General features: G+C 34.2%; 50 protein-coding genes. 14 read left to right on the top strand and 36 right to left on the bottom strand.

The genetic code is table 11. The features are described from left to right. The first annotated feature begins 128 nt into the window (after window positions 1-128). The 3 genes from B0A64_RS21750 (at window position 129) to B0A64_RS21760 (ending at window position 2,932) form a co-directional block, all read left to right on the top strand. A complete protein-coding gene (locus tag B0A64_RS21750) occupies window positions 129-719 on the top strand; it encodes a TetR/AcrR family transcriptional regulator (protein ID WP_089481571.1) in 591 nt (196 codons plus the stop codon). A 69-nt stretch (window positions 720-788) separates the two neighbouring features. Then, the gene (locus B0A64_RS21755; RefSeq protein ID WP_089481572.1) at window positions 789-1,238 is read left to right on the top strand and encodes a PaaI family thioesterase; all 450 of its coding nucleotides are present in this window, start codon (window positions 789-791) and stop codon (window positions 1,236-1,238) included. Window positions 1,239-1,381: 143 nt separating this feature from the next. Beyond that, on the top strand, window positions 1,382-2,932 hold the full coding sequence (locus tag B0A64_RS21760; RefSeq protein WP_089481573.1) for a DHA2 family efflux MFS transporter permease subunit: 1,551 nt from the start codon (window positions 1,382-1,384) through the stop codon (window positions 2,930-2,932). A gap of 89 nt (window positions 2,933-3,021) precedes the next feature. On the opposite strand, the gene galA is transcribed toward B0A64_RS21760, so the two are convergent. Then, window positions 3,022-5,856, bottom strand: coding sequence for a beta-galactosidase GalA (gene galA, locus B0A64_RS21765; RefSeq protein ID WP_089481574.1), 2,835 nt, complete (start codon window positions 5,854-5,856; stop codon window positions 3,022-3,024). Window positions 5,857-6,132: 276 nt separating this feature from the next. On the opposite strand from galA, the gene B0A64_RS21770 reads away from it, so the two are divergent. Then, window positions 6,133-6,516 carry a hypothetical protein gene (locus B0A64_RS21770; protein ID WP_089481575.1) on the top strand — a complete coding sequence of 128 codons (384 nt, stop codon included), beginning with the start codon at window positions 6,133-6,135 and terminating at the stop codon, window positions 6,514-6,516. Window positions 6,517-6,898: 382 nt separating this feature from the next. Here the strand turns inward: B0A64_RS21770 and B0A64_RS21780 are convergent, their stop codons facing one another. The 3 genes from B0A64_RS21780 to B0A64_RS21790 form a co-directional block, all read right to left on the bottom strand. Next, complete coding sequence (locus B0A64_RS21780) at window positions 6,899-7,078, bottom strand: hypothetical protein (protein ID WP_089481577.1); 180 nt, start codon at window positions 7,076-7,078, stop codon at window positions 6,899-6,901. Window positions 7,079-7,101: 23 nt separating this feature from the next. Further along, a complete protein-coding gene (locus B0A64_RS21785) occupies window positions 7,102-7,506 on the bottom strand; it encodes a lysozyme inhibitor LprI family protein (RefSeq protein WP_089481578.1) in 405 nt (134 codons plus the stop codon). Between the two features lie 77 nt (window positions 7,507-7,583). Beyond that, a complete protein-coding gene (locus B0A64_RS21790) occupies window positions 7,584-8,078 on the bottom strand; it encodes a TlpA family protein disulfide reductase (RefSeq protein ID WP_089481579.1) in 495 nt (164 codons plus the stop codon). Window positions 8,079-8,233: 155 nt separating this feature from the next. Here B0A64_RS21790 and B0A64_RS21795 point away from each other — a divergent pair, with 155 nt between their 5' ends. Both B0A64_RS21795 and B0A64_RS21800 read left to right on the top strand, forming a co-directional pair. Then, window positions 8,234-8,536, top strand: a complete 303-nt coding sequence (locus B0A64_RS21795) for an ArsR/SmtB family transcription factor (protein WP_041518777.1) — start codon at window positions 8,234-8,236, stop codon at window positions 8,534-8,536. 6 nt (window positions 8,537-8,542) lie between these two features. Next, on the top strand, window positions 8,543-9,649 hold the full coding sequence (locus tag B0A64_RS21800; RefSeq protein ID WP_089481580.1) for an NADH:flavin oxidoreductase: 1,107 nt from the start codon (window positions 8,543-8,545) through the stop codon (window positions 9,647-9,649). Window positions 9,650-9,839: 190 nt separating this feature from the next. On the opposite strand, the gene B0A64_RS21805 is transcribed toward B0A64_RS21800, so the two are convergent. The 3 genes from B0A64_RS21805 to B0A64_RS21815 all read right to left on the bottom strand — a co-directional run bounded on the left by B0A64_RS21805 (window position 9,840) and on the right by B0A64_RS21815 (window position 15,167). Next, a complete protein-coding gene (locus B0A64_RS21805) occupies window positions 9,840-10,976 on the bottom strand; it encodes an acyltransferase family protein (protein ID WP_089481581.1) in 1,137 nt (378 codons plus the stop codon). Between the two features lie 119 nt (window positions 10,977-11,095). Beyond that, window positions 11,096-13,312: a glycoside hydrolase family 3 C-terminal domain-containing protein gene (locus tag B0A64_RS21810; protein WP_089481582.1), complete on the bottom strand. Its 2,217-nt coding sequence runs from the start codon at window positions 13,310-13,312 to the stop codon at window positions 11,096-11,098. Window positions 13,313-13,523: 211 nt separating this feature from the next. Then, entirely contained in the window at window positions 13,524-15,167 is a 1,644-nt protein-coding gene (locus tag B0A64_RS21815; RefSeq protein WP_089481583.1) for a DUF6377 domain-containing protein, read from the bottom strand. A gap of 135 nt (window positions 15,168-15,302) precedes the next feature. Here B0A64_RS21815 and B0A64_RS21820 point away from each other — a divergent pair, with 135 nt between their 5' ends. Beyond that, a complete protein-coding gene (locus tag B0A64_RS21820; RefSeq protein ID WP_089481584.1) occupies window positions 15,303-15,647 on the top strand; it encodes a 5-carboxymethyl-2-hydroxymuconate Delta-isomerase in 345 nt (114 codons plus the stop codon). A gap of 222 nt (window positions 15,648-15,869) precedes the next feature. Here B0A64_RS21820 and B0A64_RS21825 read toward each other — a convergent pair whose 3' ends face one another. Beyond that, complete coding sequence (locus B0A64_RS21825) at window positions 15,870-18,134, bottom strand: acyl-CoA dehydrogenase family protein (protein WP_089481585.1); 2,265 nt, start codon at window positions 18,132-18,134, stop codon at window positions 15,870-15,872. Window positions 18,135-18,442: 308 nt separating this feature from the next. Beyond that, on the bottom strand, window positions 18,443-19,360 hold the full coding sequence (locus B0A64_RS21830; RefSeq protein ID WP_089481586.1) for an EamA family transporter: 918 nt from the start codon (window positions 19,358-19,360) through the stop codon (window positions 18,443-18,445). A gap of 102 nt (window positions 19,361-19,462) precedes the next feature. On the opposite strand from B0A64_RS21830, the gene B0A64_RS21835 reads away from it, so the two are divergent. Continuing rightward, complete coding sequence (locus tag B0A64_RS21835; protein ID WP_089481587.1) at window positions 19,463-20,884, top strand: aminotransferase-like domain-containing protein; 1,422 nt, start codon at window positions 19,463-19,465, stop codon at window positions 20,882-20,884. 70 nt (window positions 20,885-20,954) lie between these two features. Here the strand turns inward: B0A64_RS21835 and B0A64_RS21840 are convergent, their stop codons facing one another. The 6 genes from B0A64_RS21840 to aspA all read right to left on the bottom strand — a co-directional run bounded on the left by B0A64_RS21840 (window position 20,955) and on the right by aspA (window position 27,833). Next, window positions 20,955-21,902 carry a bestrophin family protein gene (locus tag B0A64_RS21840; protein ID WP_089481588.1) on the bottom strand — a complete coding sequence of 316 codons (948 nt, stop codon included), beginning with the start codon at window positions 21,900-21,902 and terminating at the stop codon, window positions 20,955-20,957. Window positions 21,903-21,948: 46 nt separating this feature from the next. Beyond that, entirely contained in the window at window positions 21,949-22,671 is a 723-nt protein-coding gene (locus B0A64_RS21845) for an adenine nucleotide alpha hydrolase family protein (RefSeq protein WP_089481589.1), read from the bottom strand. 77 nt (window positions 22,672-22,748) lie between these two features. Further along, window positions 22,749-24,152 carry a HAMP domain-containing sensor histidine kinase gene (locus B0A64_RS21850; RefSeq protein ID WP_089481590.1) on the bottom strand — a complete coding sequence of 468 codons (1,404 nt, stop codon included), beginning with the start codon at window positions 24,150-24,152 and terminating at the stop codon, window positions 22,749-22,751. Between the two features lies 1 nt (window position 24,153). Then, complete coding sequence (locus tag B0A64_RS21855; RefSeq protein ID WP_089481664.1) at window positions 24,154-24,828, bottom strand: response regulator transcription factor; 675 nt, start codon at window positions 24,826-24,828, stop codon at window positions 24,154-24,156. 160 nt (window positions 24,829-24,988) lie between these two features. Beyond that, window positions 24,989-26,257 (bottom strand): BamA/TamA family outer membrane protein, encoded by a 1,269-nt coding sequence (locus B0A64_RS21860; RefSeq protein WP_089481591.1) that lies wholly within the window; start codon window positions 26,255-26,257, stop codon window positions 24,989-24,991. Window positions 26,258-26,423: 166 nt separating this feature from the next. Continuing rightward, window positions 26,424-27,833 (bottom strand): aspartate ammonia-lyase, encoded by a 1,410-nt coding sequence (gene aspA, locus B0A64_RS21865; RefSeq protein WP_089481592.1) that lies wholly within the window; start codon window positions 27,831-27,833, stop codon window positions 26,424-26,426. A gap of 335 nt (window positions 27,834-28,168) precedes the next feature. On the opposite strand from aspA, the gene B0A64_RS21870 reads away from it, so the two are divergent. Continuing rightward, window positions 28,169-28,747 carry a pentapeptide repeat-containing protein gene (locus tag B0A64_RS21870; protein WP_089481593.1) on the top strand — a complete coding sequence of 193 codons (579 nt, stop codon included), beginning with the start codon at window positions 28,169-28,171 and terminating at the stop codon, window positions 28,745-28,747. A gap of 162 nt (window positions 28,748-28,909) precedes the next feature. Here the strand turns inward: B0A64_RS21870 and B0A64_RS21875 are convergent, their stop codons facing one another. From B0A64_RS21875 to glyA, 5 genes are all read right to left on the bottom strand, one after another. Continuing rightward, window positions 28,910-29,449: a hypothetical protein gene (locus B0A64_RS21875; RefSeq protein WP_123875946.1), complete on the bottom strand. Its 540-nt coding sequence runs from the start codon at window positions 29,447-29,449 to the stop codon at window positions 28,910-28,912. 39 nt (window positions 29,450-29,488) lie between these two features. Next, window positions 29,489-29,989 carry a GNAT family N-acetyltransferase gene (locus B0A64_RS21880; RefSeq protein WP_089481595.1) on the bottom strand — a complete coding sequence of 167 codons (501 nt, stop codon included), beginning with the start codon at window positions 29,987-29,989 and terminating at the stop codon, window positions 29,489-29,491. 249 nt (window positions 29,990-30,238) lie between these two features. Further along, complete coding sequence (locus B0A64_RS21885) at window positions 30,239-31,279, bottom strand: GMP reductase (RefSeq protein WP_089481596.1); 1,041 nt, start codon at window positions 31,277-31,279, stop codon at window positions 30,239-30,241. Window positions 31,280-31,509: 230 nt separating this feature from the next. Then, window positions 31,510-32,103: a tRNA-(ms[2]io[6]A)-hydroxylase gene (gene miaE / locus B0A64_RS21890; protein ID WP_089481597.1), complete on the bottom strand. Its 594-nt coding sequence runs from the start codon at window positions 32,101-32,103 to the stop codon at window positions 31,510-31,512. Window positions 32,104-32,233: 130 nt separating this feature from the next. Continuing rightward, window positions 32,234-33,508 (bottom strand): serine hydroxymethyltransferase, encoded by a 1,275-nt coding sequence (glyA, locus tag B0A64_RS21895; RefSeq protein WP_089481598.1) that lies wholly within the window; start codon window positions 33,506-33,508, stop codon window positions 32,234-32,236. A 108-nt stretch (window positions 33,509-33,616) separates the two neighbouring features. Here glyA and fahA point away from each other — a divergent pair, with 108 nt between their 5' ends. Then, window positions 33,617-34,900: a fumarylacetoacetase gene (gene fahA / locus B0A64_RS21900; RefSeq protein ID WP_089481599.1), complete on the top strand. Its 1,284-nt coding sequence runs from the start codon at window positions 33,617-33,619 to the stop codon at window positions 34,898-34,900. 390 nt (window positions 34,901-35,290) lie between these two features. On the opposite strand, the gene B0A64_RS21905 is transcribed toward fahA, so the two are convergent. After that, the gene (locus tag B0A64_RS21905; RefSeq protein WP_089481600.1) at window positions 35,291-36,331 is read right to left on the bottom strand and encodes an agmatine deiminase family protein; all 1,041 of its coding nucleotides are present in this window, start codon (window positions 36,329-36,331) and stop codon (window positions 35,291-35,293) included. Window positions 36,332-36,518: 187 nt separating this feature from the next. Between B0A64_RS21905 and B0A64_RS21910 the strand changes: the two genes are divergently transcribed. Continuing rightward, window positions 36,519-38,039, top strand: coding sequence for a choice-of-anchor I family protein (locus B0A64_RS21910; protein ID WP_089481601.1), 1,521 nt, complete (start codon window positions 36,519-36,521; stop codon window positions 38,037-38,039). 215 nt (window positions 38,040-38,254) lie between these two features. After that, window positions 38,255-39,523: an OmpA family protein gene (locus tag B0A64_RS21915; RefSeq protein WP_089481602.1), complete on the top strand. Its 1,269-nt coding sequence runs from the start codon at window positions 38,255-38,257 to the stop codon at window positions 39,521-39,523. 126 nt (window positions 39,524-39,649) lie between these two features. On the opposite strand, the gene B0A64_RS21920 is transcribed toward B0A64_RS21915, so the two are convergent. The 8 genes from B0A64_RS21920 to clpB form a co-directional block, all read right to left on the bottom strand. Next, complete coding sequence (locus B0A64_RS21920; protein WP_089481603.1) at window positions 39,650-40,537, bottom strand: carbon-nitrogen hydrolase; 888 nt, start codon at window positions 40,535-40,537, stop codon at window positions 39,650-39,652. A gap of 96 nt (window positions 40,538-40,633) precedes the next feature. Next, window positions 40,634-40,924, bottom strand: coding sequence for a type II toxin-antitoxin system RelE/ParE family toxin (locus B0A64_RS21925; protein ID WP_089481604.1), 291 nt, complete (start codon window positions 40,922-40,924; stop codon window positions 40,634-40,636). Beyond that, window positions 40,924-41,169 (bottom strand): hypothetical protein, encoded by a 246-nt coding sequence (locus tag B0A64_RS21930; RefSeq protein ID WP_089481605.1) that lies wholly within the window; start codon window positions 41,167-41,169, stop codon window positions 40,924-40,926. The genes B0A64_RS21925 and B0A64_RS21930 overlap by 1 nt, the downstream gene beginning before the upstream one ends. A 177-nt stretch (window positions 41,170-41,346) precedes the next feature. Next, the gene (locus B0A64_RS21935) at window positions 41,347-41,760 is read right to left on the bottom strand and encodes a hypothetical protein (RefSeq protein ID WP_089481606.1); all 414 of its coding nucleotides are present in this window, start codon (window positions 41,758-41,760) and stop codon (window positions 41,347-41,349) included. A gap of 338 nt (window positions 41,761-42,098) precedes the next feature. Beyond that, entirely contained in the window at window positions 42,099-42,989 is an 891-nt protein-coding gene (locus B0A64_RS21940) for a DUF808 domain-containing protein (RefSeq protein WP_089481607.1), read from the bottom strand. A gap of 447 nt (window positions 42,990-43,436) precedes the next feature. Further along, a complete protein-coding gene (locus B0A64_RS21945; RefSeq protein ID WP_089481608.1) occupies window positions 43,437-44,477 on the bottom strand; it encodes a hypothetical protein in 1,041 nt (346 codons plus the stop codon). Window positions 44,478-44,499: 22 nt separating this feature from the next. Next, window positions 44,500-44,991: a T9SS type A sorting domain-containing protein gene (locus tag B0A64_RS21950; protein ID WP_089481609.1), complete on the bottom strand. Its 492-nt coding sequence runs from the start codon at window positions 44,989-44,991 to the stop codon at window positions 44,500-44,502. Between the two features lie 366 nt (window positions 44,992-45,357). Next, a complete protein-coding gene (gene clpB, locus B0A64_RS21955; protein WP_089481610.1) occupies window positions 45,358-47,961 on the bottom strand; it encodes an ATP-dependent chaperone ClpB in 2,604 nt (867 codons plus the stop codon). Window positions 47,962-48,167: 206 nt separating this feature from the next. Between clpB and ytxJ the strand changes: the two genes are divergently transcribed. After that, a complete protein-coding gene (ytxJ, locus tag B0A64_RS21960; protein ID WP_089481611.1) occupies window positions 48,168-48,557 on the top strand; it encodes a bacillithiol system redox-active protein YtxJ in 390 nt (129 codons plus the stop codon). A 75-nt stretch (window positions 48,558-48,632) separates the two neighbouring features. On the opposite strand, the gene B0A64_RS21965 is transcribed toward ytxJ, so the two are convergent. Both B0A64_RS21965 and B0A64_RS21970 read right to left on the bottom strand, forming a co-directional pair. Then, on the bottom strand, window positions 48,633-49,802 hold the full coding sequence (locus B0A64_RS21965; RefSeq protein WP_089481612.1) for a hypothetical protein: 1,170 nt from the start codon (window positions 49,800-49,802) through the stop codon (window positions 48,633-48,635). After that, window positions 49,799-50,800 (bottom strand): DUF2157 domain-containing protein, encoded by a 1,002-nt coding sequence (locus B0A64_RS21970; protein WP_089481613.1) that lies wholly within the window; start codon window positions 50,798-50,800, stop codon window positions 49,799-49,801. Before B0A64_RS21970 ends, B0A64_RS21965 begins: the two co-directional genes overlap by 4 nt. A gap of 343 nt (window positions 50,801-51,143) precedes the next feature. On the opposite strand from B0A64_RS21970, the gene B0A64_RS21975 reads away from it, so the two are divergent. Continuing rightward, on the top strand, window positions 51,144-52,388 hold the full coding sequence (locus B0A64_RS21975) for a T9SS type A sorting domain-containing protein (protein ID WP_244285470.1): 1,245 nt from the start codon (window positions 51,144-51,146) through the stop codon (window positions 52,386-52,388). 64 nt (window positions 52,389-52,452) lie between these two features. Here the strand turns inward: B0A64_RS21975 and argH are convergent, their stop codons facing one another. From argH to B0A64_RS22000, 5 genes are all read right to left on the bottom strand, one after another. After that, complete coding sequence (argH, locus tag B0A64_RS21980) at window positions 52,453-53,733, bottom strand: argininosuccinate lyase (protein ID WP_089481615.1); 1,281 nt, start codon at window positions 53,731-53,733, stop codon at window positions 52,453-52,455. Window positions 53,734-53,946: 213 nt separating this feature from the next. Then, entirely contained in the window at window positions 53,947-55,017 is a 1,071-nt protein-coding gene (locus tag B0A64_RS21985; protein WP_089481616.1) for a M20 family metallo-hydrolase, read from the bottom strand. Window positions 55,018-55,303: 286 nt separating this feature from the next. Further along, entirely contained in the window at window positions 55,304-56,080 is a 777-nt protein-coding gene (gene argB, locus B0A64_RS21990; RefSeq protein ID WP_089481617.1) for an acetylglutamate kinase, read from the bottom strand. Between the two features lie 95 nt (window positions 56,081-56,175). Next, complete coding sequence (locus B0A64_RS21995) at window positions 56,176-57,123, bottom strand: N-acetylornithine carbamoyltransferase (protein WP_089481618.1); 948 nt, start codon at window positions 57,121-57,123, stop codon at window positions 56,176-56,178. 154 nt (window positions 57,124-57,277) lie between these two features. Next, on the bottom strand, window positions 57,278-57,667 hold the full coding sequence (locus B0A64_RS22000) for a GxxExxY protein (protein WP_089481619.1): 390 nt from the start codon (window positions 57,665-57,667) through the stop codon (window positions 57,278-57,280). Window positions 57,668-57,671: the final 4 nt, after the last annotated feature.

A 57,671-nucleotide genomic window follows, 5' to 3' on the forward strand; every position in this document is an offset into this window, starting at 1 on the left:
TTTACTGTAAAAGTTCATTCTCATTTCAACCTGAAACTTCTAACTTATAACCTGAAATTAAATTAATTCAATAAAATATTGCATAATTATACCAATCGGTATATATTTGTGCTGTTATTTTTTGCATCATGAGTAAAGCCGAGAAAACCAAGCAATATATTATAGAAAAAACTGCACCTCTTTTTAATATGAAAGGATACAGCGGAACTTCGATGAGTGATATTACTGAGGCGACGGGACTTACAAAAGGAAGTATTTATGGTAACTTCGAGAATAAAGACGAGGTTGCGATTGCAGCATTTAAGTTTAATGTACAAAAACTCCAGGATACTTTCTCGAGAGAAGTCGAAAAGCAAACGACATATAAAGACAAATTATTGGTTTATCCGCGGTTGTATTCTGATTATTATGATTTAAGGATAACCAAAGGTGGTTGTCCTATTATTAATACTGCCACAGAAGCTGACGACACCCATCCTGTTTTAAGAAAAAAAGTCGAAAATGTGATTCTTTCCTGGAAAGACAAATTAGTCTATTTGATTGAGCAGGGAATTAGTGCCGGAGAATTTAAAGCAAAAGCCATTGATCCCGAAAAAACAGCCTTAACCATAATCGCAATTATCGAAGGTGCTGTGATGATTACCAAAATCACCGGAAATCTATCAAACTTATCCGATATTATGCTTTCGCTAAATAAAATTATAGAAGACTTAGAATAATTGACAGGATTATTTTTTTGAATAAAAATATACCAATCGGTATTTAAAAAAACTAAATAGCATAACCTAATGGAAACAAAAACAAGATTACAAGTATTACAAGACCACATCGACAGAGAATTTACAGCATCGCCATCGCCTTTTATGCTCTGGATGAAACCAATTGTTGTTGCGGCCCAGGAAGGAACAGTAACCTTTAGATATGTAGTACGCGAAGAAATGTCAAACCCGATCAAAAGCCTTCACGGAGGCGTGACGGCAGCAATTGCAGATGATTGTATTGGCGCTACAATGTTCTCTCTTCATGAAGACACTTTTTATACCACAATTAATCTTGTTGTCGATTACTTTTCTCCTGCTTTTGTTGGAGATACTATTATTGCAAAAACAGCCATTATTAGAAAAGGAAAACAAATTGTAAACGCACAATGCGAAATCTGGAACAAAGACCAAACACGTTTAATTGCCAGAGCAACCTCTAACCTTCTTAAAACAAATATTGTAAAGAAAGAATTGTAACGCATTCCTACTATTTTATAACACATAGAAACATAGAAATCCTATGTTTCTATGTGTGTTTTTTTTCTCTCAGGAACTACATTTCACAAATACAAAGTCCTTTTTTTTAACCAAAAATATACCAATCGGTATAAAATAATTTTATGACACCATTACATAGAAAACTCCTCATTTTTACAGTGATTCTGGCTGCAATTATGGAATTGATTGATATATCGATTGTAAATGTAGCGCTTTCGCACATGAGCGGAAACCTTGGCGCAACCCTCGAAGACACTTCATGGGTCATTACTGCTTATGCTATTGCAAACGTAATTATTATACCCATAACCAGCTTTTTGAGTGCCAATCTTGGGCGACGAAATTATTATATTGGTTCTGTTATTTTATTTACATTTTGCTCTTTCATGTGCGGACATTCTTCTACTATCTGGATGCTGGTCTTTTTCAGGTTTTTTCAGGGAATTGGCGGCGGTGCATTATTATCGATTTCTCAGGTAGTTGTTTTCGAACTTTTCCCCAAGGACAAACAATCAACTGCAGGTGCTTTGTTTGGTGCAGGAATTTTTATAGGCCCAACCATTGGTCCTACTCTTGGTGGTTATATTACCGAAAATTATGATTGGCCCTGGATTTTTCTAATTAATGTGCCAATTGGAATTCTGGTCATGATTTCCTGCTATTTTTTGCTACGGGAACCATCTGTTAAACCTGAAATTACCAAAGTCGACTGGAGCGGAATTGCTTTATTAGCGATTGGTGTTGGCGCCTTGCAAACTGTACTCGAAAGAGGCGAAGTCGAAGATTGGTTCGAAACCAGATATATTATTATTTTAACTGTGATTGCTGTTAGTACTTTACTAATGTTTATTTATTGGGAATTAAAAATCGAAAAGCCCGTTGTAAATCTTCGGGTCCTTAAAAGCAAATCGCTGAGTATCGCGGCAATTCTAACTTTTGTGACCGGATTTGGGATGTTTATTTCGATCTACATCACGCCTGTTGTGGCACAACGCCTTTTGAGTTTTTCTCCTTATCAAACCGGATTACTTTTGCTTCCGGGAGCTTTATTTGCTTTGCTTGCCCTGAAAACCTGCGGAACGCTTTTGCAAAAAGGCGTTTCGCCTGTAATTATTATTGCCACCGGATTTCTTTTGTTTATCTATTTTAATTGGCGAATGTCCGGAATGACTTTAAATACAAGTGCTGCCGAAGTCGCCACTTCTCTTATTTTTCGTGCCTTAGGAATGGCTTTACTCACTGTACCGCTTACGATGCTGGCGGTTTCATCTCTCGACGATAAAGACGTTGGTCAGGGAGCTGCACTCAATAATATGATGCGACAATTGGGCGGCTCTTTTGGTGTATCGATTATAAATACCTACGTCGCTCACCGATTTGCAGCACATCGAAACGAGCTCGTATCAAATGTTAACCAATACAATATACTGGCAATGGACCGAATAAATGCTTACGTAAAATATTTTCAAAGCAAAGGTTTTGCCTATAACGAAGCAAAATTTAAGGCATTCAAACTTATGGAAAATATTGTATTACGACAATCGTCGCTCTTAAGTTATCGCGATGCTTTTTTTCTGGTCGGATTGTTTTTTGTGGTAACATTGCCGTTACTTTTATTTGTAATGAACAAATCCAAAAAACCAAAAACAAATATGATTATATCAGATCATTAAGAATAAAGTTTAACGCAGATTTAAAATGATTTATTTCGATCAATTTTATAAGTGATCTAAAGAAAAAATCATTTTAAATCTTTTAGTGTCTATTTTTTCTTCTCACCAATATTTAAAACACCTGCCTTTAATCCTTTGGCGGAAGCCGACAAAATAACCTCACTTCCGCTTTCATCCTTTTGAATAATAAGCTGTGCGTAACCATTAAATAATTTGCGTTTCCAGGATTCTGATGGCGTTATTATCCTTACAATTCCGGGATCTGTATTCATAACGTCCCAATCTTTTACTTTTTGCAAAGGCGAGGCTCTTATCGTAATAATATTAGTTCCTTCTTTCAAAACAGTTCTGTCAAGATGGTACTTTTGAGAATCCTCTTTGCTTGCATTAATTAAATTTCCGTTTACAAACACAGATTCGTTTACCCCAATTTTTTTATAAAAGAAATCAACAATATTAGATTGTAAATTATTTTTTAACTCAAATCTTCCTCTATAAATATATGCCGAAGCCTGATTTTTATAATCTCTGTCTTTAAAAGCTGCTGTCCAGGCATTCGCATCATCTAAAACTGATTGATTTGCAACGGCATTAGAGACCTGCTTTCTTTCTTCAAAATTAGTAATCGCAACAAGATTAATATCATCTATAAAAATATCTTTTTCTAATGATGTTGGATCACCGTTTCCTACGCCTAAAATTTTCCCGCCTTTTATCGCAAATTCAATTTCATTATTTGCAGTCGGGACATGCAATCCTTTTTTATCTGTAACCTCAACTGTTACCACAGAAACGTTTGAATTCAAAGGGTTTTCCGGATCTCTGGAAAGTTGAATCGTTTCAGGATCTCCGGTTGTTTGCTGAACTTCGGTTAAGATCTTTTTACCGTTTTTATACCCAATCGCTTCCAGAGTTCCCGGCTTGTATTGTACCTTCCATTCCAGATGTCCGTATTGTTCCATTTTCTTTCTCCCTAAACTTTTTTTGTTCAGGAAAAGTTCTACTTCATCACAATTGGATTGTACCCAAACATCAATCTCTTTACCCTCCATTCCGCTCCAGTTCCAGTGTGGCATAAGATGCAAAACCGGTGCAGTTCCCCACCATGATTTTAAGTAAAACACATTGTCTTTTGGGAAACCACACACATCCATCATTCCAAAATAAGACGTAACCGATGGCCATCCGTATGGTGTTGGTTCGCCACGATAATCAAAACCGGTCCAGATAAACATTCCTGCCAGATAGGGGCGTGTTGCATAAAACTTCCAGCCTTCTTCGATGCTGTAAAAAGTTGGGCGAGGTTTTTTGTCATACGCACTTTGATACTGTTTAGCATCATCTGTAAAATAAATTCCGCGGGTTGCAAAAGTCGACCCCTCCTCTGTTCCCATTCCGGGTTGGGTTTTAAACTCATTTCTATGCGCGTCAATATCTCCGTTTCCTATATAATTGTAGCCCATTATTTCGACCACAGACGATATTCCGCTTTTAAAACCACTGCTTATACCAACCGTTACCGGCCTTGTAGGATCAATACTCTTGCTAAATCCCTGCATTACATTTGTAATGCGTTCGCCAACGATTCCGCCTTCAATATTCCATTCTTCGTTACCAACAGACCAGCAAAAAATACTCGGATGGTTGCGATCGCGCTCTATTAAACGTTTTAAATTGTTTAGATGATACGCGTTAATTCCCATTAGACGCGTTTCATCAATCACCAGCATTCCTAATTTATCACAAGCCTCCAGCAATTCCGGAGTTGGCGGATTATGCGAACAACGATAGGCATTCGACCCCATTTCTTTGAGTTTTTTTATGCGGTAATATTGCAATTCATCCGGCAGCGCTGTTCCTATTCCGGCATGATCCTGATGATTGTTGGTGCCTTTTAGTTTTACCGCTTTTCCGTTTAGGAAAAAACCTTTTTCGGGATCGAATTCAATCGTTCTAATTCCGAAATTAGTTTCATAACGATCTATAATTTTACCTTCTTGCCTGATCTGGGTAATTAAACGGTATAAATTGGGAGAATCAATATCCCATAATAAAGGATTTTGAATTTTTAGTTTTGAAGTATATTTTGCCATTTTATAAAAATCGGGTGCTGTTGCATTTTCACTACTATTAGCAACTTCTTTTCCGGCAGCATCTACAATAGTTTGCAAAATTTCGATTGTGCCTGTATAGGATCCTTTGTTCTCGATGGTAACCTGTGCAGTAATCCGGGCATTATCTGCTGTAATTTCCGAAGTCACATACGTTCCGTTTTGGATCACGTGCAACAGATTCGTTTTTTGCAGATAAACATGTCTGTAAATCCCTGCTCCTTCATAAAACCAACCCTCTTCCATAGATGCATCTGCACGAACTACAATTGTGTTTTCTGCACCATAATTTACATAAGCGGTAACATCGTATTCGAAACCATTGTATCCGCTTTCTTCTGTGCCGAGAAAATAACCGTTAAAAAAAACTTTGGAATTTCTAAAAACACCATCAAATTTTAGAGATATAATTTTACCCTTATCGCTTTCGGGGATTGTAATTTTCTTTCTGTACCAGCCAATACTTTTTTCAGGAAAACCTTTTCCGGCAGCTTTAAACCCGTGACTAAAACTTGCCTTATTGCTAAAGGATTGTTCTACAGCCCAATCGTGTGGCAAATCCAGTTTTCGCCATGCACGATCATCAAATCCTGGTGCTGCCGGGCCATCTGCAAAACCTGTTTTAGATAAATAAGAAAAATAACCCTCTGCGTGTCCAAAATCTTTTTGAGTATCGTATAGATGACCAAACGAAAAACGCCAGTCTTTATCTATTACAAGCTGTTCTCTGTCTGATTTATGCTGGGCAAATGAACTTATCGAAATTAAAAATATACAGTACAGGAGAATTTCTTTGTGAGAAATAGTTTTCATAAATGGTGTGGTTAGCTAGTGTGATAAAAATATAGATTTTAAACGGAATAAATTAATAGTATTTTATCAAAATATGATCGCTGATCGTACTAATATTAAGTGCTTTAATACAATCAAAAATATTTTAGAACATTTCTTACGCTGTTTTAAAAATGGCTTCATAAAGTCTACTGTTAAAATTTAGAATGATTCTATTGCCTCTCTTTTATCAATTTATTTTGTTTTGATGTAATTTTATATTGAAATTAAACTAAATCAAAAAAAGGAGTTATTACTATGGCTGTTCTAAAAGATGAAACTAAACTTATTAGCACCATTAAACGTGTCGATCAAAAAATCGATAAACTTAATGATCAAAAGATCATTGCCTTTTTTGAAGCGCTTGGATTAACAGAAAGAGAAGATGTACCAAAGAACTTTCTGGAATGGGAAACAATACTGGTTGTAGTCCCAAACAGACATATATCGCACGAATTAAAATATTATAAATATTCTATTGCAAGGCTTTCGTTTGTTACAAACCCAAATGCTAAAGAAATACATATTTTTGATTTTAAGGAATGGGATAATATTACCCGAAATAAAACTCAATTTCAGGTAAGAGAATTATTGAGAAATAATTATGGCGGAGTGAGAAATCATGAAGAGAGATTGAACTAATCGTTTCAGGATTACGAACTAAATAAAAGATCTTTTTTAAATTCTAATACACAAATTAGTTTATTATCCCGAAGTTTTGACTGAGGAATTAATTCTTGATCTCAAAAATCCGGACAAAAGTTCGCTCTAATTTTTTCCACTTTCTTTCTTCTTTCCATCTCGAATAAAAAATTAGAACAAGCAAAAACAAACTAACAATTGTAGTTGCTTTTCTAAGACCCCTGCCAAAAAAAAGAAAAAATACATTAATTGCAATCAAACAAACTACCGGAAAAAATCTTACCCAAAGCAGCTGAAATTTACTGTTAGGTTCGATAATGTAAGTTACTTTAAGCACATTATTAACATTTTTGTAAGTGCCTCTTATTATAAAATAGGTTGGTCATGTGGTTGAATTGATCGTTAAACGGAAGCTTTTATCATTAAAAAGTCCATAAAAAGGTTTATTCCCGCTAAATCTGGGAAATATTCTAAAAAGACTTGGATTTACTTTTAGAGAACCTATTTCAGTATTGTTTTCTAATCTTTTGCGAAATTCAGATAAACTGAGTTTTGATTCCATTTGATCAATTCTTTACAACAATTTTATATTCGTTTGATAAGTTCTCTTACTCTGGCGAAAACATAATTTGCTTTTTCGTCAAAAACAACCATATCAAAATCACTGCTTCCTTCTGCAAAATGACCTTCTTTTTTGGTATCCGAATATACTTTTTCAAAATATAAATCTCGTTTTTTGATCCAGTCTAATTGTTCTTTTTTTAGTTTCGATTGCTCTTTAGAACTTAATTTCAATTTTAGATTCCTGTACGCAACATTCAGTAAACTATCAGATTGATTGTAATAATCAATCGAACAATTTTTCATACCATTCCCGCTATCCAAACAATGCTGATAGGACGTTTTTAATTTATTAACTGTTTCTATTGTTTGTGCTTTACAATTGAATGAAAACAGAATAAAAAATAATAGTATCGACTTTTGTATCATAGTTTAAATTGAGATTTTGTATTATTTCTTTTATTTTGAAATAGCAATATACTCAAAGTTTTTATTACTTTCGATTTTTACTGTGGTGTGAGTAAACTTTTAACCATTTCGTTCAATGCATTGCCATGAATGTTTTTGGCCACGATAATTCCGTTTTTGTCAATTAAAAAGTTCAATGGTACTGCTTGCAACATATAATCGCCAATAACGGGAGATTTCCAGTATTTTAAATCGCTTACTTGTGTCCATGGCAATTTTTGTTTTGCAATTGCTGCCAGCCAAAGCGGTTTTTTGGTATCCATAGAAACGCTGTAAATAGAGAATTTATCAGGATATGTATTGTATAATTTTATCAATTGCGGTTGTTCCTTAATGCAAGGTCCGCACCAGGATGCCCAGAAATCAACTAATACCAACTCTCCTCTTAAAGAAGATAACACGACGTTATTGCCTTTTGGATCCGGAAGATCAATTTCTGGTGCAATATCGCCTATATCAGTTCCTACAACCTGAGCTTTTGAACTTGTTATGATGCAACATAAAAATCCTAAAATGAGTAAAGTTTTTTTCATGGTTTTGATTACGTTTATTTATTGGGGCTTTTTTAATCTCGCAAATATAAATTTTCTTTATTAAATCTTCCTTTATTTTAGGTTCCCTATCTTAAATTTTTGCTAAATATTATTTCCTTAATTGGTATATCGGGAAAAGTCGATATATTTGCGCCATGGAAAATATAGAAATCTTTAAAGCATTATCTAATAAGTCCAGATTGCAAATGCTGGAATGGCTAAAAGAACCTGAAATAAACTTTCCGGATCAACTCCAGCATGCAGGATTTGAGCACGGGGTTTGCGTGGGTCAAATTCAGGCAAAAGCCGGTTTAACGCAATCGACAGTTTCTGAATATCTTTCTATTTTGCAACGTGCCGGATTTATAGAATCTAAGCGTGTTGGACAATGGACTTACTATAAACGTAACGAAGGTGCCTTTGAAGCACTCAGTAAATTAATCCAATCTAATTTGTAAATTACTATGAGTACAAACAACCTGTTTTCGCCATTTAACTTAAAAACGTTAAATCTTAGAAATCGAATCGTAATGGCGCCAATGACGCGCTCTTTTTCTCCAAACGGAGTACCAACTGATGAAGTAGCTGCTTACTATCAAAAAAGAGCCGAAGGCGAAGTTGGTTTAATACTATCTGAAGGAACTGTTATCGACAGACCTTCGTCATCAAATGATGGAAATGTACCTCACTTTTATGGAGATGAATCTCTAAAAGGATGGAAAAAAGTGATTGAGGAAGTTCATGCTGCCGGAGGTCAAATGGGACCACAAATCTGGCACATGGGTATCATGGACAATCACCACTCAGGATGGGTTCCGCCGGTACCTTTTGAAGGTCCGTCAGGATTAAACCGACCAGATTTTAGTAACGGAAATACAATGTCTGAAAAAGATATTGAAGATACTATTCTTGCTTTTGGAAAAGCTGCTGCCGATGCTAAAAGACTAGGTTTTGATACCATCGAAATTCACGGTGCTCATGGTTACCTTATCGACCAGTTCTTTAGAGCCGAAACTAATTTACGTACGGATAGCTATGGCGGAAAAACGCTTCCGGAACGTAATCGTTTTGCTATCGAAGTGGTAAAAGAAATTAGACGACAAGTGGGGAATGATTTTGCTGTAATCATGCGTTTTTCTCAATTTAAACCTTCTGATTATAATTATAAACTGGCCAAAAATCCGCAAGAATTAGAAGCCTGGCTTACACCTCTTGTTGCTGCCGGAGTTGATATTTTGCACTGTTCGCAACGTAGATTCTGGGAACCTGAATTTGAAGAATCTGACCTGAATTTTGCCGGATGGGCTAAAAAAGTTACGGGAGCACCAACTATTACAGTAGGTTCTGTTGGACTTTCTGGTGATTTCTTTGGAGCTTTTGCCGGAGAAAGTTCTCAACCAACTTCTTTAGAAGAATTAAACAGACGTTTCGACAGAGGCGATTTTGATTTGGTTGCAGTTGGAAGACCTCTTTTATCTGACCCTAATTGGGTGGCCAAAATCAAAGCTGGTAAAACAGATGAATTAAAAGGTTTTAGTAAAGAAGCTTTGGGTGCATTGGTTTTAGAATAAGTTTTTTTTTAAAAGGTACAAAGATGCAAAGGTTCAGAGGGACAAAGGTTTCCTTGATTGAACTAAATATAAAAGGGATGAAACCATAAGGTTTCATCCCTTTTTTTAGGCTCAGACGTCAAATCTCAAAGAGACAAAGTTCGCTCTCTGATCCTTTGCTACTTTGAGCCTTTGCACCTTTGCACCTTTTCTATACCACTTTGCTCCTTTTTTGAAACTTATTCTGAAGCCAATTGCGTACAGGTTCATCGTATAATTTCAAAGACAAAAAGGCAATTAGAATACTGGCAGCCAAAACTCCGATTCCTGTAAGGTAACCGTCTTTTAAGCTCACTTTATTATCAATTACCCAAGCGGTATACCAGTAAATAAGGGGATAATGTATGATATAAATTGGATATGAAATATTTCCTAAGGCTTTGCATATTTTAACCGAAAGTAAATTTTTGATTTCACCTCCAGCTCCTATAGCAACAATTAGCGGAAATAAAAGAATTATAGAAAATGATTCGTACAAACCATTCATCCATAAACTATTTTCGTCGCCTATTCTTGGTATCGCAAAAATAACGATGATCATGATACTGCAAATCCAGAATGCTCCTTTTACATGGATTAACTTGCCTAAACGGGACAATAAAACTCCTGCAAAAAAGGGATATAATAAACGGGTAAAACCAACATTTAATTGCTCTAAGTTTAAAGACCAACCTCCTATCACATCTCCTTTGGGTCCAAAAACGGTATAATTAATGAGCATTGCGGCAAATAGCAAAACAAAGAATCCCAAAACTTTATTAGAGAATTTACGAAATAATACTGCATAAAGTATATTGGCAATATATTCGAAAAAAAGGGACCATGCGGGACCGTTAAGCGGGTGCATTTCGCCCCAGCCTCTTATCTCTAATGATGGCGGAATGGGTAATAATGTAAACCCTATTACCATTGTTAAAATCACTTTCCAAACGGCCATTCCGGCAATTTGAGGAAATACTCCCGAGGCTTGAAAATAGTAGAATATGGCTCCTATAATCATACCCATAATTACCATGGGTTGCAAACGAATTAAACGGCGTTTGTAAAATTCCCATTGCGTCATTTTTGCCCAGCGATCGTCGTAAGCATAAGCGACTACAAATCCTGATAACAGAAAAAAGAAATCTACGGCAAGATAACCGTGATTGATGATTTGTTTGAAACGGCTTCCTTCGTTATGTGCTTCCAGAATGTGAAAAATAACAACTAAAATTGCGGCTACTCCGCGCAGTCCATCAAGAATTTCATAATGTTTTTTGGGTTGAATATCAGTAGAAGTTGAACTCATAAAAATATTTTTTTGGTGGTTAAATGGTTAGTTTTCTTTGTTGGTTAGTCTTTTTAAAAGCAAAGCTGCAACTTTTTACACTTGCAGCTTTACAACCAACCAATTTAGAAATAATGAAATTATTGAAGTGAGAAGCCCACTTTTGATTTTATATCTGTAGACGATGCCCCAACAATTGCTTCAAAAGCTCCCGGTTCTGCAACCCAGTCGTGTTTTTTATCATCAAAAAAGCTTAAAGCTGTTTTGTCTACCGTAAAAGTTACCGTTTTTTCTTCTCCTGCTTTTAGCACAATTTTCTCGAATCCTTTTAATTCTTTTATCGGACGTGGCAATGAAGATTTTAAATCGCTGATATAAAGCTGAACTACTTCTGAACCTTCTCTTGTTCCTGTATTTTTTACTTTAACAGAGAATGTAATTTGATCTCCGGCAGCTATTTGTTTTTTATCTGCTGTTACTTTTCCGTACTCAAAAGTTGTGTAACTTAAACCATGACCAAAAGAGAATAACGGTTTTACTTTTTGTTTGTCTGCCCAACGGTAACCTACAAAAATGCTTTCTTTGTACGTAACATCTGCTCCTCCCGGAAATTCTCCTAAAGCATGTGCTCCATTATCTGATAATTTTACAGGGAAAGTAAATGTTAGTTTTCCGGAAGGATTTACATCTCCAACCAAAACAGCTGCCAAAGCATTTCCTGCTTCTGTACCTAAAAACCATCCTTGTACGATTCCCGGAACTTCTTTTACCCACGGCATTGCCACAGCATTTCCTGAAACATTTACAAAAACTACATTTTTATTTACTTTAACTAAATCTGTTATTAATTTATCCTGATTGTAAGGAAGTCCCAATTCTTTGCGATCGTGTCCTTCGTCATCCTGATTTTCGCTTTTGTTTAAACCTCCAATAAAAATAACAATATCAGCATCTTTGGCAATTTTCAAAGCTTCGGCAGTCAATTCTGCAGCAGAGCGTTTTTCTTCTAAACTTACTTTTGCTACAACTCCGTTATAATTACTGGTAGGATCTCCTACATAACCACGAGCATAAACGATTTCGGCCTCATTTCCAATTCTCTTTTTTAATCCTTCAAGAGGTGTAATTTCATATCTTGCTTTAAGCGAAGAGCTTCCTCCGCCTACTGTCATCATTTTGATTGCATTTTCGCCAATAACAGCAATTTTCTTTGTTTTAGAAAGGTTAATTGGTAAAATATTGTTGTTATTTTGTAGCAATACAATTCCTTCTTCGGCAATTTTAAGACCTGCTTTAGCATGCTCCTCTGTACCAAAAGATCCAAAAGGTCTGTTTCTGTCCATAGTGGTTAAAAACGATAAACGTAAAATACGACGTACTTTTTCGTCTAACTCTTTTGTTCCAATCTCTCCTTTTCTAATCATTTCAGAGTAAGGTTTGGCTAGAAAGTAGTTGTCATAAGCATTACTTGTTCCCCATGAAAGTCCGTTTGTCCAGGAACCAAACTCCATATCAAGACCGTTATGAATGGCTTGTTTTGTGTCGTTTACTCCTCCCCAATCTGATACTACAACACCTTTAAAACCCCATTCTCCGCGAAGAATATCATTAAGCAAAAATTCGTTATGACAACATTGCTGACCTTTATATTTATTGTATGATCCCATGATTGCCCAAGCGTCACCTTCCTGAACAGCTGCTTTAAAAGCCGGAAGATAAATCTCGTACAAGGCACGATCATCAACAATTACATTTACAGAGTTACGGTTTGTTTCCTGATTGTTTAATGCAAAGTGTTTAACGCACGCAGCAACTCCATTAGACTGAACTCCTTTTATATAAGGAACCACCATTTTTGAAGTCAAAAAAGGATCTTCGCCCATATACTCGAAGTTACGACCGTTTAATGGTGTTCTGTAGATATTAACTCCGGGTCCTAATAATACATTTTTGTTACGGTAACGTGCCTCTTCTCCAATAGATTTTCCGTATAAAGAAGATAATTCTTTGTTCCAGGTTGCAGCAAGTGCTGTTAAAGCCGGAAAGGCGATACAAGAATCGTTTGTCCAGCCAGCCTGATCCCATTCGTCCCATAAAACTTCCGTACGAATTCCGTGAGGTCCGTCAGTCATCCAGTTTTCAGGAATTCCTAAACGTTTTACACCCGGTGAACTAAATTTAGATTGCGCATGAATCATCGCAATTTTCTCCTCTGTTGTCATTCTTTTAAGCGCATCTTCGACACGCTCATTCATAGGCTTTTTATCATCAAGATAAACCGGAACTTTATTCTGTGCATTCACACCAATCGAGCTCAACAAAAGTAAAACAACAATTGTTTTAACGTTTTTAAACATAACTATTAATTTATTAAAGCATTTAATTTATAATCTAAAGATCGCATAAAGTCTTTACAACCTTTTTAATAATACTGTAAAGCTAAAACGTTATAGTTCGTTTTGAATTTTTAAACGAAAAAAAGTAGTGAAATAAAAAACCAAATGTTTGATTATCAATTTATTAACAAAAATTAAACCTCAAAAAAAGTAGTGATTTTAAAATAAATAATTAGACTTTCAAGGAAATTAAACCAATTTTTAGGATCATTTCTTCAAAATCATTTCGAGAAACTGCGGCTTTATTTCGTGCTCTGGTTCGATAATTATAGATCGTGCTTAAAGAGTACCGCAAAAAGGCAGCAATTTTTACACTGTCATTAATTCCTAAACGAATCAAAGCAAAAATTCGAAGTTCCGTATTTAGCAATTCTCCCTGTTTTAAAACAACTTGTTCTTCTTTGATCAAAAGTGCATTAAAATCTTTTACAAAAGTGGGGTATAAATTAAGAAAGATAATATCAAAATTCTTATACAATTCTTCGAGTTCATTATCTACCAAAGTGGTTGATTTTAGCATTTTATAAATTTCATCAAACTGTTTTGCAGTGGCTTTTTTGTTTAAAATAATACGATAATTTTCCAGCTTATTGATGTAGGTCGAACAAAGACTGAAAAAATGTGCTATATATTCTTCTTTAATATGATTGGATTCAGACAATTGTGCGTTACGTTCCTGCAACTGATTGTTCGTTTCTGTAATGTCTTTATTTAACTCTGCCAGTTTTTGACTTGTTATAAAAAGTTCTCCCCGTATTCTGGATACCTTTTTCATTTGTTTGTATACATAAATAATGGCTACAAGCAAAAATGCCGAAAGTAAGCTGATGCATAACAGATAAAGTTGTAATTCGGTTTTTCGTTGCGCTTCTCTCTCGAGATAAACGGTATTGATAATCGAATAAACCTCAGACATTAATAAGGTACGAAACTGAACGTTGCAATACAAGGCATCTTCAATTGCCGACTGTGTCAATTTGTACGCCATATCGACATCGCCAATCTGGTAAAAAACCAAGGCTAATTCCTGTAACGATGCATTGTCTTTATTGGCATTTTTAATGTCTGAAGTTGCAGAAAGCGCATAGTATTTTTTTCTGGATTCTAATTGATGGCCCGCTTCATAGATACTACCCAAAAGATAAGTTACCATAGCATATTGCGCATTGTCCTCTTTAATGTTTGCAAATAATTCTAATAACTGTTTCTCAGCAATTTTAAATTTTTTCTGAGACATTATCTGCTGGATTTTAGTGACCTGATAGATTAGCGTATTAGGTTCTAAAACGGTCAGTAAAGAATCGCGGTACATTTGTATTTGCTCAATGTATTTTATGTCGTAACTATTGGCGGCATAGTGCTCAAAAAATTCCCGATAAGCAATGTAATAATTTTGAAGCAATGGTTTTGACAATGTTTTTTTGTCGATGTTTTTTAAAAGAGCTTCGGATTCCCTGTATTTTCCTGAAGACGAATATAAGGTTACCAATTGTAGATTGGCTAAGTTTAGTAACTCTTTATTTTGAAGATCCGTAGCAATTTTCAGATTCTTTTTTACATAAAAAATAGCCGAATCTGAATTGAATTTCTGATACTCTGTATATAGGGTTTTGTTGTAATTGTATTCTTGTTCTTTAGACAAATTATCTGACTTTATCTTTTTAAAGTTCAAAATACGCTCTTCTTTAAGCCTCACATACTGCCCTTTATTTCGAAGCGCATCGTTAAGCTTTGATAAAATAGTATCTGTACTGTCTGATGGATAAACAGGAATACTTAAAAAAACAAACAAAAAAAGCAATAGATAATTTTTCAAAACAAATTTACAGCTATAATGAGACTTACAAATATAAGAAAGTGTGCCTATAAAAATGAATTATTTATGAGTGGTAAATTTTGAATTTCGTAAATTTGAGAGAACTCAATTTCTAAACTCTAAAACGCTGTACAAATGCCTCACTTTATTATTGATTGCTCTGAGAATGTTATACGTTTAAAATCTGCAGATGATATTATGCAGGAAGTTTTTGATGCCGCATTATCTACCGGACTCTTTGTTGCATCTGAAATTAAGGTGCGTATTAATCCTTTTACATATTATAATAACGGAAATTCTCTGGATGATTTCATTCACGTTTTTAGTTATATCATGGAAGGTCGTGATACAGATCAAAAAAGCAAACTATCAAAAGTAATTGTAAACCAACTGAATAGAATTTTACCCGAAGTTCCAGTAATTTCGATCAATATAAAAGACTTCGAAAAAGCGACTTATTTTAATAAAACGATGATTTAACACGCTTCGTGATATAATAAAAGTAATGACAGTTGTTGTTTGTTGTTAAAAATAGCTCATTTTTTTGCCACAGGTTAGAAGGATTAGAAAGAATTTTTTCTTGTTTAAANNTTTAAACAAGAAAAAATTCTATTCTCTATTTTCTTCCCTCTTTCATCTTCCCTCTTTATTCTTCCCTCTTTATTCTTTCCTCTTTCCTCTTTATTCTTCCCTCTTCCCCTCTCAAAACCCCACAGCAATTGGCGCAGCAAGACAACTCTCCGGAATATCAAAAGCATTGACTAATGAAACGGCATCAGGTCGAATATCCCAACAAAGCTGATTGACCATTTTACGGATAGCTTTGGTTTTTACGGCTTCCATATAACCATCTTCGAGATACCAGGCTTTGTTTTTTTCTATTTGCGAAAGCGCGTAAAGATGATTGAGTTTTATCAATATTTCTTTTGATTTAATATCCTCTACTGCTTTTATTGCCAATTGAAATTGTTCCAGCACTACTCTTTCTAAATACGCCTGAGCAACATCGATCATTTGATGCTGCACGACATTAAAAGCGTCATAAGGTTCTAAACCGCCATCGACTAATTTTTTAATTCGTCGTGCTGCTGATGCCAATATTGTTTTTTCTCTGTGAACAAAAGCCTGCAAATGAAACTCTTCGTCTAATAAATGTTCATCATCTGTTTTGCGGGTTGCAATTGGATTTTTTTCGGTAAGGGCTGTTTTAGCATTTTCGTACACATAATTAATGATTCCGGCAGCCCCCATTTCTCCAAACGATTTTCTAAATTCCGACAAACGATTTTTAGCAACCAATTGCATTAAAACAGTATTATCCCCTTCGAAAGTCGTGTATATTTCGGTATCATTTTTTAAAGCATCGATTCGGTTTTCAGACAAATATCCTTTTCCGCCACAGGCTTCGCGGCATTCCTGCAGGATGTCTCTTGTACTCCAGGTCGAATAGGATTTCATTCCTGCTGCCAGGGCTTCAATTTCCTGCATTTCGGCTTCGGTTTTATTCAGGAAACGATTTGTCAGATATTGCAAAGCAAAATGAACGGCATAGGTTTTAGCCAAAGGCGGAATCAAGCGACGCTGGTGCATTCTGTAATTTAAAATTGGCACTTCAGATCCTCCTTCGGGACCAAATTGTCTTCGCTGATCACTGTATCGAATGGCAATTGTTAACCCGGATTTTGCTGCTGCCAATGCTGACCGCGGAATCCCGATTCGTCCTCCAACCAAAGTTCCTAACATCGTAAAAAATCGCCTGTTGTCACTCGGGATCGGGCTTTGAAATTCGCCTTTCTCATTTACAGAAGCAAAACGATCGAGCATATTTTCTTTAGGAATCACTACGTGATCAAAACTAATGGTTCCGTTATCCACCCCGTTTAATCCCATTTTATGTCCGCAATCGCCAATCGTAACGCCGCTTAAAGTGTTTCCGTTTGTATCTCGCAACGGAACCACAAAGGCATTCACACCATAATCATGATCGTCGATAATCAGTTTTGCAAAAACAGTTGCCATTTGTCCATGAACCGCAGCGTTGCCAATATATTCTTTCTGGGCATTTTTATTAGGGGTATGAATTGTAAAAGTTTGATTGCTATGATTATATGTAGCTGTAGTTTCTAATCCCTTTACGTTTGAACCATGATGTGTTTCGGTCATGGCGAAACAACCCGGAATTTTTAAGGATCCAATATCTTTTAAGTATTTGGCATAATGTTTCTCTGTTCCCAGCGATTGAACGCTCATACCCCAAAGTCCAAACTGAACACCAAATTTTATTACCAGACTTAAATCATGATAACTTAAGGTTTCCATAATTGCAAAATAATCGGCTATGTTTTCTCCTCCTCCATATTGTTTTGGATATGCCATATTTCCGAGATTTTCTTCGGCCAGAATTTTACACCAATTGTATACCGTTTGGCGGTAAACGTTTATATCTGTCGAAGTTTCGTAAGCAAATTCAGGTCTCGAAATAACCAATTTTACTTTGTTGATGATAGCAGCTTCTTTACCATTTAAAATAGCTGTTATTTTTTGAATATCAAAATCAGCGTTTGTTTGAGAATTTGCTGTAAAAGAATTGGCTTTTGTTTTAAAATTCTGAAGCGCTTCTTCGCCCAAAATTCCGAGGTCATTTTCGAGCTTTATAAAATCTGATTGTAAGGTCGAGATGTCTACATCTTTTTCTGACAGGGCTTCTGCAATATCAAATATCGATTTTATATCTGTTTTATTCTGAATGCTGTTTTCAATATCCAGTTTCCATTGTGCAAGTTCATTACGCGAAGGCGGATTCGAAATATCTACTCTTGCAAGCAATTGTTGCTTTTCTTCGGGCGAAAGCCAGGTCAGATCATTGATAAATTTCTGAATGGTTGTAAACTCTTTTTGAGTCAGTAAATCATCAGACCATACTAAATAAAATAACGGAGTAAAGGCTTGTAATTTGGTATTTTTCATATAAATAGTTGTTCAGTTTGTATATTTTTTTTTGCCACAGATTATTATTTTTTGCCACGAATTTCACGAATTTTCACTAATTAATTGTTCTCTACTATTGCTTATCACATCGTAAAAAAGTTCACGCAGATTGAGCAGATTGAGCAGATTAAAAAATTCGCGAAAATTCGTGAAAATTCGTGAAATTTGTGGCGAAAAAAGATCGCATAAAAAAACAGGAATGAAAATACTCATTCCTGTTTAAACATCCTGTTAAGATTCTGGTAATTTATATTTTAAACCAATAAAAATATATAACAAACCATTAATTACTTAGAATCTTTGGATATTGTGACAAACCTTTGCTTAAGCGCAAAAATATGATGTGAATTAAAAACTAAGACTGCCAGAAAAACAATTCCGTAAGCGATAACCTGTACAAGTCCAAATGGTTCTTTATAAAGAAACATCGCCAATAGAAAAGCAATCATTGGATTAATATTTAAAAGCATTCCCACGGTTGATGAATTAATACCTGAAAGGGCATATAAATTAAGAAACAGCGGGAAAATGGTAAACAAAATGGCAATGGTTTCGATACAGAAATAAAACTTAAATTCTGTTGGAACCGGACCACTATAAACCGGATAAAATGGCAGTAAAACCAAAGCTGCCAAGGTAATATGAAAGGTCAGGATTATAAACTTGTCAAAACCTTTATTAACCCGCTGACTTACAAGATAAGATGCATAAGTAGACCCTATAATGATACTAAAAAACATGTCCATTATGTTGGCATACGATAAAAGCATACAGCCTGAAATGCTTAATCCAACTGCGATCCATTGTGTTTTGCTTAGTTTTTCGTGCAAAATAAAATAAGCGAGTAATGTGGTCAAAATTGGGCAAACTAAATAGGCTAACGAAGTTGCTTTTACGCTAACATGATTCATTACATAAATAAATGTAAACCAATTTGCCATTAAAAAAACGCTCCCTCCAATATTCAATAAAACTGTTTTTCGTTTCTCGAAAGTTGGTAATGCTTTAAAGGTTTTTATGGCTTCTTTTATACTTTTTCTTTTAAAGGTAAAAGCAATAAGCAACATTAGAATACTACAACTAAAAACGCGGTAGAATAATATATCCAATGAAGCATAATCATGTATTGGTCTTAAAACCAAACTAAAAAAGCCCCAGATCACAAAACAGGTAATGGCAGCTATGTAGTATTTTGTTGTTTTCACGAAATTTTAGTTTTGGTTCGTTTTCTATAAAACAAATTTCTAAAAAATAAAATAGCAATACAGATACAGTTTTTGTAAATTGCACCATAACAGTTTTTTTTTATGAAAAATTCAAATTACTTATATCTGCAATTTGCTGACAGGATCGAAAAGCAAATAAAATCGGGGGTTTTAAGCGTTGGCGATAAGCTGCCGTCTATACGGGAGGTCTGTGCCAAAACAGGATACAGCATGAGTACGGTAAGCAAAGCTTATTATGAGATCGAAAGCAGATCGCTGGTGGAATCCAGACCACAATCCGGTTATTATGTTAGTAATATTTCGGCAAGAACGATTCCTGAACCTTCGCCAAGCAGTCCAATTTTAAAAAGTGCAAATGTTGATCGGGAGGACTTAATCGATCAGGTTTACGGCAATATGACGGATCCTGATATTACAATGCTTTCTTTGGGGTTTCCTTCTAATGAACTTCTTCCTATTGCTAAATTAAACAAGGGAATGATTCAGGCGATGCGACAACTCCCAAATAGCGGAACGAGTTATGAACAGGTAAAAGGCAATGTAAATTTGAGAAGAGAAATTGCCAAATGGTCTTTTACCTGGGGAGGATCACTAACAGAGGAAGATATTATTACGACGCCAGGTTGTACCAGCGCGATATCGCATTGCCTGATGACGCTCACACAACCCGGAGATACTATTATTACTGAAAGTCCCGCTTATTTTGGTGTCTTGCAATTGGCTAAATCTTTGGGATTATATATCATGGAATTGCCTACGAATATGACAACAGGAATAGAATTGGAGGCGTTGAAAAAAGCACTTTCGTCTAAAAAAGTAAAGCTTTGTTTGCTCATGAGTAACTTTAGTAATCCGTCCGGAAGTATGATGCCGGCAGAGCATAAAATAGAAGTGGTAAGGTTAATGGAGTTCTACAACATTCCGCTAATTGAGGATGATATTCACGGTGATTTGTACTTTGGCTCAAGCAGACCAACGAATTGTAAAACGTATGACGAAAGCGGAATTGTGCTTTGTTGCAGTTCTGTATCAAAAACTCTGGCACCGGGTTATCGTGTAGGCTGGGTTTCGCCGGGAAAGTTTAAAAAGCAAATATTGCGTAATAAAATTTATCACTCCCTCTCCTCTCCTACTATTACGCATGAGGTTGTAGGCGATTTTCTAAAAAATGGACGTTATGAAAATCATCTTCGAAAAATACGCCAGATCCTCAATCATAATTGCAATAATTATATCAATACGATTTTAGAATCTTTCCCAAAAGGTACAAAAGTGAGTCAGCCTCAGGGTGGTTTTTTTCTTTGGATCGAGCTGGACAAAAATGTCGATACGGCTGCGTTTTATCATTTGGCAATGCAACACAATATTAGTATTGCACCGGGAAGAATTTTTTCTTTTCAGGATCAATTTTCAAATTGCATGCGATTGAGTTTTGGTTTGCCATGGACAAATGAACTAAGGCAATCGATACAAATATTAGGAAAACTGCTTCATCGTTACTAAAAAAAAAGCCGGACAACGTTATGGAAGTCGTTGTCCAGCTAACAAATTGAGAAACCAAAATCAATTTAAATTATAAAACAAAGTAAGCGTTGTTTTCCGCTTTTTTAAGTTCAGGTTTAAGATCAAATTCTTTGATGATGTCAAATTCACTTTGATACTCGTTTAACATCTGCATTAAATTCTTTTCGATCGTATTCGCAATAGCGGTTACAGGTGTATCTGTTGGTCTGTTTTCGAAAGGATCCTGCAAATGAATCGCCATTTTTTCGATCAGAAAGAACATTCCTCCTACAATTGTAATTAACGGAATGGCAAACCAGCTCAATAAACTAATTAAGCCAAATGGCAATAACAGAATAAACAAACACAACGTCATTCTGATATACATACTGTATGTCGTTGGAAAAATGGTGTTTTTAATACGCTCACATTTTCCCATTGCATCACATAATCTCGACAGTGTATTATCGATTTCTACTTGTTGGTACGTATTAAGTCGTTTGTCTTTTTTGGCAATTCTAAGATCTCTGGCATGCAGCAATAATATTGCATTTGGAATATTCTGATGATTTTTTACAAAATTCAATTCTTCTTCACTAATAAAATCCCTGATGGGTTTTATAGCATCTTTGTTTCGTAAAGCCTGTCCAAGACTATAACACCATGCAATTTGCCTTTTGGTAAAATTTTCTTTAAACTCATTTGCTTCTACAGAAAAACTGGGATCTTTATAAAAAGTAAGCATTTGCCTTACGAGGGTTCTGGATTCGTTTACGATTGATCCCCAAATGATACGGGCTTCCCACCATCTGTCGTAAGCCTGATTGGATTTGAAAGCTAATAATAACGATATAATTGTACCTACCATTGTAGGTATTGCAATTGGAATATCTACGGAAACATTGATGAAATAATGGTGAAAAATTTCAAACAATATAGTATAAGCCATAACAAGACCTAACTCTACTTTAATTTTTCCGAGAACATACTTCATTGGGATTCTTTTCTTTAATAACATAATTTTCGGTTTAAATTAAACTTATCTTTTTTGAAAAAACTTGGTATTATGCCAATTCTTCGTAAAGCGATAAAACCGGAAGTCCAAGTTTATCGTTTAAATTTTCTTTTTTATTTTTTTTAAATTTTATCTTTTCTCCTTTACGGGTTTCTACCAGCAAATCGATATCGTATTTTGAGATCGCTTCTGATAAATAAGGCGCAAAATTTTCGTAGTTATCATCGAAGTTGGCGGTTTGACTTACAATTTCGAATGAAAAATTCTCGTTCAAAAATTGTTGAACATCCTTAACATGCATATTTGCACTTGCATTTTCGATATAAAGGGCTTTATTAAAATCATCTTTAATCTGTTCTAAACCTAAATGTAAGATTGGGCATTTTTGGTTTGCTGCCAATTGAACAAGGTATTGGTGAATTCTTTTTGTTTCTTGTTTATAAGAGTGTGTAAGAATTACTAATTTTACAGAGAAAACGTCAATTATACGTTTAAAGATTGGAGATGAAAGTCCGTATTGATTGTGTACTTTTATTTTGCAATTGGGTGTGTGCTCGATTATATAACGGCACGTTTCCAGAACGAGTTCCTGACTATTGGTTAGTCCTGTACGCATTTCGCGCAAATAACCTGAAGATGAAAAAGTATCTGGAGCATCAGAAACCATCATTAAAATGATTTCACAACCTGATGATTTTGCCTGATTTACTGCTGATTTTACAGCAAAAATAGTATCATCTTTTAAAGTGGTAGGTATAAGGAAATTTTTCATGTGTATAATCGTTTAGTTTATACATACAAAATAACTACCTCAAAATTAGAAGGGTCTTAATTTAAAATTAGAACTTTCTAAGATTCAACATTAGAATTTTTAATGTCAATTTTCTTTATTTTTGATTTCTTGAAAACAATAGTTACAATAGTTCCTTTATTTTGCTCGGATTGCACTTGTATTTCGCCATCGTGCATGCGGATAATTTTTGACGCCAACGGAAGCCCTAAACCGTAACCAATATATTTAGTTGCAATTTTTCCTCTAAAGAAAGGTTCATACAAATGCGGAATATCTTCTGGCGGAATACCAATACCAATATCATTTATAGCAATTTTAATCATTTCCTGATTGGCAGAAAGCGTTACAAATACTTCGTTGTTGTCTGAATATTTTACACCATTTGTAACAATATTATTAATAGCAAGCTCTAAAAGTGGTTTGTTGCAGGGAATCAGTAACAGATTAGAATCTTTGGGAGCAAAATTAAATTTCATACTAACACGGTTATCAGGATAAATTTTATCAAGATCTGATTTTACATCCATTAATAACTCGTCGATTCTGGCAATGTCTAATACTTGTTTTTTGCCATCGTAACCTGTTTGTGTTAGTTTTAATAAACTTTCTGTCAGGTTTCCTAATTTGGATGCCTGACTATAAATATTCTCTAAAGACTGGATATATTCTGAAACGTCTCTTTCTTTAAGAAGCATAATTTCAGACTCGGCAATAATGGTTGTTATTGGCGTTTTTAATTCGTGCGAAGCATTATTGATAAAATTAGCCTGAATTTCAAAAGAGGTTTCTAAACGATCCAACATATCATTGAAGGTCTCGGTAAGATCTGAAATTTCATCTGAATTTTTGACTGCTGGTAATCTGTTATGCAGGTTCGAAGCACTAATTCTATTTACTTCCTTTGTAATTCTTGCTACCGGATTAATGACACGTTTTGCCAGGAAGCGCCCTAAAAAGAAGGCTAAAAGGATGAAGCCAAAACCTCCAAAAACTAATATTTTGGCAATAAAAATAGCTGTAGTTTTTCCTCTGCGGTCTCTTGCCCCTACTATTACAATGTATTTTTGATTGTTTTCTTTAAAAACCTGTCCTAGATAATACTTACTGTTAATTTCATAATAATCTTCGCCGGTTCTGAGAACATTGGTATAAAACTCGTTAGGCAAATTAAGATTGGTATTGTAGTCGAAACTATTGGCACTGTTTATCTTAAGAACAAATTCTTCTTCTTCGATAAGTTCTTCAAGACCGTTTTTTTTTAATTCGCGATAGTATTTGCTTTTTTCAGGATCATTTTGAAAATGAATTGACGCCACAATTTTAGCTCTGTCTTCTAATCGTTTCAGGAAATGGTATCTGTTGTTTTCCCGAAACAAGACAAAAACGATAATACACAATAAAAGTGTACTAAAGGTTGAAAGTGCTACATAAGTATAAGTAATTTTTTTTCTTATATCCATTTTATGGCTTTATGACATAACCTAAACCTTTCATGGTATGAATAAGTTTGGTTTCAAAAGGTTTATCTATTTTTTTTCTTAAATAGGTAATATAAACATCTACAACATTAGTGTTCATATCAAAATTAATATCCCAGACATTGTCCAGAATTTGATCTCGTGATACTATTCGTCCGGAATTTTTGGCTAAATAATAGAGTAATTTAAACTCTTTTGCGGTTAAAATTATCGATTCTCCGTCTCTTTTTACCGTTTTTGCTCGTCCGTTTATCTCTAAATCACCAACTGTTATTGTATCAATTTTTTCGGTTTCCTGATGTGCTCTTCTGTTTAAAGCGTTTACACGTGCATCAAGTTCTCCAAATTTAAACGGTTTTACCAAATAATCATCGGCACCGGCATTAAGTCCCGTTACAATATTTTCTGAAGTTCCAAGGGCTGTTAAAAGCAAAACAGGAACAAAATTCTTGCTGGCACGCAGACGTCTGCAAATTTCTATTCCGTTAATATCCGGAAGCATTACATCTAAAATTACAACATCAAAATTATAGTTATGAAGCATTTCCAGAGCCGTTGTGCCATCCATAGCCACACTAACTTCGTTATTGTTTTCGGCAAATCCTTTGCGTAAAATCGATAAAAGATTTGGTTCGTCTTCGACTATTAGTAATTTCATGTTGATTAAAGTATGAATAACAAAAATAAGGATTGCCATCAAAAATTTAAATCACAATAGTTATAAATTATGATTTAATTATGAACAATAACTTTCAGTAACAAAAAAAAGCATTCGCTAGTGTTGGATGCTTTTGCCTTTTTAAGAATCATTTATCCTTTTAAAAAGTTTCTCCTGCATTTAGATAAAATCCTTTTGAATTATTTCCCCACGCATAATCTAAAATTAAATTGGTCCTTGTTTTTTTATCGATCAAAATACGCAAACCAATTCCGGCAGTAGGCTGAACTGATTTAAAAAGAGCCGTATTGTTATCGCCATTACTTTCAGTTACAAAATTGGTAAAAACGGTACCACTAAACATTTGATTGCAGGTAATTGGGAACCTGAATTCTGTCGATAAATAGATCAATCCATTTCCTCTAAATAATCCCTGAGTATACCCTTCTCCGCTTCGGCTGCGTTGATCCCAGCCTATTGCAGGTAAATTTAAATACGGAACCTTTCCGCGCGTTACAAATTGCCCATACGTCCAAAATGCCAAAATATATCGAGCATCCTTGCTGGAAACTGGTATAAAATGGCGATACTCTGCATACAGAACGTTACTGTAATCCTGATTGTTAAACAAAACCGGATTAAAACGATAGTTGATATTAGCAAACCAACCGCGTGTAGAATTTACCTGATTGTCTCTGGAATCATAAACTAAATTGAAACTTACCCCATTTAAAAAATATTCTAAATCACTAAATCCGTGCTTTTGGCTGTAGTCATAGTGATAAGTGTATTGGCCATTTTCTACATCGAGATCTTTATCTTTTATGCTCGAATACCAATCGAGATTTATTCCTCCGCCAACATAAAAATTTTTATAAACTTCAAAAGATACAGTCTGGTGAAATTTAAAATAATCATAATCCATAGGCTGAGCAATAGAATCGATGCTAAAGTTATTTTTTTTGCTGTGATTTGGAATAATATCAGTTCCTAATCCATAATTGGGCTGCGAGAAAATATATAATCGATAATCACCACTTAAAAATATTCTATTGTTTTTGAGCAGAATATTATTTTTGACATTTACCAGTAATTGTTTTTTTGTGGTATAGGTAATACCTAGATTGGCGATAGAATATTTATCTGATTCCTGTTTTCCTTTGAAAGTATATTGCGCTACTCCGCCAAAAAAAAAGCCCGTTGCAGGCTGTGAACCAATTGCCGGAATAACTAAGAAGAAATTATTTTTTGTGGGTTTAACAACATAAACTGAATCTTTCTTTTTAAAGATTTCCAAGATTGTTTTGGGCGTACATGATTCAGGATTGGATGTTTGGGTTTGTGCTATAGAACTGAACGCCATAAAAAAGAGTACCCCTAAGATTTTATACTGATGATGAAAATAATTATTTTTTAAAAATTTTACCATTTGCAAGTTTTAATTTTTCATAAATAATATTCAATCGTTATGTAAATATATGCCTTATTTTCAATATTTTACAGAATATATTTACTAAAAAAAACACTAATACGATGTAAAAAAAAGCCACCAATAAAAAATTGATGGCTTGTATAAACTAATCTGATAAAATTTTCTATTTTGTGATAAACTTAGGATTGATTAAGTTGTCTAATGAATAAATTTCATCCCATTTTTCTTGTGTAATCAATTGCCTTTCGACCACTACAATTTCATGTACGCTTTTATTCATTTTTAAAGCTTCTCCGGCAATACTGGCACTTACTTCATACCCTAAAATTGGATTAAGCTGCGTTACAATTCCAATACTATTCATAACCATATTGTAGCAATGATCTACATTTGCCGTAATCCCTATGATACATTTATCAATTAAAGTCTGAATAGCGTTTGAAAGGTAATCTAACGATGTAAACATGGCGAAAGCAATAACAGGTTCCATTACATTCAACTGCAATTGTCCTGCTTCGGCGGCCATAGTAACGGTTAAATCCTGACCTATTACATAAAAACAAGTCTGATTTACTACTTCTGGAATTACAGGATTTACTTTTCCGGGCATAATAGAAGATCCAGGCTGACGTGCCGGCAAATTGATTTCGTTAAAACCTGTTCTTGGTCCTGAACTCAATAATCTTAAATCGTTGCATATTTTAGAAATTTTTACAGCAGTCCTTTTCAAGGTTCCCATAATTTGAACGTAAGCTCCTGTATCAACAGTTGCCTCAATTAAATCCGGAGAAAGTGTTAACGGAATTCCTACTTCTTTGGCTAAGTAATTAACGCAAATTTCAGGGTATCCTTCTGGTGCGTTTACTCTTGTACCAATTGCTGTGGCTCCCATATTAATTTCCAGAACCAAACTTTGGGCATCTTTTAATCTTTTTACATCTTCGCCTATTGTTGTTGCATACGCTTTAAATTCTTGTCCTAAAGTCATTGGTACAGCATCCTGCAATTGGGTTCTTCCCATTTTTAAAACGCTTTTAAACTCTTCTCCTTTTGCAGCAAAAGCAACTTCTAAACCTTCTAATGTTTTAATAAAACGCTCCATTTTCATGTAAAGTGCAATTCTAAAAGCCGATGGATAAGCATCATTTGTAGATTGAGAACAGTTGACATGGTTGTTGGGATGCAAAAAGTTGTAATCTCCTTTTTTATGCCCTAAATATTCCAGACCAATATTGGCAATTACCTCATTGGCATTCATATTTACAGATGTTCCTGCTCCACCCTGAATCAAATCACTCACAAATTCCTGATCAAATTTACCTGCAATTACCTGATCGCTTCCGTAACAAATAGCTTCGGCAATTTTAGGATCAAGTGCACCACAATCTTTATTGGCCAGGGCTGCTGCTTTTTTTACATATCCTAAAGCTTTGATAAACAAAGGTTCTTTTGAAATTGGAATTCCTGTAATGTTAAAATTCTCTACTGCTCTAAAGGTTTGGATACCATAATACAGATGATTTGGGATGTCTAATTCACCTAAAAAATCATGCTCTTTTCTTGTTGATTCCATATAATATAAATTGTTACGTTTTAGCTTTAAAAAAAACACTGTAAAGCTACACCAAAGTACTAGTATAATAAAGGATTTCAAATCAAAATATCACAAAGTTTTTCTAAAAATCAGGTCTTAAAATTAAACACTTATCAGTTTAGGATTAAAATAATACCAAATCCATAAAAAACCAACATCCAAAACAATTTTAAATTCTTCTGGTAGAAAGTTTTTATTGTTGGTTTTCTTCTAAATAAAAGCAACAAAAAAACTTATAATTAACTACTTTTGTCCTCCATAAATACTCATATAAGTAGTATCTTTTTAATCTAAAATAATCCTTAAGAATAATCTTGAAAAAAGCATCTGAATATTTCCTTGATAAAGAATATGATACCATTACTTATGGTAGAGATGATGCTAATTTTAAGGATTTTGAAGGTTGTATTTTCAATAATTGTAATTTTACCGCCTGTACTTTCTTAGCAGTAACTTTTATCGATTGCATTTTTAATGATTGTATTTTTAACGAAGCAAAAATTAATTATGTAGCTTTTAGAACCGCAACTTTTAATCGCTGCGAAATTAAAGAAGTGAATTTTGCTATGTGTGATAAACTTATTTTCGAAGTTCATTTTTATGACTGTACTTTAGATTTTTCGAAGTTTTATACGCTAAAAATAAAAGGAACTACATTTACCAATTGCAGTTTGATTGCAGTAGATTTTATGGCAACAGATCTTACGAGTGTTCTTTTTGAAAATTGCGACTTATACCGATCAGAATTTGATAAAGCAATCGCCAATAAAGCCGATTTTAAAACAAGCTACAATTATACCATCGATCCATCAAAAACAAAACTAAAGAAAGCTGTTTTTGCTTTAAAAGAATTAAAAGGATTATTGTTTAAGCATGATGTGATTGTGAGTTAAGCACATAAAAAAAGCCAGTATGATACTGGCTCTTGATTACTATATTTTTATTTTGGGAATTTACCCTACTATAACATCTCTTTTCATAATAAATAATTTAGATTAATTTATATACAATATTATCAAATAATTACGTAATAGACTAATTATTAGTGTTAATTGTTAGCCAACTCCAAGATCATCTCCAGACTTAAATTTTCTGGTAGTAATGACATCTTTAGAATAAAAATCTTTTACAAATATATCTGTAAAACCAGACAATGAATGTCTTGCAATTACGGTAAGTCTAATATAGGACGAATTATCGCTCCAACTAGATTCAATATCTTCTATTGTTCTTACTCTCATCGCATGCAGGCTATTTGTATCACTCTTTTTTCTGCAGGGAATGTATGAGATAAAATTATCTTTTAGAACTATATCTTTTCCCTGAATATTCATTCCTCCAACACCTCCAACTTGTTTATAAAAAGTAGGTTCAATTCTAATATCAAATATTTCTGAATTTGTTTTATTAATAAATTTAAAAAAGTAGTTTGTCTCTCCTTCAAAAGAAATTTTACTGATGTATGATGATATTTCTATTTTTACTCTTTTCCGATTTAGAAAATACATTAAAAACAGATAAGATGAAATTACTCCTGTAACAATACTTACAATTATTCCTAAAACTATCTCCATCAATTTAATTTGCTTATTCAAACAAATATATGTTTTAATTTTAACAAGTAAAATATTATTTTAAAGAAACGTTTTTTTCATTACATAATCTTCCATTAAATAACCGTTTCCTATTTCGATGTTTACTTCATCAACAACTTCAAAACCTATTTTTTTGTAAAATCCTAAAGCTGCATTGAACCGGTTTACGTTTAGGGATAATGCTTTTGAATTGTTTTCTAAGGCTAGTTTTTGAATTTCGTCAATCACTCTTTTGCCAATTCCTTTTCCTTGTGTTTCGGGTAAAAGATATATTTTATGAATTCTTGTTACTGCTTCGTCTTTATAGTTATGTTCAATCCCTATAAATCCTAAGTTGGTATTATCCTGATAAATTAAATAAAATAATTGTTCTTTTTTATTGTATTGGTTTGTTAAGGCTTCATCAGAATAAATTAGATCCAACATATAGTCTAATTGCTCTTTAGACAAAATTTCACCGTATGTAATTGGCCAGGTTGTATGTGCTATTTCCTGAATTCGTTTAATATCGTTTAGTGTCGCTTCTGTAATCGTAATCATATTCTATTTTAAATGGTTTATGTTAACCCGTTGGGTGTAATTACTTCATCTGTTCGCTTCGCTTGAGTCGAAAAAAATATATTTAACACATAGAAACATAGATTTTTTTAGCTAAAAAGAATGCAAAAACAAATATATTTCTTTCACATAGCTAAGCTATGTATATTTTAAATAAGTGAAACGCCTTTTTTGAAGGTCCAAAAGCTATATTTCTATGTGTTAAAATTAATTACACCCAACGGTTTTATGTTAATTTGTAAATACTTGATTTTCCTGTTCGCTTACTCTTATAAAGGTAGTACGTTTGGTAAGTTCTTTTAATCGTGAAGCCCCAACATAGGAACAAGTACTTCGCAAACCGCCCAGAATATCCAAAACGGTATTGATAACCTGCCCTTTAAAGGGTATATGAACTGTTTTGCCTTCACTTGCTCTGTATTCGGCAACACCACCATCATGTTTGTCCATTGCGGTTGTTGAGCTCATTCCGTAAAATTGTTTGAATTTTTCGCCGTCTATTTCGATCAGTTCACCTCCGCTTTCTGTATGACCGGCCAGCATGCCGCCCAACATTACAAAATCTGATCCCGCTCCAAAAGCTTTAGCTATATCTCCGGGACTACTGCAGCCACCATCGCTAATAATATGTCCGCCTAAACCGTGAGCAGCATCTGCACATTCTATAATAGCCGAAAGTTGCGGATATCCAACACCTGTTTTTACCCGAGTGGTGCAAACAGAACCGGGACCAATGCCAACTTTTACAATATCTGCTCCAACTAATAATAGTTCTTCTACCATTTCGCCAGTAACTACATTTCCGGCAATGATAACTTTATCAGGATATTGTTGTCGTATTTGCTTTAAAAACTGAACAAAGTGTTCTGAATATCCGTTGGCAACATCAATACAAATAAATTTAATTAGTGGATTTGCGGTCATAATTCGACCAATTTTCACAAAATCTTCTGCTCCTGTTCCTGTACTAATCGCAATAAAGTTGTAAAAATCCTGGGTTACATTTTTTAAAAAAGCATTCCACTGCTGAAGCGTATAATGTTTATGAATAGCTGTAAAAAGTTTTTCTTTGGCCAAAATTGTTGCCATCTCAAAGGTACCAACAGTATCCATATTGGCAGCCATTATAGGAATTCCTGTCCAAATTGCTGTACTATGCAAAAATTTAAAATTTCGTTCTAATGAGACTTCAGACCTACTTTTTAGTGTAGATCTTTTAGGTCGTATCATTACATCTTTAAATCCTAGTTTTAGATCAGTTTCTATTCTCATGGCTCTAAATTTTCGTTACTCTCAAATATAAGAAATTTTAGATTGCCTATTTTAGATTTTAGATTATTAAAACTTTGTGGTTAATTTTTGCACACGGATGACACGGATTCGCTATCGCGAAAATGCGGATTTAAACGTTTTTTTTTAATTGAAAATATTCTTATCGCAACGCGTTTCGACTGCGCTCAACGTGACAACCGCAAACTGAAACTGAAAACTGAGACTAAAACCTATCCGTGAATTGTTTCTCCTTTTCCGTAATTGGTAATAATAGATTCTTCAAAAGCGAGCCACTCTCTCCAACGTTTTTCGACGTCGATTCCTACACCATATTTTCTGGCGTATGTAATAAATGTGGTATAATGCCCTGCTTCACTCTCCATTAAATCTCTATAGAAAATGGCTAATTCTTCGTCCTGAATATTCTCAGACAATACTTTAAAGCGCTCGCAACTTCTGGCTTCAATCATAGCCGAAAAAAGTAATCTTTCTACCAGACCGGAAACGCGACTTCCGTCACCGCTTTTTTTCATGTATAAATAAAGTTCATTTACATAATCGTCTTTGCGCTCGCGTCCTAATTTTAATCCTCTTTTGATAATAATATTGTGAACCTGCTCAAAATGATCAATTTCTTCTTTGGCTAAGGCTAATAAATCTTTTACCAAATCCTGATGTTCAGAGTTATTAGTAATAATTGTAATCGCATTTGTTGCCGCTTTTTGCTCGCACCAGGCGTGATCGGTCAAGATTTCTTCAATATTTTTCTCTACAATATTTACCCATCTTGGATCTGTTGGTAATTGTAATCTTAATACACCCATTTTATAAGTCTTAAAGTTAGAAAGTCATAAAGTTCTAAAGTCAAAAAAAGTCGAAGATCAGAACTAAAACAGAATTTACATTCAATTTCAAGACTTTCGACCTTCGACTTTAAGACTTTATGACTAATTTTTAATAAACGAAAATTGGTCTTTCGCTCATCATTTCATTTACTTCGTTTGCTACTTCTTCGATAATAGCTTCATTTGTATGATCTGCTAATACTCTATCGATTAAAGCTACGATAGTTTCCATGTCTTCTTCTACTAAACCACGTGTTGTGATTGCAGCTGTTCCTACACGAATTCCTGAAGTTACAAATGGTGATTTATCATCAAATGGAACCATATTTTTATTTACAGTGATTTCTGCTTTTACTAATGCATTTTCAGCTTCTTTACCAGAAATATTTTTGTTTCTTAAGTCAATAAGCATCATGTGATTATCTGTTCCGCCAGAAATAATTTTGTATCCTCTTTTTACAAAAGCATCTGCCATAGCATTTGCATTTTTTTGCAACTGCATTGCATAAGTAAAGAACTCATCTTTTAGGGCTTCACCAAAAGCAACAGCTTTAGCAGCAATGATATGCATTAAAGGTCCGCCTTGATTTCCTGGAAAAACAGCAAGATCTAATAATGATGACATCATTCTGATATCTCCTTTTGGAGTTTTTAAACCTTGTGGGTTTTCAAAATCTTTACCCATTAAGATCAAACCTCCACGTGGTCCACGCAAGGTTTTGTGGGTTGTTGTAGAAACTATATGACAATGAGGGATTGGATCATTCATTAATCCTTTTGCAATAAGACCAGCAGGGTGAGAAATATCTGCAAACAAGATTGCTCCTACGCTGTCAGCGATTACTCTAAAACGCTCAAAATCCATATCACGAGAATAAGCAGATGCTCCGGCGATAATTAATTTTGGTTGCTCTTTTGTTGCAATTTCCTGAATTTTATCATAGTCTAAACGACCTGTTTCAGGATCTACTCCGTAAAAAACAGGTTTGTATAAACGACCTGAAAAGTTTACAGGAGAACCATGAGTTAAGTGACCACCGTGAGATAAATCGAAACCTAAAATAGTATCACCAGGATTTAAACAGGCATGGTAAACTGCTGTATTTGCCTGAGATCCTGAGTGTGGCTGAACGTTTGCATACTCAGCACCAAATAATTCTTTGGCTCTGTCAATTGCAATTTGCTCAATAACGTCAACTACTTCACAACCGCCGTAGTATCTTTTGCCAGGATATCCCTCAGCATATTTATTAGTTAAAACAGATCCGGCTGCTTCCATTACTTCATCACTTACAAAATTCTCTGAAGCGATAAGTTCTAATCCGTGAATTTGTCTGTCTTGTTCCTCTAGTATAAGGTCAAAAATTTGTTCGTCGCGTTGCATTTTTTCGTTTTTCGTTAATTTCCTGCAAAAATACAAAAAAACGTTTGTCAAACTGCTAGATTATGATATATTTGACATAGAATTTTTCAACAAATAATTAACATTCACATGCCAATAACCGCTAACGATACCAAAAGAAAATCATGGTTAGAAGTGCCAGAAAATAGCGACTTCCCTATTCAAAATATTCCTTTCGGTGTATTTCTTACTAAAGAAAATGTCGTTACAGTAGGAACACGAATTGGCGATTACGCTATAGATTTAGGGGCTCTACAACAATTAAACTATTTTGCCGGAATAGATTTAACAGATGATATGTTCATGCAAGACACGCTTAATGATTTTATTTCTGATGGAAAAAAAACATGGCGTTTAGTTCGAAATCGAATTGCTGATATTTTCGACGAAACCAACCCACAACTAAGAGATTCAACAAAAGATCGAGATATTGTTATTTTTAAAATCGACGATGTAGAGATGCAATTACCGGTTTTAATTGGGGATTATACTGACTTTTACTCGAGTAAAGAGCACGCTACAAACGTTGGAAAAATGTTTCGTGATCCTGAAAACGCTTTATTACCAAACTGGTTACACATACCTGTAGGGTATCACGGAAGAAGTTCTACTATTGTTCCGTCCGGGATTCCGGTTCACCGACCAATGGGACAAACTTTACCGGCTGGCGAAAAATATCCCGTTTTTGGTCCGTCTCGTTTAGTAGATTTCGAATTGGAAACTGCTTTTATTACTACGGATGTAAATATAATGGGAGAAAATATTCCAACGTATGAAGCCGAAGATTATATTTTTGGGATGGTTTTATTGAATGACTGGAGTGCACGTGACATCCAGAAATGGGAATATGTGCCACTAGGGCCATTCTTAGCCAAAAACTTTGCTACATCAATTTCTCCATGGATTGTAACTATGGATGCCTTAGAACCTTTTAGAACCAAAGGTCCTAAACAAGATCCATCGCCATTGCCTTATTTACAAACTAAAGGTAAAAAAGCATTTGATATTCATCTTGAGGTTTCTATAAAACCTGAGGAAGCAGAAGAAACGATAGTATCAAAATCAAACTTTAAATATTTGTACTGGTCGATGAGCCAACAATTAGCACATCATACTTCTAACGGTTGTCGTGTAAATTCTGGCGATATGATGGGTTCAGGAACAATTTCCGGCCCTACTCCTGATAGTTTTGGTTCTATGCTGGAATTGACTTGGGGAGGACAAAATCCTCTGAAATTAAACGATGGCAGCGAGCGTAAATTTATCGAAGATAATGATACGGTAATTATAAGAGGTTTCTGCGAAAATGCCGAGGTAAGACTTGGTTTTGGAGAGGTTTCCAGTCAATTATTACCTCCGTTTATCAGACCATGAAGAGCAGATAAAATATCGGAATAAATACAAAACCTCGAAAGTGATTTCGAGGTTTTTTGTTTTTATGCTTTTTGCCTCATATTAAAATGATTTTTCTCATTTTATTATTTCATTATTTAAAATTTAGAGGTTTTTTTTTGTTTTTGTTTGAATTGCCTCCTGCTTTAGCTGGAGAATAATTTTTAAGGTATAAAAAAGGGCTTTAGCCAAAATAGCAATTTGGCTAAAGCCTTAATATATTGACTTTATATTCCCTCCAGTTGAAACTGGAGGCTATGCAATAAAATTATTTAACTTAAAAAACTTGGCGACTTGGCGAGATTAAAAAAATTCCTAATGAAGGATAAAACCCGCGAAAATCCGTTTAATCTGTGAAATCCAGGGCTAATATTAAGCAGGAATCTGTTGACTCAAACAATGTAAAGTACCAAATCCCCAAATGAAATCGATACAGCTTATCCCGATTACTTCACGATCCGGGAAACACTCAGAAAGTATATTTAGCGCCACTCTGTCATTACTGTCATTAAAAGTAGGAACCAAGACACAATTATTCAAAATCAAAAAGTTTGCATAACTCGCCGGCAATCTCAGCGTTTCAAAATCGACACGTTTAGGCATTGGCAAAGCAACAATTGTTGGTGATTTTCCGTCTTCTAATTTTGCATTTTGCAAACGTTTCAGGTTATCTTGCAACGGTTTGTAATTGGCATCATTTTTATCTGTTTCTACAATTGTTACAATCGTATCTTCATTTACAAATCGGCATAAATCATCAATATGTCCGTGTGTATCATCCCCTTCTATTCCGTCTCCAAGCCAAATTACGTTTGTAACTCCAAGATATTCCTTAAAAACAGCTTCGTAATCTTCTTTGGTAAAGTTTTTATTTCGAACCTGAATTGATGGATGCATCAAACATTCTTCAGAGGTTAATAGCGTTCCTCTTCCGTTTACATCAATTGCGCCACCTTCTACTATTACAGGTTTTCCTTTGTATATGACTTGCGTAAGGGGAACATCGATAAAATCGGCTATTTTAGAAGGAACAAATTTATCCAGTTGATAATTTTTATATTTTGCCCAACCGTTAAAATTAAAATTTAACGCTTCTCTTTTTGAACCATTTTTTACAACAATTGGTCCCGAATCACGCATCCAGCTTCTGTTGGTTTTATGGATGATAAAAGATACGTTGGCAATATTTACACGTGCTCTTTCTAACATTTCGGCTACTTTTTCTTTTAGCTTTTCATCGGCTACGACCAAAAAAACGGTTTCAAAAGTGGCTACTTTTTTAATAAATTCTACAAAAGCCCATTGAACGGCTTCATATTTTCCCGGCCAATCGTTACCATTATGCGGAAAACACAATACAATTCCTTGTTGCTTCTCCCATTCTGCTGGAAATCTTCTATTATTTGTTGACATAAAGAGGTTCTAAATTTAAAAGTGTACAAAGATAATCATTCAGAAGGATTATAAAATAGCAGAACTAAAATCATCTCTGATTTAGATAAAATATCTGATAAAAATTAAGTTAAAGATTAAATAATGAAACCTTAATATGTGCGCAGGATTGGCGAATTACTTTTGAAAAAAACTAAAACACACAAAAATGAAAAAACTAACGCTTTCACTATTAGCAACTTTATCTCTTTTGGTAAGTTGTAATAATGATGAAAATTCAAGCAATGGAACACCTGAAGTTGTTATCAATGAGAATCCGGGAACTTTTAAAGAAATAGGTTCTATAACTATTGGTGGCGAAGGTGCGGCAGAAATCACGGCTTATGACGAAAAAACAAAAAAACTTTTTACCGTAAATAATAGTGGAACAAATCAGATTGATGTAATAGATTTAACGGATCCGACTAAACCATCCAAAATTGGTAAAATAGATTTAACTCCTTATGAAGGCGCTTCGAATAGTGTTGCTGTCTATGATGGGAAATTGGCTGTTGCCTTAGAATCGACCGTAAACAAACAAGGAAACGGTAAAGTAGTTGTTTTTAATACCACTGATTACAGCTTAATTAAACAAATTACGGTAGGTGCTTTGCCGGATATGATTACTTTTTCGCCAGACGGAAAATATATTATGACGGCTAATGAGGGTGAACCAAATACTGATTATTCTCAAGATCCTAACGGAACAATTTCTATCATCGAAGTAAGTAATTATGCCGTTACAACGTTAGATTTTAGTTCTTTTAGCAGTCAGGCAGAAGTTTTGAAGAAAGACGGATTCAGGGTTTCGAAATTTGCAAAAAGTTTTGCTCAGGATATCGAACCTGAATATATAACCATTTCTGACGATTCTAAAACAGCCTGGGTAACACTACAAGAAAATAATGGTGTTGCAAAAGTAGATTTGACTTCTAAAACTATTACTGCAATTTATCCTTTAGGATTTAAAGATTTTAATACTGCCGAAAATGCAATTGATGTAAGTGATAAAGATGATAAAGTAGCTTTTAATCCCTGGAAAGTAAAAGGCATGTTTATGCCGGATGGAATTAGTCATTTTTCTGCCAATAACATTCCTTATTTTGTCACGGCAAACGAAGGTGATGCGAGAGAATATACCGCTTATTCGGATATTAAAAGAATGAAAGATATGAAGTTAGACGCAACTGTTTTTCCTGATGCTGCAACTTTAAAACTTGAAACTAATTTAGGACGACTGAATCTTATTGCTGATATGGGTGATACGGATGGAGACGGTGATCTTGATGAACTGATAGCATTTGGAGCGCGCTCTTTCTCTATCTGGAACGGAAACACAGGAAAAATTGTTTTTGACAGTAAAAATGATGTAGATAAAAAAACGAATGAATTAGGAACTTATGACGACAAACGTAGCGATGACAAGGGTTCTGAACCTGAAGCTGTCGTTGCTGCTAAGATGGGAAATCAAAATATTTTATTTGTAGGCCTTGAAAGATCTGATGCTTTTATGACTTATGATGTAACGAATCCTGCCTCTCCTCAATATTTGCAAACAGTAAAAACGGGCGATGCTCCTGAAGGAATTTTATTTATTCCAGCCTCCAAAAGTCCAACCAAAAGAAGTTTACTAATCGTGAGCAGTGAGGGTGATGGAACGATCAAAATATACCAACCAGATTTAAAATAACTTTCACATTTACAATTCAAAAAAGGGCTAAATTTTAAATTTAGTCCTTTTTTTTGCTCAAAATTTTGGTTTTATTTAACTGATTTACATAAATATAAGCCAATAGATGGGAATTATGTAAGACCAAATAGAACACATTCTGAAACTCGAAGTATAATTTTGTCCAGAGTTTAAAACGAAAAACTCTTATTAATCATAATTAAAATTTGGATAACATGAAAAAGAAATTAGCTTCAGTATCACTTTTATTACTAACATTCGCTGCAGGTGCACAAAATATGGCAACGACATCAGCTCAACCTACAATTGACAAGCCTGCTTACAATAAATGGTCTATCGAATTAAATGGTGGATTAAACAAACCAATGAGAACAATAACTCCGGGATACTCTACTGAATCTCTTAGTCCGTTTCACGCAGATTTAGGAGTAAGATACATGTTTAATCCTAAATTTGGTTTGAAATTAGATGTTGGATACGATCAATTTCAAGAACGAAATGACACTCCGGAATTTGACAGTAAATATTACAGAGCAAGTTTACAAGGGGTTATTAACCTTGGTCGTGCTTTAAACTTTGAAACCTGGACCAATACTTTTGGTTTATTAGCTCATGGTGGATTTGGTGTTTCTCAATTGAGTTCAGACAAAGGTTTTGACGGAAAAGATTACATGGCTCATGGAATTGCGGGATTAACAGGACAAATTAGATTAAGTAACAGAGTTGCTTTGACTGGAGATCTTACTGGTATCGTTAACGGTAGACAAAACCATAATTTTGACGGAAAAGGTGTTCCAACCACAGGTTCATTAGATGGTGTATTGCTAAATGCATCTGTTGGTTTGACGTTCTACTTAGGTAAAAACGAAAAACATGCTGATTGGTTTTCTGAAGAAAATGAAAGATTAAACAAATTAGAAGACAGAGTTACTACAATTGAAACTAATCTTATTGATACTGACAAAGATGGTGTTGCTGATTTGTATGACTTAGAACCTAATACTGTTTCCGGAGTAGCTGTAAATACTAAAGGACAATCTATTGATAACAATCAAAACGGTGTACCGGATGAATTAGAAAGCTATTTAGAGAAAACTTACGTTCAAAAAGGCAAAGAAACTGCTGCAACAAACAATACGGTTGAAGAATTGATTAACGGAGGTTATGTTAATGTATATTTTGACTTTAACTCTTCTAAACCAACAAATGCTTCTTTATCAGGTGTTGATTTCTTAGTAAAATATTTGAAAAACAATCCAGGAAAATCTGCAGATATTGTAGGATATGCTGACGAAATTGGAAGTTCAAGTTATAACACTGAGTTATCAAGAAAAAGAGCCGAAGCAGTGAAAAAAGTTGCTGAAAATGCAGGAATTGATGCTTCAAGATTAAATGTAGTTGCAAATGGTGAAGATACTTCTGTGAACAAAAGTTCTAAAGAAGCGCGTCAAATCGTGAGAAGAGTTACTTTTCAGGTAAAATAATCTTATTATATATTTTAAGAATCCGCTTCGGAATGAATATTCTGAAGCGGATTTTTTTTTGCTTTGATAAAATAAAAAAAGGACAAAATTTATGTTTTGTCCTTTTTTGTATTTATAAATTAACCATTAGTCAATGGCTCTTTTTGTAATATCTCCAAAAGCATCAATTCTTCTGTCTCTGAAAAATGGCCAGTTCTGGCGTACATTTTCCTGTAAGTCTAAATCAACTTCGGCAATTAGAATTTCTTCCTGATCGTGAGAAGCCTGTGCCAAAATTTCGCCTTGAGGTCCTGCAATAAATGATGCTCCCCAAAACTGAATTCCTTCAGTTCCTTCTATATATTTTTCTAAACCAATTCTGTTTGCAGCAGCAACAAAAACTCCATTTGCAACCGCATGACCTTTCATTACGTTCATCCAGGCTCCGTATTGGTTTTCGCCATATTGCTCTTTTTCTTTTGGATGCCATCCAATTGCAGTTGGATAAAATAAGACTTCGGCACCTTTTAAAGCTGTAATACGAGCTGCTTCAGGATACCATTGATCCCAACAAATAAGGGTACCAATTTTTCCTTTTTTAGTTTCAATTGCCTGAAATCCTAAATCTCCCGGCGTAAAATAAAATTTCTCGTAAAAATGAGGATCGTCCGGAATGTGCATTTTACGGTATAAACCAGCTTCTGTCCCATCAGTATCGATAATATAGGCACTATTGTGATAGATTCCCGCCATTCTTTTTTCGAAGAAAGGAACAATAATCACGACTCCTAATTCTTTTGCCAGTTCACTAAAAGCAATAAATGAAGTGCTGTAAAGTGGTTCTGCTAATGCAAAATTGTCTACATCTTCGCTTTGGCAAAAATAATGACTGCTATATAATTCCGGTAACAAGATTACTTCTGCACCTTTATGGGCAGCATCTTTTACCCAGCTGATACATTTTTTAAGATTATTCTCGGCAACGTCATTTAGATTTAACTGAATAACGGCGATTTTATATTTTCTTTTCGGCATGACATAAAATTTAGAGTGCAAAAATAGTAATTTTTAGAGGAACGGCAAAGGATGTAATTTCATTATAAAAATGAAAAAAGAGCCATATTAGCTCCTTTATAATTGTGAAGTAAAATCTCGTTTAATAGAAATTACTTTAATAATATAAACAATCAAATCTTCCTCCCTATACAAGATCTTATAATTTCTAATAATAATTTTCCTGTATTCTGGTTCGATTTCATCCTTTTGATATTGTTCCCTAAAATGAACTTTTCCAGTTACCTCTAAAATATCATTTTTTAAATTATTTGCTCCTTGAACTGATCTTTCTTTGTAGTAATTAAAAATTGTTTTTAATTGATTTTTTGCTTCACTTGTCCAAATTATTTTTTTGACTTCGCTCATTACCAGTTTTCAGATTCTTTTTCTAAATCTTCCTGCGAAATCACATTCCCTTTTTTAATATCTAATTCTGCTTTCGCTATTTCTTCTTTATAGATAGCTCTTGTAATCGGTTTTCCATCAGCCGAAAAGGCAATAATTTCTTCTTCCTGATAGCTTTCAATGACTGCTTTAACAACCTTTAAAAGACGTTCATCTGCAGTATTTATATATTGTAAAACACTATCTCTTAATTCTAAAGCTCCCATAACTATATTCTTTTGATTCTTCAAAGATAGTTATTTTCGATCTTAGTTATAATACACTATTGACAAAACAACTTAAGCAATTTAAAATCTAAGAAAAAACCATTCTACATCAATTTAAAAAAATTAAATATTTGTAAAATGGTTTCCTAACCTACCTTTTGTCGATCTGAAATCGAATTATTCTATAACTACTTTTGTGGTTATAAACTCAGTTTCTGATTTTTTGAATTTTATTTCGAATGTTCCTTTTGTCGTTGATTTAAATTTGTAAACTGTTTTTTTAGGATCCGGAACTTGTTGCGTGCAAACTTCAGACGGATATTTTGCCTGAACTTGCAATCCTTTTACCGTCCCAATCGTTACATCAGTAATTTTATTAAATTCTCCACAGGCATTATCGACTATAAAAGTTACATCATAGCTCAATTCTTCATTTACTTTGCCAGTTGCTGGTCCTTTTACTTCTGTTACTAAAGAATTCTTTGTAGTTGGTTCCGGAGTATTTGGTTTATCATCATCATTACTGCATGAAATAATACCAATTGATAAAAATAATACTACTAAAACTAATTTTAAGCTAAAATTTTTCATATAAAATAATAATTAATTGTTAATTACTATGAAGATGTTCCTGCGTTGCTTTGGTTGCTTTACACAATTGTTAAATAATTCAATAAAAAGATTAAACACTTATAAATCAAAAACTTAATCAAATAAAAAAAATTACGTAATAACAGTTATTTCTTATGAAAATTATTTTTTTCTGGTATAGCCCCGATAGAAACGATATCCTTTTTAGCCGTTTTTTTACGGATAAAAAGATATAGTGAATAGCGGGACTAATGGTCTTTTGTAAATGATTGTTTTGCTGCAAAAAAAAACATCATTCGCCGCGGCGAATAATGTTTTAATATTTTTATGTTTAGTAGCTATTGTGCTATTTCTTTCTTTTTAAATACTTTTTTGAACAGGTTTACAAATCCTAAAACTACCAATCCTAATAGTAATCCTATTACAAATTCTTTTATAATAGAAGGAATATTAATTTTAGGGACTAAATGATGGAAGAACGGGATATAATGTACAAAGATCCCACCTGCTACCAGAATTAAAGCTATTGTACCTATTACGGTTAAACTTTTAATTACGATAGGAAGTGCTTTTACTAATACATTTCCGATAAATTTTGACAGGCTTTTTTCTTTTTTACTAAACTTAATCAGTTTATAACCTACTTCATCCATTCTAACAATGATGGCAACGATACCATAAACACCAACGGTTGCAATTACTGCGATTATTGAAACTACAATTATTTGCTGTAAAATAGGCTTTCCTATTACAGTTCCCAGTGCTATAATTACGATTTCGACAGATAAGATAAAATCAGTTACGATTGCAGATTTTACTTTTCCTTTTTCGGCTTCAAGAATTTCTTCTTCAGTAAAATTTTGTGCTGTTATCCCTTCTGATTCTTCATGACTGTGCGGAAAAATATATTCGTAAATTTTCTCCGCTCCTTCATAGGCTAAAAAAAGTCCGCCAAGTACAAGAATTACTATAATTGCAACGGGCAAAAACGCACTTAATAAAAAAGCTATCGGTAAAATAATTATCTTATTTAGCAAAGAACCTTTACTGATTGCCCACAAAACCGGAAGTTCTCTGGAGGACGCAAACCCTGAAGCTTTCTCTGCATTAACTGCCAAATCATCGCCTAAAATTCCAGCTGTTTTTTTTGCTGCAACTTTACTCATTACTGCAACATCGTCCATAATTGCTGCGATATCATCTAATAGTACGAAAAAACCTGATGCCATTATATTTTATTTGTTTTTTAAACTACGTAATTCATTGGATTTTAGTCTCCAATTAAATTTACAAGTCTGATTATTTATCTGCGCTAATCTAAGACTTTTTTACTAATTTTTTTACTTAAAAATTAGCTGCATTGCCCTAAAAGCACCCAAATTATTACAAATACGAAGATCGTACCAAAACATCCTCCGCCTAATTTTTTTGCACCGTAACCTGCCAATAATCCTCTAAAAATATTATTCATAATGTTTATTTTATAGTGTTGTCAATAAATTATAAGTAAAAAATATACTTATGTAAATTTGGGAAACTAAATCTGAAATGTTTTTATATTACTTCAAAAAAAAGTTTCATCATTTACGGGTTTTAAAAGATCAAAAAAAACACCATTCGCCGCGGCAAATGGTGTTTTATAAAGCTATAGAACAAGCTAGCTACTAATTTATAAGTTAATCAGTTGTAACATTATTACCTGAATTTACTAAAGTTGTTTTACTCACAATTCCTTGTCCAGTAGGAGGAGCTGGTGGAGTTTGACCTCCAACATTAATATATTTGCCTGAAACAGGAGAAATATTTAATATACGGCTTAAAATCAAATTAACCTGAGAACTTGGCAAGGCATTTTTATCAAAATAAAGACTTGCCTCACCATCATAAACGGTAGATAATACAGGTAAATCAATCGAACTAAGGATTTTATTATTTCTAAAAAAAATACTTTTAGCTTTAGTTAACGCAGGAAAAGAAATAGATTGTAAGGATGGATTATTGATGATATCAGAATCAAATCCATAAATACTTTTCAGAGCAGGAAATAAAATTGAACTTAATTTTTCGTTATTTCCTATGCGTATTTCATTATAAATTTCAGTAAGGGCATTTAAATTTATAGTGACTAATTTTAAATTTTCGCTTATATTTAAGTTTATTACCTTTTTTACTGCACTTAAATCTAAAGTTGTCAAATTTGTTGTGTTCAAAACATAAACATTTTCAGTTTGAGGGCCATACTCAGCTGCTACTTGTGCTGCTGCCTGTGCATCTGTAACATCACCGGTAATTATGATGCTTGGTTTTCCTTGGGTCTGGCTACTTCCTGCGTATAAGGCATAAGGCACACTTAAAAGCTGGCTTGTACCACTAATAGTATAATTGCTTCCTCCTGTTGGGTCAATTTCGGTTTTAATAAAGTGTGATCCTGCGCCCCAATTTATAGCAGCAAAAGTTCCGGTAACGGGTGTTCCGCCACCTATTTCTATGGTTGCCAATCCGTTACTATTTGTTGTTACGGTTTGTGTTTCGACATAGCTGGCTGTACCAGTTGCTGAACCTAATAAAATACTACTTTTTATGCTTACCAATGTAGTTGCAACCAATGTACCATCGGCTTTACGAATAACAGACTGATAACTCATTTTTTGAGGTGCCTGTGCAAATAAAATGGTAAATGAGCTTAATAATAGGAATACGAGAGTAATTTTTTTCATATATTTTTCTACGGTTTGATTGTTATTTTTTAATGATTTTAAAAGTTTTTATTGTTTTGTTGTTCTCTTTTATAGCCAGAAAATAAATGCCCTGATTTAATTCCTGCAGAGACACTTTTGTTTCAGATGTTGTTATTTTCGAATTTCTGGATACTAGTTTTCCATTTATGTCAAATATATTATAGGATAAATTATCTAACTTATCATTAACAACTACTAAATTTAGAATGTCGATAGTAGGATTTGGGTAGGCAGTCATTTCAAGATTAATTTCTTTAAACTCATCGTTTCCCAGGGTAATAATCTCATACGGTTGTTGAACGCCTTGCAAAATATAGTTATTTGCTCCTGGCAAACTTGTATAAACCACCTGACCAACAGAGTAACTCGATGAGCCTCCGGTTCCTGTTGCATTTCCTCCTGAAACTACTACACTTTCTTGCGAATAAGCTGTGGTAATAAATGAGATGCTGGTGATCCATAAAATTAAAAAAGTTTGTTGGTTTCTTCTCATATAATAAATTTAGTGGTTACTTGTTTTATTGGATCAAAAAGCAATGTAAGTCTGCCTTTTTAATTAATTATTCAAATATATACTAATTCTTACACAATTTTAGTAATTGAAAAGAAGGAATCATAAAAAAATAAGCAAAAAAAACACCAACATTTCTGCTGGTGTTTTTATGGAAAGGCATCTTGTAAGGCTACCGTGTGGACGCAAATATTATAAATCAATTTTGAACACGAATTCCACTAATTCGCACAAATTTTAATAGGTTAACCTTGTTTGTGAAATTAATTTCACAAACAAATTAGTGACACTTAGTGCTATCCGTGTTATTTTTTATACTTGTGTCCACACAGTAGTCTTAAAAATAAATTATTTACCGATATGGGTTTGATTTCTAAAAACCAATTGCCCATCAAAAGCATCTAGTAAAATAATGCTGTCTGTAGCGATGTTTCCTGCCAAAATTTCTTTCGACAATTGATTCAATACTTCTCTTTGAACGACACGTTTTACTGGTCTTGCACCAAATTGCGGATCATAGCCTTTGTCTGACAAATATTTAATAGCTTCTGGTGTTGCATCCATCGCAATCCCTTGTAAGGCAAGCATTTTTGTAACGCTTTTAAGCTGTAAACTAACAATTTTAGAAATATTCTCTACTGTCAACGGTGTAAACATTACAATTTCGTCGATACGGTTTATAAATTCCGGACGAACGGTTTGCTTTAATAATCCTAAAACTTCAGTTTTTGCTGCTTCTGTAGCTGCCTCAACACTTCCTTTTAAGTTCTCGAATTTATCTTGTATAATCTGACTTCCCATGTTGGATGTCATGATGATAATTGTATTTTTAAAATCGGCGAGGCGACCTTTGTTATCAGTCAAACGCCCTTCGTCTAGTACCTGCAATAAAATATTGAATGTATCGGGATGTGCTTTTTCGATCTCATCCAACAAAATTACCGAATAGGGTTTTCTACGCACGGCTTCCGTCAATTGTCCACCTTCATCATATCCAACATATCCCGGAGGTGCACCAACCAAACGGCTCACACTGTGGCGTTCCTGATACTCACTCATATCGATACGGGTCATAGCATTTTCGTCATCAAAAAGATACTCTGCCAGCGCTTTAGCAAGTTCTGTTTTACCTACTCCCGTTGTTCCTAAAAACAAGAAAGTACCAACTGGTTTTTTCATATCCTGCAATCCGGCACGACTTCTACGAACGGCATCACTCACAGCTTCGATCGCTTCTTCCTGACCTACAACACGTTTGTGTAATTCGTCTTCTAGATGCAGGAGTTTTTCACGTTCTGTCTGAAGCATTTTCATAACAGGAATTCCTGTCCATTTTGCTACAACTTCGGCAATATCTTCACGGGTTACTTCTTCTTTTATCAAAGAGTTACCGGATTGGTATTCTTGCAATTGTTTTTGTAGAACATCAAGACGTTCTTGTGCTTCTTTTATTTTGCCATAACGAATCTCGGCTACTTTTCCATAATCACCTTCACGTTCTGCACGTTCTGCTTCGTATTTAAAATCTTCAATCTCTAATTTTACTGCCTGAATTCCGTCAACAACATCTTTTTCAGATTTCCATTTTGCATAAATTTCATTGCGTTCTTCTTTAAGATTTGCCAAATCCATGCGTAAGATTTTCAGTTTACTTTCTTCTTTTTCGCGTTTTATGGCTTCGATTTCAATTTCGAGCTGCATGATTTTACGATCCAGAACATCTAATTCTTCTGGCTTCGAATTGATTTCCATGCGCAGTTTAGATGCTGCTTCATCCATTAAATCGATGGCTTTATCCGGCAAAAAACGATTCGTAATATAACGTTGCGAAAGTTCTACTGCTGCAATAATTGCTTCATCTTTAATTTGAACTTTATGATGTGTTTCGTACTTCTCTTTGATTCCGCGCAAAATCGAAATCGCACTTTCAGTATCCGGTTCATCGATTAAGATCTTTTGAAAACGACGTTCTAAGGCTTTGTCTTTCTCAAAATATTTTTGATATTCATCTAAAGTTGTAGCTCCAATAGCTCTTAGCTCTCCACGGGCCAAAGCTGGTTTCAGGATATTTGCCGCATCCATGGCTCCTTCTCCTCCACCTGCACCTACAAGTGTATGAATCTCGTCTATAAATAATACAATATCCCCTTCGGCAGCTGTAACTTCTTTTACTACTGATTTTAAACGTTCTTCAAATTCTCCTTTAAATTTTGCTCCTGCAATCAGCGCTCCCATATCAAGCGAGAAAACGATCTTATCCTTTAAGTTTTCAGGCACATCGCCATCAACAATTCTATGTGCTAAGCCTTCGGCGATGGCCGTTTTACCAACTCCGGGCTCTCCCACTAACATTGGGTTATTTTTTGTTCTACGGGTTAAAATCTGCAATACACGACGAATTTCTTCATCACGGCCAATTACAGGGTCCAGTTTTCCGTTTCTGGCTAATTCGTTTAGATTTTTAGCATATTTGTTTAATGCGTTATACGTTTCTTCGGCTGAGGCTGATGTTACTCTTTCTCCTTTACGAAGTTCTTCAATAGCAGCTTTAAGCCCTTTTCCGGTAACGCCCTGGTCTTTTAAAATTTGAGAAACTTTACTTTTCGAATCAAAAATTGCTAAGATCAAGTGTTCGATAGAAACATATTCATCATTCATTTTCTGAGCGATAATTTCTGCTTCATTCAATGCTTTATTGGCATCTCTTGAAAGTATAATATCGCCTCCTGAAACTTTTGGAAAGCTTTGTATTGTACTGTCTAATATTTGTAAAAACAATGGCACATTTACATTGAGTTTTTTCAGAATAAATGGTGCTACATTTTCATCTACTTCAAAAATAGCTTTAAAAATGTGTTCGTTTTCTATTTGTTGTTGTCCGTTGCGTTGTGCCAATTGCTGTGACAACTGAATGGCTTCCTGCGACTTTATTGTAAATTTATTTATGTTCATAGATATACGATTTAGGTTTAACTTTTAGTTGTAAAGTTCGATACCATTAAAATTAGAACTTATTGCATTACATTTTAATTTTAAATGATATAACTTTGCAGGAGAACATTCAAATTATATTCCACACTAAAAATACAGACAAATTGACATTAAAAAACTGATTTTTATCATTTTTAAACGTCAAAAAGTCATAAAACAAGTCAAATATGAGTTTTTTAAATTCAATCTTCGGAAATTCAGATAATACAGAATCTCCAAAAAGTAATGTTAATTGGACAGAATTAACGGATGTAGCGCAATTATTAGAAATTGTAGCGATCTCGAACGAAAAGCCTGTTGTTATTTTTAAACACAGTACAAGATGCAGTATTAGCCGAATGGCTCTGAAGCAATTTGAACGCGAATTTGATCTAAACGAGACGGTAGATGCTTATTTTTTAGATCTTATTGCGCATAGAGATATCTCTAACGAAATTGCAAGCAGATTTAATGTATATCATGAATCTCCACAACTCATTTTAATTAGAAACGGAAAAGCTGTTTATGATGTTTCGCACAGCGATATTGATGCTGTAGCTTTAAAAGAGAAAGTTTAATTTTTTTGCCACAGATTAAAATGATTTCATAGCTTTTTTAATCCTTATAATCCTTTAATCTGTGGCAACTTTAATTTAAAAAGTTCCTTCTGATCCTCCTCCACTAAATCCTCCACCTCCAAAATCCATTGGAGAACCTGAAGTTTTTGCTTCTGGTTTTAAACCAAATGTTGAGGCAACTATCAACGCTTCGGCGTTTAAAATAGCATTCGAACTATTCATTCGGTCCGGTTTGAATGTTAAACCAACTTCATTATCTTTTAGTTTCCTGATCGAAAAATAAGCTATTGCAAACAAAACCAATCCTCCAAGGGTCAATGCTACTTCTATTGGCAAAACGGAATAATAAAACCGAACGGTATAGATAGAAAATCCAATGGCCAGAAAGCTTATCCAAAGCATGATTCTGTCTTTCGTTTTTAAAGCCTGAACCAAATAAACAAAAGGAACGATAAAAGTAAAAGCATAGAAAAAAACAGCAAACGGAATGTCATGCCCGGGAAGTATTTCGTTTCCTAAAAGTGCTACAGAAAGTTCTCTTACAACCAAATAATTACACGAAAGATAAAATAAAACCAGACAAAAACTATTGGCTAATAAAAGCCCGTAATAATAATAACTTTCTTTAAGATTATTGATGGTTCTTTTTGTAAAAAAATAAAATCCCGCAGCAAATAACATCGTAACAAAGGGAAGAATTGTTTTACCGATGGCACCAAATTCGAACATTCCGTAAAATAAAACTGCCGAAGCTGCTATACAAAAAACAAGTAAAGACAGTAAATGCAGATATCTTCTATACATTAAAAAAGAGGCTACTGCTACAAATATTGCAATGTTTAGCTCGTAACCTTCTGTTGTAATGGCAATAGCTATTCCTAAGTTTAAAAGCGCTCCTAAAATAAAAGCATCGTCTAAACCGTGTCCGTAATATTTTTGATTGGCAAAAAATTCTGCTCCTGCAAAACCAACTGCAGCAAAAAGATAACAAGCAATATTCATAAAAGAATCACTCGCAGCAGAAAATCCCATCAATGAAATAACGCCACATACGGATACATACAAAAAAGCCCCTAAAAGAAAAAATCCCAACCGAACCAAAAGATTACTTTGTCTGGTAAAAGCCGGTAATTCTTTTTTAATCAAATCTTTTTGTTCTTTACTAATAAAACCTGCTGACTGTAAAGATTTTGCTTCGTCTGCTAAAGTCAAATTGTCTAATAATTTTTTATCATGTACGATCATGCTGCGATTTCTTTATTGAAGTTTTTAATTAGTTTGATAAACAGTACTATTGAGCCTATAAAATATGCCGGAAGCAACAAAATAAACAGTTCCCAAACATCTGAAAAATTTACATTCTCGAAGATTTTAAACAAGAATATATTGAAGCCAATGTAGCCGTAGATAATCGTAAAAACATACAACGACATTGCTTTTACTTCGTGGCTAATTTTATAAAAATAAAAGGATGAAGCTCCTAAAACAATCACAAAAAGAAACCAGATCGCATCATCATAATGATCTATCATACTGCTTATTGCTGCAATACTTATAATGTGCAACGCAAATGTTAGATAGATAACATTAAAATGTGTTTTGAGCTGATTTTTTGTGCTGTAAATTGTCCATAAAATTAGTAAGCCTCCCAAAGCTATTGCTGAATAACTCAAAGTCTGATCTTCGTAAAAATTACTGTTATTTAATAAATCCTGGGGTGTTACCGAAAGGCCAACGTATGCTGCCAAACCGGTTATTGCAATGGTCAGAACACTTTTATTATCAAAATAATAAGCACAAAAGAAACTCACAAGGGTTGGTATTAATGTTGCTAATCCATAATGGGTTCCGAATGGTTTGTACTGAAATTGAAGATATCCTATAAAAATACAGGTAAGTATATTGCCTGCTAAAACGAGATATTCTAATACCGGATTTTCGAATGTAGTTTCTTGTTTTTGAAATCCTTTCGAATTTTTAAAACAATAATAAAAGCAAACTCCTATCACAACCAGCAATAGGGACAAAATTGCAATGTGGCCTATTGTATCAATATTGTTGTAAATTAAAATCCCGATTCCTGAAGTAAACGATAAAACAGACAAATAGAGAAACAACTTTAACTCTGCATTTAGCGAGAAAATATTCAAATTGCGATAGGTAGCAACTTCCTGATATTGATTTTCTGTAATTAGATTTCTCTCCAGAAGTGCCTTAGTGGCTTGGTCGTCGAACTTATTCATATTTTATTTTTATAAACATACAAATCAAAAATAGTCTTTTTTTTGTCATCAATAATTTTAATTTGTAAATAAAAACTTTCCTGAACTGACCTAAGAAAAAGTTTTATTACCTATTAATTTTATAAGTAATATCTGTTAAATTTTAAAAATCTTTTATAAAAAGAGCAAAAATTTATTAAAAATATTTAGAATTAAATTTTATTAATTACATTCGAGTAATCGATTACATTAACCCTTAAATCACTCCTATTAACCTAAATTAATTTTCTTAAAAATGAAAAGAAATCTGTTTCTTCTACTCTTTTTTCTAAGTTTATCTACTCTTTCTTCGCAAAATTATTATATGACCACACCTGAAGGGTTTGGCGCTGCTGCTACGGGTGGCGGTAATACAACTCCGGTAACAGTTTCTACTTATGCTGATCTGACAGCAAGGCTAAAATTAGCTTCTGCTCAGGTAATCCTGATCTCGGGAGCTATAAATTGTAGCTACACCAGTTTATTGGTCAATGACAAAACGATTATTGGATTGCCCGGAGCAAGACTAATAAATACGGATCAAACTGCTACCGGATCCGGGATTCTTAATTTAAAACCCGGTTCTAATAATATCATTATCAGAAACCTGATTTTTGAAGGTCCCGGTGCTTATGATGTCGATGGGCATGATAATTTTACATCCGAAGCTACGAATATTTGGGTAGATCATTGTGAATTTCAGGATGGGATGGATGGTAACTTTGACAATAAAGGTTCTGCAGATAATGTTACTATTTCATGGTGTAAATTCACGTATTTAAAAGCTCCCAAAGCCGGAGGTTCCGGGGGTGCTGATGATCATAGATTTTCGGATTTGGTAGGTTCTTCGAAAACTGATTTTCCTGCTGACGGTCATTACAGTATAACTTTTAAAAACTGTTATTGGGCCGAAGGTTGCAGGGAACGTATGCCACGTGCCAGAAATGCAGAACTTCACATTCTTAATTGTTACTATAACACAACTGTATCAGGCTCATTGGCAGTTGGTTTAGGAGGAGGCAATAACAATACTACTTGTTATGTCGAGGGTACTGATTTTGCTAAAATTGGCACCGTTTTCAAAGATTATATCAGTACGGATGGAGGAAAAGTTGGCGCTACTTTTTTTAGCTGCCTTAAAGCTCCTGAAGGTTATGGAGATCCGGTTACCAAACCGTCTTATTTATATACTAGTTTTGCTGTTGCAGATGTTGCAAATTATGTAGCCAATACTTCATGCGGTGCAGGTGCAACACTTCAGGTTACTGCAGATGGTAAATTAAGCTCAGCTTGTACTACTTTAGAGATTAATGACAAAACGGTCGATTTAGATCTTAAATATTACCCAACTATTATAGATAGTATCCTGAATATCAAGTTTTCGAACAGTGAAAACGGTACTGCTTTTATAAGTGTGTTTTCGTCGAATGGTTCTAAAGTTTACTCGAGTAAAAACAGTATATCCGACGAAAATTTAGAATTGAATGTCGGAAATCTTGCCCGAGGAACTTATATCTGTAAAATTCAAATTGAAAACAGAGTAAAAACATTTAAGGTTATAAAAAACTAAAATTGAAATAAAAAACCGATTTGCATGAAATACAAATCGGTTTTTTTTATGGAAATAAACTTTATTAATAAGCCGCTTTCATTTTATCTTTAATAGCATCCAGACATAAATTATTGATACTGCCTTCATGGGTATGTTTTGTTTCTTTTGGCGATTGATAGGTTCCGGCTTCCAATTGTTCTGCAACTGCTTTGTAGGCATCTCTAAACGGCATTCCGGCAACAACCATTTCGTTTAACGTATCTACTGTAAACAAGTAATCGTATTTTTTATCTTTCAGTATATTGTCTTTTACCGTAATATCTTTTACAGAGAAAATAGCGATATCTAAACACGCTTTTAAGTTTTGTAGTGCAGGAAACAAACCTTCTTTTAAAAGCTGTAAATCTCTGTGGTAACCACTTGGGAGATTATTTGTAATTAAAGTAATTTCGTACGGAAGTGCCTGAATCTTATTGCATTTTCCTCTGATTAATTCAAATACATCCGGATTTTTCTTGTGTGGCATTATACTTGAACCTGTTGTAAGATGTGCCGGTAAACCAATAAAATCAAAGTTTTGACTCATATACAAACAAACATCCATTGCCAATTTTGATAAAGTTCCGGCAACACTTGCCATTGCAAATGCAACCGTTTTCTCTGCTTTTCCGCGGCTCATTTGTGCTGCAACGGCATTAAATTTTAAGGTTTCAAAACCTAATTCCTGAGTGGTAAATGTTCTGTTAATTGGGAACGAACTTCCGTAACCTGCCGCAGAACCTAACGGGTTTTGATCTACAATTTTTAACGCTGCATTCAGCATTGTAACATCATCAATAAAACTTTCGGCATAAGCAGAAAACCACATCCCGAATGACGATGGCATGGCAATTTGCAAATGTGTATATCCTGGTAATAAAACATTTTGGTGTTTTTCTGCCGATTCCATCAACAAGTCAAACAATGTTTTTACTTGTTCTTTTAAGGCTTTCAATTCGTCTTTTAGATACAAATGAACGTCTACTAAAACCTGATCGTTACGAGAACGTGCAGTATGGATTTTCTTTCCGGCATCGCCTAGTTTTACGGTTAGTAAATATTCTATTTTAGAATGTACGTCTTCAAAACTGTCTTCGATTACAAAGTTTCCTTTTGCAACATCTGCAATAATTTCGTTTAAGGCATCAACCAGAGAAGTTGTTTCTTCCTGCGTTAACAACCCAATTTGACCAAGCATTTTGGCATGTGCAATAGAACCTAATGCATCGTATTTTGCAAGAACCAAATCTAGTTCACGATCGTTTCCTACTGTGAAATGTTCGATTTGTTTATCTGTTGGTATTCCTTTTTCCCAAAGTTTCATAACTTAGATTGTTAGACTTTTTAGATCGTTAGATTTTTAGACTGCTTAGATTTTTAGATTTCTTTCTTTGCTGTTTATTTTCTAATTTATTCTAATGTTGTCGTTTATACTGTTGGTGTTTCTAGCCCCGATAGCAGTGGAAATCCTTTTATTTTTTTTCTTTAAAAAAATAAAAGATTGGAACGGATAGCGGGAAATAGCTCCTAATTAATATTATAATTTAAAGAAATCGGTTAGTATTTTGATATACAAGTCGACTCCTTCGACGATTTCGTTGATGAAAATAAATTCGTCTGCTGAGTGTGAACGCAAGGTTTCGCCTGGTCCTAGTTTTAGAGACTGGCAGCTTAAAACAGATTGATCTGAGAGGGTTGGCGAGCCATACGTTGTTCGTCCTAAAGCGATTCCGGCTTGTACCAAACCATGCTCAACCGGAATAGACGACGCATTTAAATGCATCGATCTTGGCGTTACTTCGGCATTTACGTTTGCTTTTACGACTTCCAGGATTTCGGTATTCGAATAACAATCTGTTACGCGAATATCAACCACCAAATCACATTCTGATGGGACCACATTATGCTGTTTTCCTGCGCTGATTTGCGTTACGGTCATTTTTACAGGACCTAGAACATCAGATATTTTGTCGAATTTATAGTTTTTAAACCATTCCATTACGGGAATTGATTTATAAAGCGAGTTATCATCATTTTGATGTGCGGCGTGACTTGCGGTTCCTTTTACTTTTACATCCAGAACCAACAAACCTTTCTCAGCTACAGCCAGTTGCATTAAAGTTGGTTCGCCAACAATCGCACAATCCAACTCTGGTAAATGCTTTAAAACACTGTTTAAACCGTTTTTCCCGCTGCTTTCTTCTTCTGCCGATCCCACAATTACAATATTATGAGACAAGTTTTCATTGGCATAAAAGTGGACAAAAGTCGCTAATAAGGAAACGAGACATCCACCGGCATCATTGCTTCCTAGTCCGAATAATTTACCGTCTTTTTCGATTGCTTTAAAAGGATCGTTGGTATATGCCTGATTGGGCTTTACGGTATCGTGGTGTGAATTTAGTAAAAGTGTAGGTTTATTTTCGTCGAAATATTTGTTGAAAGCCCACACATTATTATTTTCTCTTTTAAAAGGAATTTCGTTTTGATTGAACCAATTTTCTATTAAAAGTGCTGTCTGATCTTCTTCACTTGAAAATGAAGGGGTTTCAATTAAATTTTTTAATAGTGATATGGCTTCTTGGGTAAGCGTTTCTATATTTTTCATAGTTGTGTTCTTGCCACAAAGGCGCTAAGTCGCTAAGTTTTTTTTTAAGATTTTACTTTCTTAACTAAATAATATGCGACATTTTTAATTTGCGCAAATTTCTTAAATTAATATTTAAAAGTACTGCGCAGTTCTGTTTTTTTGCCACTAATTGCACTAATTTTCACAAATTATCTTTTTGTGAAAGATTTAAAATCAAAATAAACTTTTTTATGTACGTCTAAAATTATTTTCTCTTTAAACAGAAAAAATTAGTGTCAATTCGTGTAATTCGTGGCTATATCTTTTATAACGTAATGGTGGTGTGCAGAACATCTGGATTTTGTAGCATTTTATGATGCCCAATTTTGATTTTCTGAACGCCACGAGATAAACTATTAAAGCAATTGTCCAGTTTTGGAATCATTCCGGAATGGATTACTTTTTCTTCTTTTAGTTTATTATATAATGCCTCGTTGATTTCTGTTATTACAGATGAATCGTCTTCTGAATCTTGCAAAACTCCTTGTTTTTCGAAACAATATGTCAATGTAACATCAAAAACTTCCGACAATGCAATTGATAATTCGCTTGCAATTGTATCTGCATTTGTATTTAATAATTGTCCGTTTTTATCGTGTGTAATGGCGCAAAAAACAGGAACAATTCCGGCTTCAAGCAACGTTTTTAGTAAACTTGTATTGACTTGTTTTACATCGCCAACAAACCCGTAATCGATCGTAGGATGATTTCGTTTTGTCGATTGAATTAAATTTCCGTCAGCGCCCGAAAAACCAATTGCATTATTATCCTTCGCTTGCAATTGCGCTACGATATGTTTGTTGATTTGTCCTGCATAAATCATTACCACAACATCAAGCATTGGAGCATCGGTGATTCGACGTCCGTCAATCATCTGCGGAACCAAACCAATACTCTGCGCCATTTTTGTAGCCGATTTTCCACCACCGTGAACTAAAACTTTATAGCCTTCGATCTTAGAAAAATCGGTTAAGAATTGTTCTAATTCGGTTGGATTGTCGATTATATTTCCGCCAATTTTTATTAAGGTAACTTTTTTCATGAGGTTCAAAGGTTCAGAGGAACAAAGGGACACAGTTTAGATTCAGTAGGTAAAAACCTCTGAACCTTTGCAACTTTGTGCCTTTGTACCTTTATTTACATTTTCTTCAAAATCTTTTGTAAAACTAACTGTGCTGAGTAGGTTCTGTTATTCGCTTGCTGAATTACAATTGAATTTGCGCTGTCCAGAACTTCATCGCTTACAATCACGTTACGACGAACGGGAAGACAATGCATGAATTTTCCGTTATTGGTCAATGCCATTTTTTCGGCGGTAACCGTCCAGTTTGGGTCTATATTGGTTACTTGTCCGTAATCGTTGAAGTTACTCCAGTTTTTCACGTAAACAAAATCGGCGTTTTCGAAAGCTTTATCCTGATCGTATTCGATTTTGCAGTCTTTTGTGATGTCCGGACTCAATTCGTAACCTTCCGGATGTGTGATTACAAAATCCATATCTTTTTGCATTTGCATCATTTCTACAAATGAATTTGCAACGGCTTGTGGCAAAGCTTTTGGATGTGGCGCCCACGAAAGCACTACCTTTGGTTTGTGTTTCGTTTTGTATTCTTGCATCGTAATGGCGTCTGCCAAAGACTGCATCGGGTGACGAACGGCACTTTCCATATTAACAATTGGCACTGTTGCATATTTTAGAAATCCTGAAATAACGGTCTCTGTATAATCTTTTTCTTTATCTACCAAACCTGCAAAGGCACGAATAGCGATAATATCACAATATTGAGACACTACTTCGGCAGCTTCTTTAATATGTTCTGAAGCTCCTGAATTCATAATGGCTCCATCTTCGAACTCTAATGTCCATCCTTCGTTGGTAAAGTTCATTACCATAACGTTCATCCCTAAATTTATTGCCGCTTTTTGAGTACTCAAACGCGTTCTTAAACTTGGGTTAAAGAATAACATTCCTAAGGTTTTATTTTTTCCTAAGGCTTGATTTTTAAGTGGGTTCTTTTTGATTTTTAACGCACTTTTTACCCATTTTGATAATGAGTCGATATCTTTTATTGAAATATAATTCATGTCTTTTTCTTGTTTAATCGGTTAATCGTTAATTTGTTTACGTTGATTAACTAAATTAACTTTTATACTGTTTTTTTTCTTATTTAATTATCTAAAAAATTTGACGCGGATTTAACTGATTCGCTATCGCGAAGACGCGGATTTACACGGATTTTTATAATCTTAGTTTTCTACTATTTTCAAAAACCTTCCGTTTAAATTCTGGTTTTGTTCCAAAATTTAAAAGTAAACCTACTTCGCAATTTGTTCCTTTTAAATAATTCAAAATTTGATTTTCAAATTCTACTATTATGCAATTAGCTGCTTTTAATTCTAATATTATTAAATCTTCTACAATTAAATCGGCATAATATTCTCCGACTTCGATTCCTTTATAATAAACTTTAATCTTGCTTTGTGCTTCAACTTTAAGGCCTTTGTATTTCAATTCTAAATACAAGGAATTTTGATAAACTTTTTCTAAAAACCCATACCCTAACTCATTATAAACCTCATAAAAAGTTTTAATAATAACATCCGTCAATTCCTCATGTAATAATTTCATTTTG

The organism is Flavobacterium araucananum (assembly GCF_002222055.1).
GTDB classification, from domain to species: domain Bacteria; phylum Bacteroidota; class Bacteroidia; order Flavobacteriales; family Flavobacteriaceae; genus Flavobacterium; species Flavobacterium araucananum.

Bases quoted from the DNA above. Each gene is read 5' to 3' on its own strand.
- B0A64_RS21940 (WP_089481607.1), bottom strand. From the start codon at position 42,989: ATGGCATCAGGTTTTTTCGTACTATTAGATGATATCGCAGCAATTATG.
- B0A64_RS21820 (WP_089481584.1), top strand. From the start codon at position 15,303: ATGCCTCACTTTATTATTGATTGCTCTGAGAATGTTATACGTTTAAAA.
- B0A64_RS21885 (WP_089481596.1), bottom strand. From the start codon at position 31,279: ATGAGAATAGAAACTGATCTAAAACTAGGATTTAAAGATGTAATGATA.
- B0A64_RS21800 (WP_089481580.1), top strand. From the start codon at position 8,543: ATGAGTACAAACAACCTGTTTTCGCCATTTAACTTAAAAACGTTAAAT.
- B0A64_RS21750 (WP_089481571.1), top strand. From the start codon at position 129: ATGAGTAAAGCCGAGAAAACCAAGCAATATATTATAGAAAAAACTGCA.
- B0A64_RS21845 (WP_089481589.1), bottom strand. From the start codon at position 22,671: ATGAAAAATTTCCTTATACCTACCACTTTAAAAGATGATACTATTTTT.
- B0A64_RS21805 (WP_089481581.1), bottom strand. From the start codon at position 10,976: ATGAGTTCAACTTCTACTGATATTCAACCCAAAAAACATTATGAAATT.
- B0A64_RS21975 (WP_244285470.1), top strand. From the start codon at position 51,144: ATGACCACACCTGAAGGGTTTGGCGCTGCTGCTACGGGTGGCGGTAAT.
- galA (WP_089481574.1), bottom strand. From the start codon at position 5,856: ATGAAAACTATTTCTCACAAAGAAATTCTCCTGTACTGTATATTTTTA.
- B0A64_RS21925 (WP_089481604.1), bottom strand. From the start codon at position 40,924: ATGAGCGAAGTCAAAAAAATAATTTGGACAAGTGAAGCAAAAAATCAA.
- B0A64_RS21965 (WP_089481612.1), bottom strand. From the start codon at position 49,802: ATGATCGTACATGATAAAAAATTATTAGACAATTTGACTTTAGCAGAC.
- B0A64_RS21905 (WP_089481600.1), bottom strand. From the start codon at position 36,331: ATGTCAACAAATAATAGAAGATTTCCAGCAGAATGGGAGAAGCAACAA.
- B0A64_RS21970 (WP_089481613.1), bottom strand. From the start codon at position 50,800: ATGAATAAGTTCGACGACCAAGCCACTAAGGCACTTCTGGAGAGAAAT.
- clpB (WP_089481610.1), bottom strand. From the start codon at position 47,961: ATGAACATAAATAAATTTACAATAAAGTCGCAGGAAGCCATTCAGTTG.
- B0A64_RS21995 (WP_089481618.1), bottom strand. From the start codon at position 57,123: ATGAATTATATTTCAATAAAAGATATCGACTCATTATCAAAATGGGTA.
- B0A64_RS21915 (WP_089481602.1), top strand. From the start codon at position 38,255: ATGAAAAAGAAATTAGCTTCAGTATCACTTTTATTACTAACATTCGCT.
- fahA (WP_089481599.1), top strand. From the start codon at position 33,617: ATGCCAATAACCGCTAACGATACCAAAAGAAAATCATGGTTAGAAGTG.
- B0A64_RS21755 (WP_089481572.1), top strand. From the start codon at position 789: ATGGAAACAAAAACAAGATTACAAGTATTACAAGACCACATCGACAGA.
- B0A64_RS21945 (WP_089481608.1), bottom strand. From the start codon at position 44,477: ATGAAAAAAATTACTCTCGTATTCCTATTATTAAGCTCATTTACCATT.
- B0A64_RS21785 (WP_089481578.1), bottom strand. From the start codon at position 7,506: ATGATACAAAAGTCGATACTATTATTTTTTATTCTGTTTTCATTCAAT.
- B0A64_RS22000 (WP_089481619.1), bottom strand. From the start codon at position 57,667: ATGAAATTATTACATGAGGAATTGACGGATGTTATTATTAAAACTTTT.
- B0A64_RS21850 (WP_089481590.1), bottom strand. From the start codon at position 24,152: ATGGATATAAGAAAAAAAATTACTTATACTTATGTAGCACTTTCAACC.
- B0A64_RS21930 (WP_089481605.1), bottom strand. From the start codon at position 41,169: ATGGGAGCTTTAGAATTAAGAGATAGTGTTTTACAATATATAAATACT.
- argB (WP_089481617.1), bottom strand. From the start codon at position 56,080: ATGAAAAAAGTTACCTTAATAAAAATTGGCGGAAATATAATCGACAAT.
- B0A64_RS21910 (WP_089481601.1), top strand. From the start codon at position 36,519: ATGAAAAAACTAACGCTTTCACTATTAGCAACTTTATCTCTTTTGGTA.
- miaE (WP_089481597.1), bottom strand. From the start codon at position 32,103: ATGGGTGTATTAAGATTACAATTACCAACAGATCCAAGATGGGTAAAT.
- B0A64_RS21920 (WP_089481603.1), bottom strand. From the start codon at position 40,537: ATGCCGAAAAGAAAATATAAAATCGCCGTTATTCAGTTAAATCTAAAT.
- B0A64_RS21935 (WP_089481606.1), bottom strand. From the start codon at position 41,760: ATGAAAAATTTTAGCTTAAAATTAGTTTTAGTAGTATTATTTTTATCA.
- glyA (WP_089481598.1), bottom strand. From the start codon at position 33,508: ATGCAACGCGACGAACAAATTTTTGACCTTATACTAGAGGAACAAGAC.
- ytxJ (WP_089481611.1), top strand. From the start codon at position 48,168: ATGAGTTTTTTAAATTCAATCTTCGGAAATTCAGATAATACAGAATCT.
- B0A64_RS21780 (WP_089481577.1), bottom strand. From the start codon at position 7,078: ATGGAATCAAAACTCAGTTTATCTGAATTTCGCAAAAGATTAGAAAAC.
- B0A64_RS21855 (WP_089481664.1), bottom strand. From the start codon at position 24,828: ATGAAATTACTAATAGTCGAAGACGAACCAAATCTTTTATCGATTTTA.
- aspA (WP_089481592.1), bottom strand. From the start codon at position 27,833: ATGGAATCAACAAGAAAAGAGCATGATTTTTTAGGTGAATTAGACATC.
- B0A64_RS21825 (WP_089481585.1), bottom strand. From the start codon at position 18,134: ATGAAAAATACCAAATTACAAGCCTTTACTCCGTTATTTTATTTAGTA.
- B0A64_RS21790 (WP_089481579.1), bottom strand. From the start codon at position 8,078: ATGAAAAAAACTTTACTCATTTTAGGATTTTTATGTTGCATCATAACA.
- B0A64_RS21840 (WP_089481588.1), bottom strand. From the start codon at position 21,902: ATGTTATTAAAGAAAAGAATCCCAATGAAGTATGTTCTCGGAAAAATT.
- B0A64_RS21880 (WP_089481595.1), bottom strand. From the start codon at position 29,989: ATGATTACGATTACAGAAGCGACACTAAACGATATTAAACGAATTCAG.
- B0A64_RS21860 (WP_089481591.1), bottom strand. From the start codon at position 26,257: ATGGTAAAATTTTTAAAAAATAATTATTTTCATCATCAGTATAAAATC.
- B0A64_RS21835 (WP_089481587.1), top strand. From the start codon at position 19,463: ATGAAAAATTCAAATTACTTATATCTGCAATTTGCTGACAGGATCGAA.
- B0A64_RS21810 (WP_089481582.1), bottom strand. From the start codon at position 13,312: ATGTTTAAAAACGTTAAAACAATTGTTGTTTTACTTTTGTTGAGCTCG.
- B0A64_RS21770 (WP_089481575.1), top strand. From the start codon at position 6,133: ATGGCTGTTCTAAAAGATGAAACTAAACTTATTAGCACCATTAAACGT.
- B0A64_RS21795 (WP_041518777.1), top strand. From the start codon at position 8,234: ATGGAAAATATAGAAATCTTTAAAGCATTATCTAATAAGTCCAGATTG.
- B0A64_RS21760 (WP_089481573.1), top strand. From the start codon at position 1,382: ATGACACCATTACATAGAAAACTCCTCATTTTTACAGTGATTCTGGCT.
- argH (WP_089481615.1), bottom strand. From the start codon at position 53,733: ATGAAACTTTGGGAAAAAGGAATACCAACAGATAAACAAATCGAACAT.
- B0A64_RS21985 (WP_089481616.1), bottom strand. From the start codon at position 55,017: ATGAAAAATATAGAAACGCTTACCCAAGAAGCCATATCACTATTAAAA.
- B0A64_RS21950 (WP_089481609.1), bottom strand. From the start codon at position 44,991: ATGAGAAGAAACCAACAAACTTTTTTAATTTTATGGATCACCAGCATC.